This is a genomic window from Pseudoalteromonas sp. CO109Y (assembly GCF_004208935.1).
In the GTDB taxonomy this organism is placed as follows: Bacteria; Pseudomonadota; Gammaproteobacteria; order Enterobacterales; family Alteromonadaceae; genus Pseudoalteromonas; species Pseudoalteromonas shioyasakiensis.
This window is the reverse complement of sequence record NZ_SGPD01000027.1, coordinates 346,028-403,698: the sequence shown is the minus strand read 5'-3', so window position 1 is coordinate 403,698 and position 57,671 is coordinate 346,028. Positions and strand designations below refer to the sequence as shown.

At 41.6% G+C, this 57,671-nt stretch carries 51 protein-coding genes, 1 tRNA gene and 1 other RNA gene (1 of these 53 cut by a window edge); 31 read left to right on the top strand and 22 right to left on the bottom strand.

Annotation, left to right across the window (positions count from 1 at the left end):
- Positions 1-17 precede the first annotated feature (17 nt).
- The 9 genes from rsfS to lipA all read left to right on the top strand — a co-directional run bounded on the left by rsfS (position 18) and on the right by lipA (position 7,904).
- A complete protein-coding gene (gene rsfS, locus EXT43_RS11650; protein WP_054551669.1) occupies positions 18-335 on the top strand; it encodes a ribosome silencing factor in 318 nt (105 codons plus the stop codon).
- A gap of 27 nt (positions 336-362) precedes the next feature.
- Complete coding sequence (rlmH, locus tag EXT43_RS11645) at positions 363-833, top strand: 23S rRNA (pseudouridine(1915)-N(3))-methyltransferase RlmH (protein ID WP_036967350.1); 471 nt, start codon at positions 363-365, stop codon at positions 831-833.
- A gap of 8 nt (positions 834-841) precedes the next feature.
- Entirely contained in the window at positions 842-2,722 is a 1,881-nt protein-coding gene (gene mrdA / locus EXT43_RS11640; RefSeq protein WP_054561830.1) for a penicillin-binding protein 2, read from the top strand.
- The gene (gene rodA / locus EXT43_RS11635; RefSeq protein WP_062564348.1) at positions 2,719-3,825 is read left to right on the top strand and encodes a rod shape-determining protein RodA; all 1,107 of its coding nucleotides are present in this window, start codon (positions 2,719-2,721) and stop codon (positions 3,823-3,825) included. Before mrdA ends, rodA begins: the two co-directional genes overlap by 4 nt.
- Positions 3,825-4,592, top strand: coding sequence for a septal ring lytic transglycosylase RlpA family protein (locus EXT43_RS11630; protein ID WP_063527804.1), 768 nt, complete (start codon positions 3,825-3,827; stop codon positions 4,590-4,592). The genes rodA and EXT43_RS11630 overlap by 1 nt, the downstream gene beginning before the upstream one ends.
- 54 nt (positions 4,593-4,646) lie before the next feature.
- On the top strand, positions 4,647-5,807 hold the full coding sequence (locus tag EXT43_RS11625) for a serine hydrolase (protein ID WP_054551673.1): 1,161 nt from the start codon (positions 4,647-4,649) through the stop codon (positions 5,805-5,807).
- Between the two features lie 183 nt (positions 5,808-5,990).
- Positions 5,991-6,269: a DUF493 family protein YbeD gene (gene ybeD, locus EXT43_RS11620; RefSeq protein WP_054551674.1), complete on the top strand. Its 279-nt coding sequence runs from the start codon at positions 5,991-5,993 to the stop codon at positions 6,267-6,269.
- Positions 6,270-6,288: 19 nt separating this feature from the next.
- Positions 6,289-6,942 carry a lipoyl(octanoyl) transferase LipB gene (gene lipB, locus EXT43_RS11615; RefSeq protein WP_082389180.1) on the top strand — a complete coding sequence of 218 codons (654 nt, stop codon included), beginning with the start codon at positions 6,289-6,291 and terminating at the stop codon, positions 6,940-6,942.
- Positions 6,939-7,904, top strand: coding sequence for a lipoyl synthase (gene lipA / locus EXT43_RS11610; RefSeq protein WP_054551675.1), 966 nt, complete (start codon positions 6,939-6,941; stop codon positions 7,902-7,904). The genes lipB and lipA overlap by 4 nt, the downstream gene beginning before the upstream one ends.
- Before the next feature lie 57 nt (positions 7,905-7,961).
- Here the strand turns inward: lipA and EXT43_RS11605 are convergent, their stop codons facing one another.
- Positions 7,962-8,555 (bottom strand): TetR/AcrR family transcriptional regulator, encoded by a 594-nt coding sequence (locus tag EXT43_RS11605; RefSeq protein ID WP_062564346.1) that lies wholly within the window; start codon positions 8,553-8,555, stop codon positions 7,962-7,964.
- Between the two features lie 175 nt (positions 8,556-8,730).
- Here EXT43_RS11605 and EXT43_RS11600 point away from each other — a divergent pair, with 175 nt between their 5' ends.
- A complete protein-coding gene (locus EXT43_RS11600; protein WP_240701495.1) occupies positions 8,731-9,750 on the top strand; it encodes an MBL fold metallo-hydrolase in 1,020 nt (339 codons plus the stop codon).
- 127 nt (positions 9,751-9,877) lie between these two features.
- The gene (locus EXT43_RS11595; RefSeq protein ID WP_130167027.1) at positions 9,878-11,503 is read left to right on the top strand and encodes a M28 family metallopeptidase; all 1,626 of its coding nucleotides are present in this window, start codon (positions 9,878-9,880) and stop codon (positions 11,501-11,503) included.
- A gap of 61 nt (positions 11,504-11,564) precedes the next feature.
- Here the strand turns inward: EXT43_RS11595 and EXT43_RS11590 are convergent, their stop codons facing one another.
- From EXT43_RS11590 to fabB, 4 genes are all read right to left on the bottom strand, one after another.
- Complete coding sequence (locus tag EXT43_RS11590; RefSeq protein WP_130167026.1) at positions 11,565-16,010, bottom strand: FimV/HubP family polar landmark protein; 4,446 nt, start codon at positions 16,008-16,010, stop codon at positions 11,565-11,567.
- A 320-nt stretch (positions 16,011-16,330) separates the two neighbouring features.
- Complete coding sequence (locus tag EXT43_RS11585; protein WP_054551679.1) at positions 16,331-17,347, bottom strand: aspartate-semialdehyde dehydrogenase; 1,017 nt, start codon at positions 17,345-17,347, stop codon at positions 16,331-16,333.
- A 32-nt stretch (positions 17,348-17,379) separates the two neighbouring features.
- Positions 17,380-18,501, bottom strand: coding sequence for a 4-phosphoerythronate dehydrogenase (locus tag EXT43_RS11580; protein ID WP_130167025.1), 1,122 nt, complete (start codon positions 18,499-18,501; stop codon positions 17,380-17,382).
- A 132-nt stretch (positions 18,502-18,633) separates the two neighbouring features.
- On the bottom strand, positions 18,634-19,848 hold the full coding sequence (gene fabB, locus EXT43_RS11575) for a beta-ketoacyl-ACP synthase I (RefSeq protein ID WP_054561838.1): 1,215 nt from the start codon (positions 19,846-19,848) through the stop codon (positions 18,634-18,636).
- A gap of 179 nt (positions 19,849-20,027) precedes the next feature.
- On the opposite strand from fabB, the gene mnmC reads away from it, so the two are divergent.
- Positions 20,028-22,076: a bifunctional tRNA (5-methylaminomethyl-2-thiouridine)(34)-methyltransferase MnmD/FAD-dependent 5-carboxymethylaminomethyl-2-thiouridine(34) oxidoreductase MnmC gene (gene mnmC, locus EXT43_RS11570; RefSeq protein WP_062564341.1), complete on the top strand. Its 2,049-nt coding sequence runs from the start codon at positions 20,028-20,030 to the stop codon at positions 22,074-22,076.
- 23 nt (positions 22,077-22,099) lie between these two features.
- Here the strand turns inward: mnmC and EXT43_RS11565 are convergent, their stop codons facing one another.
- On the bottom strand, positions 22,100-23,557 hold the full coding sequence (locus tag EXT43_RS11565; protein WP_240701494.1) for an OmpA family protein: 1,458 nt from the start codon (positions 23,555-23,557) through the stop codon (positions 22,100-22,102).
- 142 nt (positions 23,558-23,699) lie between these two features.
- Between EXT43_RS11565 and EXT43_RS11560 the strand changes: the two genes are divergently transcribed.
- The 3 genes from EXT43_RS11560 (at position 23,700) to EXT43_RS11550 (ending at position 26,741) form a co-directional block, all read left to right on the top strand.
- Positions 23,700-24,335 (top strand): SDR family oxidoreductase, encoded by a 636-nt coding sequence (locus EXT43_RS11560; protein WP_130167023.1) that lies wholly within the window; start codon positions 23,700-23,702, stop codon positions 24,333-24,335.
- Between the two features lie 83 nt (positions 24,336-24,418).
- The gene (locus EXT43_RS11555) at positions 24,419-25,255 is read left to right on the top strand and encodes a transporter substrate-binding domain-containing protein (RefSeq protein ID WP_130167022.1); all 837 of its coding nucleotides are present in this window, start codon (positions 24,419-24,421) and stop codon (positions 25,253-25,255) included.
- 7 nt (positions 25,256-25,262) lie between these two features.
- The gene (locus tag EXT43_RS11550; RefSeq protein WP_130167021.1) at positions 25,263-26,741 is read left to right on the top strand and encodes a methyl-accepting chemotaxis protein; all 1,479 of its coding nucleotides are present in this window, start codon (positions 25,263-25,265) and stop codon (positions 26,739-26,741) included.
- On the opposite strand, the gene EXT43_RS11545 is transcribed toward EXT43_RS11550, so the two are convergent.
- Positions 26,731-27,504 carry a sulfite exporter TauE/SafE family protein gene (locus EXT43_RS11545; protein ID WP_062564336.1) on the bottom strand — a complete coding sequence of 258 codons (774 nt, stop codon included), beginning with the start codon at positions 27,502-27,504 and terminating at the stop codon, positions 26,731-26,733. The two genes, EXT43_RS11550 and EXT43_RS11545, sit on opposite strands and share 11 nt — an antisense overlap.
- A 205-nt stretch (positions 27,505-27,709) precedes the next feature.
- Between EXT43_RS11545 and EXT43_RS11540 the strand changes: the two genes are divergently transcribed.
- The gene (locus tag EXT43_RS11540; RefSeq protein ID WP_062564335.1) at positions 27,710-28,426 is read left to right on the top strand and encodes an enoyl-CoA hydratase/isomerase family protein; all 717 of its coding nucleotides are present in this window, start codon (positions 27,710-27,712) and stop codon (positions 28,424-28,426) included.
- A gap of 244 nt (positions 28,427-28,670) precedes the next feature.
- A complete protein-coding gene (locus EXT43_RS11535) occupies positions 28,671-29,687 on the top strand; it encodes a hypothetical protein (protein ID WP_062564334.1) in 1,017 nt (338 codons plus the stop codon).
- Between the two features lie 74 nt (positions 29,688-29,761).
- On the opposite strand, the gene ssrA is transcribed toward EXT43_RS11535, so the two are convergent.
- Positions 29,762-30,120, bottom strand: a transfer-messenger RNA (tmRNA) gene (ssrA, locus tag EXT43_RS11530).
- A gap of 278 nt (positions 30,121-30,398) precedes the next feature.
- Here ssrA and EXT43_RS11525 point away from each other — a divergent pair.
- Positions 30,399-32,024, top strand: coding sequence for a FapA family protein (locus EXT43_RS11525; protein WP_062564333.1), 1,626 nt, complete (start codon positions 30,399-30,401; stop codon positions 32,022-32,024).
- Here EXT43_RS11525 and rnt read toward each other — a convergent pair.
- Positions 32,008-32,688 (bottom strand): ribonuclease T, encoded by a 681-nt coding sequence (gene rnt, locus EXT43_RS11520; protein WP_062564332.1) that lies wholly within the window; start codon positions 32,686-32,688, stop codon positions 32,008-32,010. The two genes, EXT43_RS11525 and rnt, sit on opposite strands and share 17 nt — an antisense overlap.
- Before the next feature lie 216 nt (positions 32,689-32,904).
- On the opposite strand from rnt, the gene EXT43_RS11515 reads away from it, so the two are divergent.
- A complete protein-coding gene (locus EXT43_RS11515; protein WP_054561850.1) occupies positions 32,905-33,783 on the top strand; it encodes an OmpA family protein in 879 nt (292 codons plus the stop codon).
- A 21-nt stretch (positions 33,784-33,804) separates the two neighbouring features.
- Here the strand turns inward: EXT43_RS11515 and EXT43_RS11510 are convergent, their stop codons facing one another.
- A complete protein-coding gene (locus tag EXT43_RS11510) occupies positions 33,805-34,710 on the bottom strand; it encodes a DMT family transporter (protein WP_062564331.1) in 906 nt (301 codons plus the stop codon).
- A 406-nt stretch (positions 34,711-35,116) separates the two neighbouring features.
- Here EXT43_RS11510 and EXT43_RS11505 point away from each other — a divergent pair, with 406 nt between their 5' ends.
- Positions 35,117-36,319, top strand: a complete 1,203-nt coding sequence (locus EXT43_RS11505) for an aromatic amino acid transport family protein (RefSeq protein WP_082710851.1) — start codon at positions 35,117-35,119, stop codon at positions 36,317-36,319.
- 60 nt (positions 36,320-36,379) lie between these two features.
- On the opposite strand, the gene ggt is transcribed toward EXT43_RS11505, so the two are convergent.
- Together ggt and EXT43_RS11495 are read right to left on the bottom strand one after the other, a co-directional pair.
- Positions 36,380-38,038 carry a gamma-glutamyltransferase gene (ggt, locus tag EXT43_RS11500; RefSeq protein ID WP_130167020.1) on the bottom strand — a complete coding sequence of 553 codons (1,659 nt, stop codon included), beginning with the start codon at positions 38,036-38,038 and terminating at the stop codon, positions 36,380-36,382.
- A gap of 76 nt (positions 38,039-38,114) precedes the next feature.
- Positions 38,115-38,660, bottom strand: a complete 546-nt coding sequence (locus EXT43_RS11495) for a GNAT family N-acetyltransferase (RefSeq protein ID WP_130167019.1) — start codon at positions 38,658-38,660, stop codon at positions 38,115-38,117.
- Positions 38,661-38,709: 49 nt separating this feature from the next.
- Between EXT43_RS11495 and EXT43_RS11490 the strand changes: the two genes are divergently transcribed.
- Positions 38,710-39,078 (top strand): hypothetical protein, encoded by a 369-nt coding sequence (locus EXT43_RS11490; protein ID WP_130167018.1) that lies wholly within the window; start codon positions 38,710-38,712, stop codon positions 39,076-39,078.
- 41 nt (positions 39,079-39,119) lie between these two features.
- Here EXT43_RS11490 and EXT43_RS11485 read toward each other — a convergent pair whose 3' ends face one another.
- Positions 39,120-41,342 (bottom strand): TonB-dependent receptor, encoded by a 2,223-nt coding sequence (locus EXT43_RS11485; protein WP_055196989.1) that lies wholly within the window; start codon positions 41,340-41,342, stop codon positions 39,120-39,122.
- Positions 41,343-41,868: 526 nt separating this feature from the next.
- On the opposite strand from EXT43_RS11485, the gene EXT43_RS11480 reads away from it, so the two are divergent.
- The 3 genes from EXT43_RS11480 to EXT43_RS20690 all read left to right on the top strand — a co-directional run bounded on the left by EXT43_RS11480 (position 41,869) and on the right by EXT43_RS20690 (position 43,669).
- Positions 41,869-42,462 carry a LuxR C-terminal-related transcriptional regulator gene (locus EXT43_RS11480; protein ID WP_205990958.1) on the top strand — a complete coding sequence of 198 codons (594 nt, stop codon included), beginning with the start codon at positions 41,869-41,871 and terminating at the stop codon, positions 42,460-42,462.
- A 212-nt stretch (positions 42,463-42,674) separates the two neighbouring features.
- A complete protein-coding gene (locus tag EXT43_RS11475; protein ID WP_240701493.1) occupies positions 42,675-43,517 on the top strand; it encodes a VOC family protein in 843 nt (280 codons plus the stop codon).
- Entirely contained in the window at positions 43,517-43,669 is a 153-nt protein-coding gene (locus tag EXT43_RS20690) for a hypothetical protein (RefSeq protein WP_165385100.1), read from the top strand. The genes EXT43_RS11475 and EXT43_RS20690 overlap by 1 nt, the downstream gene beginning before the upstream one ends.
- A gap of 42 nt (positions 43,670-43,711) precedes the next feature.
- Here EXT43_RS20690 and EXT43_RS11470 read toward each other — a convergent pair whose 3' ends face one another.
- The 8 genes from EXT43_RS11470 to rlmE form a co-directional block, all read right to left on the bottom strand.
- Complete coding sequence (locus EXT43_RS11470) at positions 43,712-44,656, bottom strand: hypothetical protein (RefSeq protein ID WP_062564324.1); 945 nt, start codon at positions 44,654-44,656, stop codon at positions 43,712-43,714.
- Between the two features lie 197 nt (positions 44,657-44,853).
- Positions 44,854-44,938, bottom strand: a tRNA-Leu gene (locus EXT43_RS11465).
- Positions 44,939-45,014: 76 nt separating this feature from the next.
- Positions 45,015-45,362 (bottom strand): preprotein translocase subunit SecG, encoded by a 348-nt coding sequence (gene secG, locus EXT43_RS11460; protein ID WP_054551698.1) that lies wholly within the window; start codon positions 45,360-45,362, stop codon positions 45,015-45,017.
- 1 nt (position 45,363) lies between these two features.
- Positions 45,364-46,113, bottom strand: a complete 750-nt coding sequence (tpiA, locus tag EXT43_RS11455) for a triose-phosphate isomerase (RefSeq protein WP_062564323.1) — start codon at positions 46,111-46,113, stop codon at positions 45,364-45,366.
- A gap of 69 nt (positions 46,114-46,182) precedes the next feature.
- Positions 46,183-47,538 (bottom strand): phosphoglucosamine mutase, encoded by a 1,356-nt coding sequence (gene glmM / locus EXT43_RS11450; protein WP_130167017.1) that lies wholly within the window; start codon positions 47,536-47,538, stop codon positions 46,183-46,185.
- The gene (gene folP, locus EXT43_RS11445; RefSeq protein ID WP_130167016.1) at positions 47,531-48,379 is read right to left on the bottom strand and encodes a dihydropteroate synthase; all 849 of its coding nucleotides are present in this window, start codon (positions 48,377-48,379) and stop codon (positions 47,531-47,533) included. The genes glmM and folP overlap by 8 nt, the downstream gene beginning before the upstream one ends.
- Before the next feature lie 128 nt (positions 48,380-48,507).
- A complete protein-coding gene (gene ftsH / locus EXT43_RS11440) occupies positions 48,508-50,448 on the bottom strand; it encodes an ATP-dependent zinc metalloprotease FtsH (protein ID WP_130167015.1) in 1,941 nt (646 codons plus the stop codon).
- Between the two features lie 66 nt (positions 50,449-50,514).
- Positions 50,515-51,144, bottom strand: coding sequence for a 23S rRNA (uridine(2552)-2'-O)-methyltransferase RlmE (gene rlmE / locus EXT43_RS11435; protein WP_054551703.1), 630 nt, complete (start codon positions 51,142-51,144; stop codon positions 50,515-50,517).
- Between the two features lie 89 nt (positions 51,145-51,233).
- On the opposite strand from rlmE, the gene yhbY reads away from it, so the two are divergent.
- Positions 51,234-51,530 carry a ribosome assembly RNA-binding protein YhbY gene (yhbY, locus tag EXT43_RS11430; RefSeq protein ID WP_062564320.1) on the top strand — a complete coding sequence of 99 codons (297 nt, stop codon included), beginning with the start codon at positions 51,234-51,236 and terminating at the stop codon, positions 51,528-51,530.
- A 105-nt stretch (positions 51,531-51,635) separates the two neighbouring features.
- Here the strand turns inward: yhbY and EXT43_RS11425 are convergent, their stop codons facing one another.
- Complete coding sequence (locus EXT43_RS11425; RefSeq protein ID WP_062564319.1) at positions 51,636-52,784, bottom strand: serine hydrolase domain-containing protein; 1,149 nt, start codon at positions 52,782-52,784, stop codon at positions 51,636-51,638.
- A gap of 115 nt (positions 52,785-52,899) precedes the next feature.
- On the opposite strand from EXT43_RS11425, the gene EXT43_RS11420 reads away from it, so the two are divergent.
- From EXT43_RS11420 to EXT43_RS11395, 6 genes are all read left to right on the top strand, one after another.
- Positions 52,900-53,706, top strand: coding sequence for a hypothetical protein (locus tag EXT43_RS11420; protein ID WP_130167014.1), 807 nt, complete (start codon positions 52,900-52,902; stop codon positions 53,704-53,706).
- A gap of 166 nt (positions 53,707-53,872) precedes the next feature.
- The gene (locus EXT43_RS11415) at positions 53,873-54,712 is read left to right on the top strand and encodes a MipA/OmpV family protein (protein ID WP_130167013.1); all 840 of its coding nucleotides are present in this window, start codon (positions 53,873-53,875) and stop codon (positions 54,710-54,712) included.
- Positions 54,702-55,103 carry a DUF3019 domain-containing protein gene (locus EXT43_RS11410; protein WP_062564316.1) on the top strand — a complete coding sequence of 134 codons (402 nt, stop codon included), beginning with the start codon at positions 54,702-54,704 and terminating at the stop codon, positions 55,101-55,103. The genes EXT43_RS11415 and EXT43_RS11410 overlap by 11 nt, the downstream gene beginning before the upstream one ends.
- A gap of 13 nt (positions 55,104-55,116) precedes the next feature.
- Entirely contained in the window at positions 55,117-55,824 is a 708-nt protein-coding gene (locus EXT43_RS11405) for a response regulator transcription factor (RefSeq protein ID WP_063527426.1), read from the top strand.
- Positions 55,825-55,836: 12 nt separating this feature from the next.
- Positions 55,837-57,126, top strand: a complete 1,290-nt coding sequence (locus EXT43_RS11400) for an ATP-binding protein (protein WP_130167012.1) — start codon at positions 55,837-55,839, stop codon at positions 57,124-57,126.
- A gap of 173 nt (positions 57,127-57,299) precedes the next feature.
- Positions 57,300-57,671, top strand: partial view of a sodium-dependent transporter gene (locus tag EXT43_RS11395; RefSeq protein ID WP_063529127.1) — the start only. The gene runs 981 nt beyond the window's last position; only the first 372 of its 1,353 coding nucleotides appear in the window; its start codon is at positions 57,300-57,302; the stop codon falls past the right edge of the window.

Sequence of the window (57,671 nt, the reverse complement as noted above, 5' to 3'; positions counted from 1 at the left end):
ATTTTTGAGAAAACACTTTGGATTCTAAACAACTACTCGCATTTGCCCTTGATAAAGTCGACGATATGAAAGCCCGTGATGTGGTACAGCTTGATGTTCGTGGTAAGTCTGACATTACTGATTACATGTTAGTGTGCTCAGGTAACTCTAAACGCCATGTACAATCTATTGCTGATCATGTTGCTAAAGAAGCACGCCATGCAGGTGAAGAGCCTCTCGGTTACGAAGGCCAAAACGAAGGTGAATGGGTGCTTGTGGACCTAGGTGATGTGGTTGTGCATGTTATGCAAGACCAAACTCGCGACTTCTATGATCTAGAGAAACTTTGGGGCTAACCCTTAGCAAGGACATAGGTAACCATTTTGAAAATACAATTGATTGCTGTTGGCACCAAAATGCCAGCATGGGTTGAAACCGGATTCACAGAATATCAACGTCGCTTCCCACGTGATATGCCCCTTGAGCTAATTGAAATCCCCGCAGGTAAACGTGGTAAAAATGCGGATATCAAACGTATTTTACAACTTGAAGGCGAAAAGACCCTTGCTGCTATCCCTAAAGGTAACCGCATTGTTACACTAGAGGTAACCGGTAAGCCAATGGATACCCATCAGCTGGCAAAAAGTATGGAAAAGTGGCAGCTTGATGGTCGCGATGTTAGCTTATTGATCGGCGGACCAGAAGGCTTAGCACCTGAGTGTATTGCAGCGTCTGAGCAAAAGTGGTCATTATCAAACCTGACACTACCGCACCCACTAGTGCGCATTATTGTTGCAGAAAGCCTATACCGAGGCTGGAGCTTGAATAACAACCATCCTTATCATCGCGAGTAGTAAAGCCAATGCGAAAACACAGACCCACGATTCGAGACCACTCGGCTGAGGCAAACTTATTTGCTCGCCGAGCATTTGTGGGTTTTGTGTTTGTTACACTGTTAATTGGTGTGTTGTTATCTAACCTATACAACATCCAAGTTATCGAACATCAAGACTATCAAACACGTTCGAACGATAATCGCATCAAAGTTATTCCAATTGCCCCTAACCGTGGGCTTATTTACGACAGAAATGGCGTATTACTGGCTGAAAACAAGCCAGTTTATAATTTAGAAGTGATCCCCGAGGAAGTTGATAACCTTGAAGAGGCACTGAGCGAAGTTGAAAAAGTTATCGAAATAACTGAGCAACAAAAAGCTGACTTTCTAGATGACATTAAGCACAATCGCCGCTTTAAAAGCCAAGTATTAAAAGCCCGTTTAGACGAAACCGAAGTTGCAAAGTTCTCTGTTAATCAGCATAAGTTTCCTGGCTTTAGTATCGAAGCGCGTTTAGCTCGCTATTACCCTTATGGCGATACCCTTACCCATGCCTTAGGTTATGTTGCCAAACTCAACAAAAAAGAACTCACCAAACTTGAAGCTGAAGACCAAGCTACTAACTACCGTGCAACGCACGACATTGGTAAGCTGGGTATCGAAAAATATTACGAAGAACTCCTTCATGGTGTAGTTGGTTCACAACGCGTTGAAGTGAATAACCGTGGCCGAGTTATCCGTACTTTAAGCCTCACGCCACCTGAGCCTGGTCACGACTTAGTACTTACTTTAGATATTGGCCTGCAACAAATTGCTCAACATGCCTTAAAAGATATGCGTGGTGCCATTGTAGTGCTTGATGCTAAAGATGGCGGCGTTTTAGCGCTCTACTCTAACCCTAGTTATGACCCGAATTTATTTGTCCATGGTATCAGCAGCACAGATTACAAAAAGTTGTTAAACCCAGACCGACCACTTATTAACCGTACCACGCAAGGGCGTTATGCACCTGCCTCTACAGTTAAACCTCATATGTCGATCCTTGCCCTTGAAGAAGGACTGGTAACCGAGCAAACACAAATTTGGGATCCGGGTTTTTTCCAAATTCCTAATGTGGAGCACAAATGGCGTGACTGGAAACGTTGGGGCCATGGTCATGTTGATGTTTATCGTGCTATTGAAGAATCATGCGATACCTATTTTTACGATGTTGCTTACCGTTTAGGGATCACCAAAATCAGTGACTTTATGACGCAATTTGGCTTTGGCGAGCTCTCTGGAATCGATATTCATGAAGAAACATCTGCCATTATGCCATCGCGAGAATGGAAAGAAGCCCGCTTTAGAGAGTCATGGTGGCGCGGCGACACCATTTCAGTGGGTATCGGCCAAGGTTATTGGACCGCAACACCAATGCAAATAGCTAATGCTACCAACATCTTAGTGAACCGCGGGCTCGATCATCCTCCGCATCTTGTACAAGTCGCTAAAAAAGAAAACGAAGTAACGCAAATTAATAATGATGAAAAGCCACCTGTAGTATTAAAAAATCCTCATCATTGGCAAATTGCGCTAGATGCGATGCACAACACCGTACATAAAGTCACAGGTACGGCGCATAAAGCTTTTAAAGGAGCGAATTACGACCCAGCTGGTAAAACAGGTACTGCTCAGGTTGTGAGTATTGCTCAAGGTGAGCGTTACGACGCTAAATCACTTAAAGAGCGCCAACGTGATAACGCTATCTATGTTGGTTTTGCACCCTATAACGACCCACAAATTGTGGTCTCTGTGGTGGTTGAAAACACCGGTGGTGGTAGTACGGTTGGTGCGCCTATTGCGCGTCAATTAATGGATTACTACTTTTCAGCGAACCCGATTCAAATAGCCCAAAGTGACGCGCCATGATCCCATTAAATAAAAAACGCTCAATTTGGCAGCGCCTACACCTCGATTTACCTCTACTTATCGCCCTTATGACGATGATGGTAGCCAGCCTAGCAATTGTTTACAGCGCCAGCGGCCAAGACTCTGCAATGATGATACGCCACGCAACACGTATGTTTGGCGCTATCCTAGGTATGTTTATACTCGCCCAGTTTTCGCCTAACACATTAAAAAGTATGGTTATTCCGCTCTACTGCGTGGGGCTTTTAATGCTGGTTGGGGTGTTGTTATTTGGGGTTAGTTCAAAAGGTGCACAGCGTTGGCTTGACTTAGGAGTGACCCGTTTCCAGCCGTCAGAGTTAATGAAAATAGCCGTGCCAATGATGGTTGCATGGTATATCGGGCGTAACCATCTACCGCCAAGAATCATCCATTTAATTATTGGCTTTGCGATTGTAATGGTGCCAACCATTTTAATTAAAGAGCAACCCGACTTAGGTACCTCTATTCTGATTGCCAGCTCAGGGATATTTGTATTATTTTTATCTGGGCTAAGTTGGCGTCTTATTGGCTTTTTATCTGCTACTGTTGGTTTGGCAGCATGGCCGTTTTGGCATTACGTGATGCTTGATTATCAAAAACAACGGGTACTGACCTTTTTAGATCCTGAAAGCGACCCGCTTGGCTCGGGTTACCACATTATTCAATCGAAAATTGCGATAGGTTCTGGCGGCGTTGAAGGTAAAGGCTGGCTGCAAGGCACACAATCACAACTAGAGTTTTTACCTGAGCGTCATACCGATTTTATCTTTTCTGTACTGAGCGAAGAGTTTGGCCTGTTCGGGGTTTGTTTATTACTTTGTATGTACTTGTTTATTATTGGCCGTGGCTTATATATTGCGGTCAACGCGCAAGATGCGTTTGGTAAACTGCTTGCCGGCGCATTAACACTCACCTTCTTTGTTTATGTATTTGTAAATATTGGCATGGTTTCGGGCTTACTGCCTGTAGTAGGTGTTCCGTTACCACTAATAAGCTATGGTGGCACCTCAATGGTGACCTTGATGGCCGGATTTGGCATTATCATGTCTATCGCCACCGATAAAAGGATGCTTTTAAAATAATGACACAGCGAGTCAATTACTTACTTATAGCGTTATTTTCTGTGCTGCTTGCGGCATGTAGCTCTTCATCTCAGCAAGGCCGTTATGCTATGGAGCATGATGCAGCCCCGCTTCGAAAACCAACCGAACTTGAAATGCAAGATGCCATAGTCACCCCGGTTGTTAAAAGCGCAAGCGCTAGTCGCCCTTACGAAGTCCGTGGTAAACGCTACACGCCGATGTTAGATGAAACTGGCTACTCTGAAGAAGGCATTGCTTCGTGGTATGGTCGAAAGTTTCACAATTATCACACCTCAAACGGCGAAGTGTACGATATGTTTGCGATGACAGCAGCTCATAAAACACTGCCGCTACCGAGCTTTGCCAGAGTAACAAATTTAGATAACGGAAAATCAGTAATTGTTCGTGTAAACGACCGAGGCCCGTTTCATGATGACCGGATTATCGATTTATCTTATTCTGCGGCCTATAAATTAGGCTATTACCGACAAGGTACAGCCCGTGTTAAGGTTGAGGCTGTTACCCTTGCCAATTCTGCCCCTCGTTTAAGCTACATTCAGGTTGCAGCGGGAAGTACTCTTGCTAATGTTGAAGCCCTCGCGTTTCAACTTCGTCAGCAATATCATGTGCCAACAAACATTGTTGAAAAAGATGGAATCTATCGATTACGTCTTGGTCCAATAAAAGATGCCGCAGAAGCACAAGCAGTTTTAGAAAAGCTAAAACAAAACCAATTTCAGAACGCGTTCTTGCTTTACAGTGAGTAAGACCTTTAGAATAGGTTAACGCAACATGTTTAACTTTAACCATTAATGAGTACGATGAAATCTATAAAATATAAAATCTTAAGTGGCGTTTGTGGCCTTGTTTGCACTGCTAGCGTATTTTCTGCAACAGCCCAAATTATCCCTGCCCCACCTCAAGTTAATGCGAAAGGTTATTTCTTGGTTGATTTCACCACAGGTAAAGTAATTGCCGAAGGCGAAGCTGATACAAAATTAGCACCGGCTAGTTTAACCAAAATGATGACCAGTTATGTAATTGGTACTGAAATCAAAGCAGGTAATATTGCACCAACTGATATGGTTACAGTCAGTGAAAAAGCCTGGGCAAAGAATTTTCCTGAATCATCAAAAATGTTTATCGAAGTCGGTAAGCAGATCAGTGTTGATGACTTAAACCACGGTATCATTATTCAATCGGGTAACGATGCCTGTGTAGCAATGGCTGAACACATTGCTGGTAGTGAAAGCGCATTTGCTGATTTAATGAATGCCCACGCTGAAAAGCTTGGCATGACTAACAGCCACTTCGTAAATAGCCATGGTTTAGATACTAACGAACACTTCACGACACCACGTGATATGGCAACTTTAGGTGCTGCACTTATTCGCGATGTACCAGATGAGTACGAAGTATACGCGAAAAAATCATTCACTTTTAACGGCATCAAGCAATACAACCGTAACTCATTGTTATGGGATGAAAGCATGAACGTTGACGGTATTAAAACTGGCCATACATCAGAAGCGGGTTATAGCTTAGTAACTTCTGCAACTAAAGATGACATGCGTTTAATCGCGGTAGTAATGGGCACAGAAAGCGAACGTGCTCGTAAAGTTGAAAGCAAAAAACTATTAAACTACGGTTTCCGCTTTTTCGAAACAATCACGCCATATAAAGCAGGCGACAGCTTTGCTGAGCAACGTATTTGGATGGGTAACAAAGAAAACGTATCGTTAGGTATCTTAGAAGATACACCTATTACTATTCCACGTGGTCAGCGTAAAAACTTAAAAGCGAACTTCGAGCTTGATAAAACATTAGAAGCGCCGCTTGCTAAAGGTACTAAAGTAGGCACGCTATTCTTACAGCTTGAAGGTGAAGAAATTGCACAATATCCACTAGTTACACTAGAGGAAGTGGAAGAAGGCAGCTTCTTTAGCAAGATCTACGATTACCTACGTTTACAAATTCAGTAATCTGGTCATAAAGTTTATAAACGCCTTGCACCGCAAGGCGTTTTTTTTTGTCTGAAAAATGATAGAATGCGCCCCATATCAGTCGCGCTGGGTCGAGTGCGTCGTAATCTAAGTTTGCTTAACGCCAAGAAATGGCAGAGAACACCTCTATTAAGCACACTCACTGTTTGAGGAGTCACCGTCGTGGTTCAACCTGTAAAAAATACTAAGTTTGACGAGTATTTAGATTTCCCATGCCCATTCACATTTAAAATCATGGGCTTAGCTAACGTAAATCTAACAGATCAGATCCTAGAAAAGCTGCAACCAATTGCACCTGGCGATTATGCGCCAAAGGTAAAACCAAGCAGCAAAGGTAATTACGAATCTGTAACGCTTGTAGCAACCGTTACAAGTAAAGAGCACATTGAAGAAATTTATAACGTGATCAGCAACATCGATGACGTACGTCACATGCTATAGGCCGATTACGGAGTAAGTCGTGAGCGAAAGAGAATTAATCGTTCGTCAACTAGGTCGTCAGCGTTACATGCCAATTTGGCAAAAAATGCAATCTTTTACCGACACCCGTGATGAGCACACAGCAGATGAAATTTGGCTTGTAGAGCACGAGCCAGTATTTACGCAAGGCCAAGCAGGCAAAGCTGAGCACTTATTAAATACCGGTGATATCGAAGTGATCCAAGTGGATCGTGGTGGTCAAGTTACCTATCACGGACCAGGCCAACAAATGATGTATGTGCTATTCAACTTACGTCGTTTAAACATTGGTGTAAGGGAGCTGGTAACCTGGCTTGAAGAGTGCATTATTGATACGTTAAAAGACTACGACATTGATGCCTACGCGAAAGCGGACGCACCCGGTGTTTACGTTAACGACAGCAAAGTTGCCTCATTAGGCCTTCGCGTTCGCCGCGGTTGCTCTTTCCACGGTTTAGCACTAAATGTAAGTATGGATCTAAGTCCATTCTTACGTATTAATCCATGCGGCTATGCTGGCATGAACATGGTGCAAACAACCGATCTTAACGGTCCGCAAAACCTCGAGCAAGCAGGTGCAGGGCTTGTAAAACACATGATTAAAAAGCTTAATGCTACTGTGGTTAAGCACACTGAAGGGTTTGAAAACGAATGAATAAACCAGTCAAAATGGAACCAGGCGTAAAACTGCGTGATGCAGAAAAAATGGCACTGATCCCAGTTAAAGTTTTACCGACTGAAAAAAACGAAATGTTGCGTAAGCCAGAGTGGCTAAAAATTCGCTTACCAAAATCAACTGAACGTATTGATGGTATTAAACAAGCGATGCGTAAACATGGTTTACACTCAGTGTGTGAAGAGGCTTCGTGCCCTAACCTATCTGAATGTTTCAACCATGGTACTGCTACTTTCATGATCTTAGGTGCTATTTGTACTCGCCGTTGTCCGTTCTGTGATGTTGCCCATGGCCGTCCATTAAAGCCAGATGCAGCTGAGCCAGAAAAGCTAGCGCTGACTATTAAAGACATGAAGCTAAGCTATGTTGTAATCACCTCAGTAGACCGTGATGATTTACGTGATGGTGGTGCACAACACTTTGCTGACTGTATTCGTGAAATTCGTAAGCACAACCCAGAAATCACGATTGAAATTCTAGTACCTGATTTCCGTGGTCGTATGGACAGAGCCCTTGATATCTTAATCGAGACGCCGCCAGATGTATTTAACCACAACCTAGAAACAGCACCGCGTTTATACAAATTAGCGCGTCCAGGTGCTGACTATAAGTGGTCACTTGAGTTGTTACGTCGCTTTAAAGAAGCACATCCAGATGTGAAAACTAAATCTGGTTTGATGGTAGGTTTAGGTGAAGAAATTAGCGAAATCGAAGAAGTGTTACGTGACTTACGCGAGCATAACGTTGATATGCTAACAGTAGGTCAATACCTACAACCTTCTAAGCACCACTTACCGGTTAAACGCTATGTGCCGCCAGCAGAGTTTGATGCTTTAAAAGATTATGCAGACGAAATTGGCTTTACACATGCGGCCTGTGGTCCATTTGTTCGCTCAAGCTACCATGCTGACCAACAAGCAGCTGGTAAAGAAGTGAAGTAATACTTTTACAATTATTTAAAAGCCCGCATTAAGCGGGCTTTTTAATGTTCCAAAATATCAGCGCCCATAACGCGCTAAGAACATTTTTACAGTTTCGCTTATTACTTTGTTATCGGAGTCGCCTTCTTGGCGCTCAAAGCCATACAGCAACGGATAAAAGATCAGCGACTTTAACTGATACACAAACTGTTTCGCTGCAAACTCAACATCATCAATCGTTAAAACCTGTGCTTGCACACCCGCTTCTAAAAACGCCACCAGATCTTGCATACAGCCCATGTTATTACTGGCTAATGATTTTGCTAAATCAGGCTGCTGTAACATCTGCATAAAAGCGACTTTCGCTACTTTTAAAAACTCTTCAGAGGTCAAAAGCGCCACTTCTTGTTCAGCAATGCGTGTTAACTGCTGTGCAATTGGCACAGCGGCATCAAATACAACCGCTTGCTCTTGGCGGACTTTTTCAAACATAAACACTAGAATGGCTTGAAACAACACATCTTTATTTTCAAAGTGATTATATACGGTACGCTTTGAGGCACCCGCTAAGCTTGCAACCTGATCCATACTGGTATGCTCAACACCTTGCTGAAAAAACAATGTCTCAGCTGCATTCAAAATATCTAATCGTTTTCTCTGTGATAATTTCATGGGCCCCTCCGATAAGGGTTACTAGTGTAACGCAAAAATAAAAAATGCACTAGATAGTTTACTTTTATAGCAAACTATGAAAAACTACACCGTGTAGTTTACTTATGGTGACGATATGAAATTTATAAAATGGCTCGCAATCGCCACTCTATGCATCGTGATAGGAGTGTTTATTATGAATAATCAATTAGCCGCCGAAGGCGTGAGTGATAAAAGCCACTCTGCGCAATTATCTGATGGCAAGTTCCACAATACTGCTGAGGTAGAAAGACCCAGCTTTAAGAAAACGCTAGGTATCTTCAAACGCTTTATTACAGAAAAGAAAATTGATGCAGAGCCAAAAGGTGAACTGCCTATGCATTCTGTTTCTCATGCACAGCTTGAGCGTTTATCTAATGACACAGTGCATTTTGTGAAATTAGGTCACTCCTCTATTTTAGCGAAAGTGTATGGCGAATACTGGCTATTTGATCCGGTATTTTCAGAACGCGCTTCGCCTTTTTCATTCATGGGGCCAAAGCGCTTTCAGCCAACACCTATCAGCATTGCAGAGTTACCAAACATTGCCAAGGTGTTTATTTCACACAACCATTATGACCACTTAGATAAAGCGGCAATTAAACAGCTTGTTGATAAAACAGATTCTTTTTATGTGCCATTAGGAGTCGAAAACGACCTGAAAAAATGGGGCGTTGATAAACAAAAAGTCCATAGCTTTGATTGGTGGCAAGAGCAAAATATGGCAAATAGCCAAATTGTATTTACACCAACCCAGCACTTTTCTGGCCGAGGTTTAACAGACGGCAATAAAACTCTTTGGGGCTCTTGGGCTATTAAAGTAAATGATAAGCGCTTTTATTTTAGCGGTGACTCTGGCTATTTTGCTGGCTTTAAAGAAATTGGTAATCGCTACGGGCCGTTTGATATCACCTTTATTGAAACCGGTGCTTACGACAAAGATTGGGCTGACATTCACATGACACCAGAACAATCAGTACAAGCTCACCTCGATTTACAAGGTGAAGTGATGGTGCCAGTGCATAATGGAACATTCGATCTGGCCTTTCATGCTTGGTATGACCCACTTAAACGTGTCGCTAAAAAAGCAGGACAAGAGCAAGTATCACTGAGTACTCCGCTAGTTGGAGAGGTATTTAAAATTCAAGATACCGCCATTGATAAAGCGTGGTGGTAAAATTGGCAGGATGAAAGGTGCATTATTATCCTTTCATCCTGAATAATTAGTTATTTATAGACTCTTTCTGGACAGCCCCCCTTCGCGTCCCATATAGTGAAACCCTGTGCAATCAACCAGAAAAACTATGACAACTCACCTTAAGTATGCAAGCTTGGCACTTGCAATTGGTTTATTCGGCTGCTCTGAGCAACCAACAACAAGCACTGATGAACCAAGTGCTGAAAGCAATGAAGCCGTAAACATTGCCAATGTACGCTCACATATTAAAACCCTCGCCTCTGATGAATTCTTAGGCCGTGGGCCTTTAACTGAAGGCGAAACACTAACCATTAATTATTTAGCCGACGAGTATAAAAAACTCGGCTTAAGCGGTAGTTTTAATGGCGAGTTTTTACAGCCAGTTACCATGGCAAAACTCACTCCAGATCAAAACATGACCTTACAAGTGGGTGATTTAAGCTTTAATGCTGGCAGTGATTTTACCGCCCGTACCCAACAAATTAACCCTGAAATCAACATTGATGGCTCTGATGTTGTGTTTGTTGGCTATGGTATTAATGCACCTGAATATAATTGGGATGACTTTGCAGATATTGATGTAAAAGACAAAACAATTATCGTGCTTGTTAATGATCCTGGTTTTGCCACGCAAGACGACACGCTTTTCACCGGTAATGCTATGACCTACTATGGTCGTTGGACTTACAAATATGAAGAAGGTGCTCGCCAAGGTGCAAAAGCAGTATTTATCGTTCACGAAACTGCTCCTGCCGCATACCCTTGGGGCGTTGTAGAAAGCTCGAACACGGGTAGCAAATATACCTTAATCGACCAAGATAAGAATGCTTCTGACATCCCTGTAATGGGTTGGATTGATGAGCAAGCGGCAAATGAAATTTTTGCTCAAGCAGGCCTTGATTATCAAACTGAAAAAGCCAACGCACTAAAAGCTGACTTTAAACCTGTCGACTTAAAAGCGAAAGCAGCGCTGACACTGAAAAGTGATATCTCTCAAGCGCAATCGCATAATGTTGTTGCAACGCTTAAAGGTAGCGAAACTCCTGATGAGTACATTGTAATTGGTGCGCACTGGGACCACTTTGGCACCAAGCAAACTGATGACGGTGTGAAAATCTACAATGGTGCTGTTGATAACGCATCAGGTAGCGCAGCAACGATTGAAATAGCCCGTATTCTTACTGAAATGCATAAGAAAAAACCATTTAAACGCTCTATTATCTTTGCCAACTTTACGGCTGAAGAAACAGGGCTTATTGGCTCAGAGCAATTCGCAACTGGCGAGATTGTACCAACCAAGCAAATGGTCGCGTTGCTTAATATTGATGGTATGAACGTCCTAGACGGCGTTGACTACATATTACAATACGGTAAAGGCATGTCTGAAATGGAAGACTACCTTGCAGATGCAGCGAAAGCACAAGGTCGTCATGTAAAAATGGACCCTCGTCCTCAAAATGGTTTGTTCTTCCGCTCTGATCACTTCTCTTTAGCTAAACAAGGCGTTCCTAGCTTACTATTTATGAGTTTAGGTGATACAGATCCTGATTACATCGCGCACAAATATCATAAAGAAGCTGACGACTATTCAGCAGATTGGTCTATGGGCGGTGTTGAGCAAGATATTGAACTGATTGTTGATATTGCTGCCAAACTTGCTGATAACGGCGATTGGCCTAAGTGGAAAGCCGAGTCTGACTTCAAAGCTCGTCGCTTACAAGACAAGCAATAACCTTCGCTTAGATATAAAAAACCGAGCTAGTAGCTCGGTTTTTTATTGTCAGTTTTACTTATTACTCGTTAATTTTAGCCTTAAGTGATTGTGCTTCTTCTTGCACTTCCTCTGGGCCATTGGCAATAACATCTTCAATGGCTTGCAGCGCTGAGTCAAAGTCGTCTATTTCGATATATGCTCGAGCTAAGTCCAGTTTTGCTGAGTAACCACCACTTTCGGCATCAACATCAGTTGGGTTATCACCCGCTAGTAAGTCATTAAAATCACTCAGTCCTACATCCATATCAACCTCATCATAAGGTTCGTGATCGAGTGCTTCATCGTCACTTTGTTCAAGTAATGAATCGATATCTACAAACTCATCCGTTGAAGTAGTTTGTTGCTCCTCGGCATCTAATGCCTGTACTTCAGGTTCAACTGGCTGTTCGCTTTCACCCTGTAAGTCTTCATTTAATAGTGCATTAAAATCAACGTCGAATTCACTGGCATCAGCAATATCAGCTTCATCTGGCTCTGCTAGTTCATTTAACAGCGCATCAAAGTCTGTTTGAGTAAGGTCAGCCATAAAATCATCATCGATTTCATCGTCTGACAGCTCACTTAAATCAGACTCGTCAGCTAAATTAGACTCGATATCAGCTAATGTTTGCTCAGCTTCTACGGCATCATCAAGTTCAATATCGTCCAATTCGAATTCAGGGAACTCCTCTAATTCGTCTTGGCTATCAGCCACCTCATCGTCAATTGGCGCTTCGCTCGTTAACTCTGTTGTGCCTTCACTCTGTGATTGATCCGATAAGTCATCCTCAGGGTCAAGAATATCATCTTCTGTAAATTCATTATCAAGCAAGATCTCATCATCAAAATCATCGTCTAGCTGATCAAGCTCATTACCCGTTGCTAATGAATTAGCAAGGTCTTGCTCTGCCTGACTTAACTGTAATGGTGCATCTTCATCTAACTCACCAGAAATGTCTTCATCAGATTCATCCAATTCAAAACCGGCTTCATCTAGCTCAAGTTCAGGATACTCTTCCAGCTCTTGGCTAGGAGTCACGGTATCTTGCTGTAATGGCTCTTCGTCAGCAGTTAAATCAAATTCATCAGTTAGGTCTTCATCTGCTAGCGGATCATCGCCTAAATCAATTTCAACTTCTTCTATGTCTTGCTCTGGTTCATCTATTGACCAGTCTGGTGCTTCGACATAGTCATCATCTTCACCAATTTCATTTAATAACTCATCGACACTTTTCAGTGATGGATCATCAAACTCGTCAAGGCTATCATCTTCATCTAATAGCTCATCGCTATCTTCATTAAACTCTTGATTAAGCGCTTCATCGATATCAACTTCGTCACTATCATCCGTATCATCAACCAACTCTGATGCAATCGATTCAACATTCATGTCATCAACCGCTTGATCAGCATCGGCTAAATCTTCTAGCGACTCTTGTAGATTCTCATCATGATCTGCACTGTCACTCTGTTCATGACTTAAATCTGATATCTGCGCTTCAGTGTCTTGCTTCAGCTCATTTGTTTGCTGAATAAGCTCTTCGAGCTCATCATCAACGTCAGAGTCCTGCTCATCACTAGCGTCTTCATCAAGTAATGAGTCAATATCTGCTACATCGAGTTCATCGCCTTGCTCAGCATTGTCATCAATATCTGAGCTACTTTCATTTGTTAACTCAGGTTCTTCTGACTCTGCATCAGCCTCATCAAGTAGTGAGTCGATTTCATCAGTATCAAACTCATCGCTTAAATCATCCGTAATAGGCTCTTCGGTAAGCTCTTCAACTGGTTCTTGTTCTGGCTCTACCTGCGCTTCATCCAATAATGAATCAATGTCATCGACATCTAAATCATCATCAAGCTCGTCTTCGTCGATTAAATCGTCTGCGCTTGGTTCTTCTGCAAGCTCTTCAGGTTGCTCCTCAACAAGCTCCGCTTCTGGCTCTGTCTGAGCTTCATCTAGTAATGAATCAATGTCATCAACATCAAGTTCATCACCGAGCTCGTCTTCGTCGATTAAATCGTCTGCGCTAGGTTCTTCTGCAAGCTCTTCAGGCTGCTCTTCAACAAGTTCCGCTTCAGGCTCTGCTTGTGTCTCATCTAGCAATGAATCAATGTCATCAACATCGAGGGCATCATCAAGCTCGTCTTCGTCGATTAAATCGTCTGCGCTAGGTTCTTCTGCAAGCTCTTCAGGCTGCTCCTCAACAAGCTCCGCTTCAGGCTCTGCTTGTGCCTCATCTAGCAATGAATCAATGTCATCAACATCGAGGGCATCATCAAGCTCGTCTTCGTCGATTAAATCGTCTGCGCTTGGTTCTTCTGCAAGCTCTTCAGGCTGCTCTTCAACAAGCTCCGCTTCAGGCTCTGCTTGTGCCTCATCTAATAATGAATCAATGTCATCAACATCGAGGGCATCATCAAGCTCGTCTTCGTCGATTAAATCGTCTGCACTAGGTTCTTCTGCAAGCTCTTCAGCCTGCTCTTCAACAAGCTCCGCTTCAGGCTCTGCTTGTGTCTCATCTAGCAATGAATCAATGTCATCGACATCTAAATCATCATCAAGCTCGTCTTCGTCGATTAAATCGTCTGCGCTTGGTTCTTCGGTCGGCGCTTCTTCTTGAACTTCATCTAATAATGAGTCAATGTCATCAACATCCAGCGCATCATCAAGAACATCGTTTTCTAATGCATCGTTAGCTTCAGCTACTGGCTCTTCTGTTTGTGCATCATCAATTAAGCTGTCATCATCTTCATCGATGAGCTCATCCGCGCTTGGTTCTTCGGCTGGCGCTTCTTCTTGAGCTTCATCTAACAGCGAGTCAATGTCATCAACATCCAGCGCATCATCAAGATCGTCGTTTTCTAATGCATCATTAGCTTCAGCTGCTGGCTCTTCTGTTTGCGCTTCATCAATTAAGCTGTCGATATCAAAATCATCTTCATCGATGAGTTCAGCTTCAACGTTAGTTGTTGAGGCATCATTATTTTCATCGAGTAAGTCATCAATATCGTCTAGGTTTACATCTTGATTAGAATCCGTGTTGTTTTGCTCATCAATTAAGCTATCAATGTCAAAATCATCTTCAGCGTCATCTTCTGCAAGCTCTTCACTAAGCGCTGCCATTTCATCATTGGCGTTATCTAACGAGTCATCTTCATCAGTATCAAATAGATCATCAATGTCATCAGCACTTAAAATATCACCCGATGAATCTGCTGGAGACTGTTCGCTATCTAGGTTAATTTCATCACCTAAACTATCGTCATCGGTTTGATCGAAATCTTGCTGTAAAAATGCATCTAAATCATCATCGTCAGCACTACTTGAAGACTCATCATTAAACTCGATGTCATCACTTAATAAACCTTCTAGTTCATCTTGATTTAAAACACTGTCATCTTCATCAAAACTATCATCAATGCTGTCGTCAAAAATGATGTCATCATCAGGCAGCATGTCTTGGTCTAAGTCGTCATCTAACCGCACACTCAAGTCATCATTGTCTTCGACCGGATCAGGAACTAGCGGATCAGTTTCTATAATTGGTTCTAAATCATCATCAGCATTATAACTTGGGCTTTGTGGTAAAAATTCATCGTCATCGCTGGCATCTGTATCATCATTGGCGCTGTTACGTTTTTTCAAAAACATCACAACGGCTGCAATGATCAGTAATGCAGGAATAAACATTAAAGCACCGAGAACAAATGGGTTGCTCAGTAAATTCGAAAAACTAAACCCACTGTCCTCTTCAATCTTTTTTGCTTTTTGCTGCTCTATGATTTCATTTTGTTTAGTGATCAACTCTTTCAGTTGCTTTTGAATTTCACTGTCTTGGCCAAGTTGATCACGAACGGTTTCAAGCTCTTTAGAAATACCGCTCAGTTGCTTTTTGAGCTTGTTGTTCTCAGCTAAGATTTCTTCAACATTTTCAACCGACGATTTAAACTGCTTTTGAAGCTCTACTAGCTGCGTGCCCTGCTCTGTTTTAATGGTGTTGATTTCTTGCTTAAGTTCTTGTTTTGCTTCGTCTACATCAACTTTACGGGCTTGAGTTACTTTCTTTTGCGATTCATTAATTTCAGCTGTAGTCAGCGTACCATTTTTCTTTTTTTCCCACAGCTCATCATCTTGTTCAGAACGCGCTTTTGCTAATGTCGGGTTGACCGCACGCATTTCTGCAATGGTTGGAATTTTTAGGTATGCGCCATCACGCATATGATTTAGGTTTTGATCTAAAAATGACGATGGGTTTTTGTCATACAGAGCTTGCATGACCTGATAAATACTTACAGAGTTGTCAGGGCGAATTTTAGCGGCAATACGCCATAATGTATCGGTCGGTTTAATTGGACCAATAGAGCGCCCCTGCGCACCGTAATCGACACCTTTAGGGCCTTTAAGTGTGGTGCCTTCATCAGAGTATGTCGGTGTTACCACCAATGCAGACGCTAATATGAAGAGTGTTGCTAAACCGCGCATGCTGATCCTTTATGTTTTAAATGTTAACGCAGCAACCTTGGTTGCTTAAACATCAAGTAATTCTTGCAGAATTGATTCTTAATTATGTTTTCGTGCAAGCTCTATTCCAGCTGCAAACTATAACTTAGTTGCCTTGCAATATCTATTGCAACACCTTGATAGTAAATAGCTTAAATAATAGCGGCTGAGAGGCTTTTTTATTGTTATCGTTAAGTTTATACGCTTTTACAGCGTATGCGGCAATAATTTGGCAGTGAATTCACAAAAAAAGCGGCAAATTGCCGCTTTTCTTAAATTTAGCTCAGCCTAAATCATCAGATTTATAAATAATTTGCGATTAGCTCTTCAGCAATCTGCACACTATTTGTTGCCGCACCTTTGCGCGTATTATCGCTAACAACCCACATGTTTAAACCATGTGGGTGCGAAATATCAGCACGTAAACGACCCACGTATACAGTATCGTTACCACTTGCATCTGATACTGCTGTTGGGTAATCGGCTAAGTCTTCAATAAACTCTACACCAGGTGCATCGTTTAATAGCTGCTTCACATGTTCGATATCTACTGGCATACGCGTTTCAATATTAATCGCTTCACTGTGACCAAAGAACACGGGAACACGAACACAAGTAGGGTTAACCACAACACTGTTATCACCTAAGATTTTTTGTGTTTCGTTGACCATTTTCATTTCTTCGCGGGTATAACCGTTATCTTCAAAGCTATCGATTTGTGGGATCACATTAAAAGCAATTTGTTTAGGGAAAACGGCATTATCCATCGGACGTGCATTCATTAAGTTTGCTGTTTGCTTAGCTAGTTCATCAACGGCTTCTTTACCCGCACCCGATACAGCTTGATAAGTTGATACGTTAATGCGGTCAATGCCATAAGCATCATAAATTGGCTTTAATGCCACCAGCATTTGAATCGTTGAGCAGTTAGGGTTTGCAATGATGTTGCGGTTTCTGAAATCCGCTAAGCTTGATGCATTCACTTCAGGAATAATTAGTGGCACATCGTAGTCATTACGAAAGTGTGAGGTATTATCAATTACCACACAGCCTGCGTCCGCTGCAATCGGTGCGTATTTTTCAGAAACACTGCCGCCTGCTGAAAATAAACCAATGTGAGCTTGGCTAAAATCAAACTCTTCAACATCAATTACTTCAATACTCTCACCGCGAAATTGAATTTCTTCACCAGCACTACGGCTGCTTGCAAGTAAAAATAATTGGTCTACCGGAAACTTACGATCTTCTAAAGTTTCGATAATCTGACGACCCACTAAACCTGTGGCACCTAATACGGCTACATTAAATTTTTGCGACATGTGTTTTCCTCTTTTGAATAAAGCAAATGGCTTTATTCGTTAATTCTAAATCCCAGTGCAGCTAATGCGCCTTCACATGCACTGTTGGCAGCCACCGACAAGGTACTAAACTCGCGTCGTGGAAGGTAATTCTTACGTAAACTATCAAAGCCTTCGCTTGCTAATTTACTTCGTAAAATGCCATCGTCGCGACGCACATCATAAATTAAGTGCACCAAGCGACCTATATCGTCTTGGTTAAAGGTTTCACCAAGCGTGACAGAATGGCTAATTGGCTCTGGTAAAAAATCGTCCAGAGACTTAAGCGCTGCGATGCCTTCAAGCTCACATACTTGCTGATACAGCATTTGTGTACCGCGGGCTTTGCCTTCAAGTGTATGCCCTGCAATATGCACACTGGCATAACGTACATAATCAAGCAGAGGTGTCAGTATATTGGGTTCGTTTTCCCAAACATCAAGCACACAATCTAATTTTGCGCCTTGCTCAAACGATGCTAGCAATGCTTGGTTATCAATCACATCACCACGGCTTGCATTGATAATCGTCATACCCGGCTTAAGTGCTTTTAAGCGTGTTTCGTCTAGCATGTGCAAGGTTTTATGCGGACCTTGTTTAACTAATGGCACGTGAAAAGTCACAATATCGGCTTGGGCTAGTAATGTGTCTAACTCAATATGCTCTGCAAGCTCACCGGCTTCATGTTTTGGTGGATCACATAACAATACATTCATACCAAGCAGGCTAAGCTTATCACGTAAACAGCTACCTATACTGCCAACACCCACTATGCCGATGGTTTTACCTTGTAATGAACTGGCATTTTCTTGGCTCAAGGCATACAAGCAGCTAATAACATATTCAGCAACCGCCACGGCATTACAACCTGGTGCGCTGCTAAATGCGATATTTCGCTCAGCAAGTAACTCGGTATCAATGTGATCAACACCTATGGTTGCTGTGCCCACAAATTTTAATTTATCTGCTTGAGTGAGTAAGGCTTTATCTACATTGGTAACAGAGCGGGTTAACAAGATATCGACCCCGACTAGCTGCTCGGGTTGGAGATTACGGCCATCAAATCGCTCAACATCACCAAAATCGGCAAAGTACTGCTCAACCAATGGCATATTTTGATCTGCAAGAATTTTCATTTGTGTGTCCGAGAGGCAGAAAGTGGCGCTATTGTAGCGAATTTATCAGTATTCGGATAGGTAACAACTAAGACTTTATAACAAATGAAAAAGCCGAGCTATTGCTCGGCTTTAAGCAAATACTGGAGAGGTTTAACCTTTATATTTGCTCATTACTAATGTGGCGTTAGTGCCACCGAAACCGAAGCTGTTAGACATAACTGTATTTAGTTCAACGTCTTTACGCTCAGTTACAATATTTAGACCTTCAGCTTGCTCATCTAGTTCATCAATGTTGATAGATGGAGCAACAAAGTTATGCTCAAGCATTAATAGCGAGAAAATTGCTTCATGAACGCCTGCTGCACCTAAAGCGTGACCTGTCATCGCTTTGGTTGCACTGATCATTGGTGAGTTACCACCAAATACTTCTTGAATAGCGCCAAGCTCTTTCACATCACCAACAGGTGTTGAAGTACCGTGAGTATTTAAGTAATCAATACCGCCTTCAAGATCTTGCATTGCTTGCTTCATACAACGTACAGCGCCTTCACCTGATGGAGCTACCATGTCGTAGCCGTCAGACGTTGCACCGTAACCAGTGATTTCTGCATAAATGTGCGCACCACGAGCAAGTGCATGCTCAAGCTCTTCAACAACAACGATACCGCCACCACCAGAGATAACGAAACCGTCACGGTTTGCATCGTATGTACGTGATGCTTTCTCTGGTGTTTCATTGTACTTAGTAGACAATGCACCCATTGCATCGAATTCCATTGCTAGCGTCCAGTGAAGCTCTTCACCACCACCTGCAAAAATTACGTCTTGCTTGCCTAGTTGAATTTGCTCAACCGCGTGACCGATACAGTGTGCAGATGTCGCACATGCAGAGCTCAGTGAGTAGTTAACACCTTTAATTTTAAATGGTGTTGCAAGACACGCCGAAGTCGTACTCGCCATAGTACGTGGTACCATGTAAGGACCAACACGTTTTACGCCTTTTTCACGTAAAATGTCAGCCGCTTCAACTTGCCATTTAGATGAACCACCACCAGAACCCACTAATAAACCAGTGCGCTCGTTTGAAACTTGATCTTCACTAAGGCCAGCATCTGCAATCGCTTGTGACATTGAGATATAAGCGTATGCCGCTGCATCGCCCATAAAGCGCATTGCTTTACGATCAACAAACTCTTTAACATCAATATCGATTTTGCCAGATACGTTACTACGTAGGTTGTAGTCAGCAAACTCTTGGTTGAACGCGATACCACTACGGCCTTGTTTTAATGATTCTAATACTTCTTCTTTGTTGTTACCGATGCTTGAAACAACACCGATGCCCGTAATAACGGCTCTTCTCATGGGTAATTACCTTAGCTCTATACTAAATTGTGTTCTATTTTACGCTGAAATTACTTTCGAAGTGGTCAGCTTTCTAGCGTACACATGTACTCTGAATGTCTAGCTTATAAATAACGCCAGACTATTTCAAAGAAAACACGTAAAATAATGAAAAAAGTTTGTAGTTAATTAGTTAAACCATGATCAAAAACGCACATATTCATTTTAATCACCTTGGTACCCCTGTCGCCGATCAGTTTGACGATGTTTATTTCTCTAATGACGATGGCTTAGCCGAATCACATTATGTGTTTTATCAACAAAACCATATCCCGCAACGATTACAAAATCATGACCGTGACCACTTTGCAATTGCTGAAACAGGCTTTGGTACCGGGCTTAACTTTTTAAATACATGGCAGCACTTTGCTGCTCACCTTGATAGGCAGCATGCAGAGCAAGAAGTTCAAAATCAACCCGACCATAGTGGTAAAAAAAGTGTTACCCGCTTGCACTTTATCTCTTTTGAAAAATTTCCTATTAAGCGTGATGACCTTGCTCAAGCACTCAAAGCCTGGCCTAGTTTAAGCAAGTATAGTGAGCAACTAATTACTCAATACCCAATTAATTTGGCCGGCTGTCATCGCCTTGAATTTGCAGGCGGCAAATTAATACTCGACCTTTACTTTGGTGACGTGCAAGACAGCATTGACGCCATGAGCTACCCAAGCGAAGGGGTTGTTGATGCGTGGTATTTAGACGGCTTTGCACCAAGTAAAAACCCAGATATGTGGCAACAGAGTTTGTTCAACAAGATGCGTGCTATCTCAAGAGCAAATGCCACACTCGCCACTTTCACTGCCGCAGGCTTTGTAAGAAGAGGGCTAATCGAAGCAGGCTTTAGCATGAGTAAAGCAAAAGGCTATGGTAAAAAGCGCGAAATGCTGATTGGCGAGCTCACTGAGCCTAATGAGCAACAATCAGGGCCTGCCTATTTTGCTCATCAGCAAAGTGAACTGAGTAATGTGGCTGTTATTGGCGGTGGTATTGCCAGTAGCAGTGTACTGTATTCACTGGCAAAAAGAGGCCTAAAAGCCACGCTGTTTTGCCAAGATGAAGCGCTTGCCATGGGCGCTTCTCACAATGTACAAGGGGCTGTTTATCCGCATTTACAAGCAAAAAACTCACCACACAGTGAAATGTTCGCCCATAGTTTTTTATATGCGATGCGTCTATACCAACAATTACTTGATGATGGTTTTGACTACCCTCACCAGTGGTGTGGTGTATTACAGCACGCGGTTAAACAAGGCCTAGCTGATAAACATCAAAACCTTGCCGATAAAGAACTTTGGCCAACAGAATTAATGCGTAATGTAAGCGCCGAAGAAGGTGATGAAATTGCCGGTGTAGAAACGGGCTACTCAGGTGTATTCTTTGCAAAAGGCGGCTGGGTAAATCCACCAGCCCTGGTTACAGCTCTATTTAATGCGGCAAGTTCGTTAACTGCCACTACCAATAATAAAATGGACAGTCACTTTAATTGCCACATTGAAAAGCTCGAAAAAACCGCAGATGGCTGGTTATTACACACAAAAGAGCAAACATTCGGGCCATTTAGCGATGTGATTAATTGTGCTGGTGAACACAGTGACCAGTTTAGCCAAACTCAAGCGCTACCTATTGTTGGTGTACGCGGCCAAGTCTCGCATGTGCAAGCAAGCGAGCAGTCAAAACGCCTAAAGACCGTGCTTTGCCATAAGGGCTATTTTACTCCTGAATATCAGGGCCATCATTGCATGGGCGCGACTTTTGAAAAAAACTCAAAAAGCCGTGAAGTTAAAGAGCAAGACAACCTTACCAATCGTGAACAACTATTAAGCTTTTACACAGACAGCGAGTTTGCAACGACCTTAGGTGAAATAACAGCCGCAAAAGCAGCTGTAAGGTGCACCTTCATCGACCATTTACCTATGGCAGGTGAATGGGCTGAACAAAGTGATTATTTAAGTGCGTTTGCTAATTTAAGATTAGGTAAGCGTTATCAGTACCAAACGTTAACGAAACCTCAGCAAGGCTTGCATGTGCTCACTGGCTTTGGCGCAAGAGGCCTGTGCAGTGCCCCCTTGAGTGCTGAGCATTTAATTGCTTGCTTAAACAATGAGCCAAGACCATTTAGCGAACGCGTGAGTCAGGCTATTCACCCTGCTCGCTTTATTGTTCGCGACCTAATTCGTAATAAAATTTAAAGGGGCTAAAAAGCCCCTTTTGATTAATTACTTAATCGCTCAACTAGCTCTACGCGTCGGTTTAGCTGACGACCCAAATCATTTTTATTATTGGCAGATGGCGCATAAGGGCCTACACCATAACCAATTAAACGCGACTCTTTAATGCCATATTGACTCACGAGCGCTTTAACAACTGCTTTAGCTCGCTTAGATGACAGCCCTAAATTATACTCTGGGCTTCCTTTATCATCTGTATGACCAACAACGTACAAGTTTAAGCTGTTATTTTTATTTAAAACATCCGCAATCACTTTTAATGACTCGGCTGACTCTGGCTTAATGTCTGATTTATCATGATCAAAGTAAATGCCATAAATGGCTGCTTTACCTTTTTGCTCTAGCTGCTTTAACACTTGGTCCGGATTGGTTTTAACTAAATCTCCTTGTAAAGGCTCTGTTCGAATTATAACAAGCTGCACTCGCGTAGTGCCTTGGTAATTCCCAACAAAAAATGCGACATAGGTTGTTTGATTTTCTATGGTGCTTTTCATTAACTGATAGCGCGGCTGGCGATAATAGTTATAAACTTGTTTTGCCGACAAGTGATCACCAAGTGCTTGTATTGCCTTACGGTCGTCACCACATGCTTGACGTTCGCAACTAAATACCGTTTCAAAGCCTTCTTTTGTTAAGGCAGACACATAGTTATGAAAAACCTTAAGGGTTGATACTTTTCTAATTTCATAAGTAATACGAGTGATATCGCCTGTCACATCTTCAGCAGGTAGCGCTTTGTTTTTACGGTTAAATATTCCTGTTGGTAGTGAAAATTCTTCGTAATCAATTTGCTCAAAGGCTTCAATAAAACTACCAGGATAACGGCTTAGTAATGGGTGATCGCTTGAGCCTCTAATATCGTCTTTAGGTGCTTTGGTAACAGGGTTTGTTTGCTGTTTTGCAAAAGCAGCTGTATTGGCTTTTATCAGACCTGTTTCAAGCTCTTTAATCGCAATTGAGCTACTCATAACACGCGTTTTACTGTTGTACTGGCCAACAAATAACGACACTGCAAATTCAGGCTTTTCACCTTTAGTGGCAAGCAGATAATATGGCTTACGATGATAATTATAGAGCTGAAAGTAACCGACTTCCTCTGCAAAATCACTGCTGTCACCGCAAGCGTCTAGCTGACAAGAATAAACAATATTAAAACCATCGGTGAGTAAAGCGTGTTTATAGTTTTCAAATACTTTGAGAGTAGCAACATTGTTTATTTCGTATAATGTGTGGTTTACATCACCAATAAAGTCTGTGTAACTAAATCGCTCTGACGACTTTTTACTGCCATCAAACTGACTCATTAATTGAGTCTGTTCGCCACTGAGTTTAACCGACTTTTCAACCTCACTATTTGGATAAGGTGATAGCCATTGATTAGCAGATGCCGCGTTGCAAAATACCAAAGTTACTAACACCAAAAGTTTAATAAATATTTTCACTTTAAGTCCTTTTAATTGAATTTGTACCTAATTTGACACTATGCCAAATAATACTTTTTTATTCAAAGTTTGCTTGTACCCCTTTAAAAATAAATCCACACCCCAAGGTCTTTACTTACACAGCAATTAGAAGGAGTTTGATATGAAGACCTTAATCATTGGCGCAACGGGCCAAATAGGCAAAATGACCACCGAAAAAATGCTGGCAAGTGGTAATGATGTAGTGGCTCTGGTTAGAGACAAAAGCAAACTGACTGCGCTTGAAAGTAATAATTTAACGATTGTAGAGCAAGACCTCGAAAACGATTTTAGTCGTGCCTTCGAGGGTGTTGAACAAGTGATTTTTAGCGCGGGCTCCGGCGGCGCAACGGGTGCTGATAAAACCTTACTGATAGATTTATGGGCCGCAGTTAAAGCGATTAATTATGCGGTAGATGCCAAGGTTAAGCACTTTATTATGGTCAGCTCTATTGGTGCTGATGCCCCAGACAACATTGAAAGCAGTATAAAACCGTATTTAGTTGCAAAGCACATGGCTGACCAACATTTAATCAATAGCGAATTAAATTACAGCATTGTCAGACCTGGCACGCTATTAAATGATGCAGCAACGGGGCTATTAACCACCACGCGCCCTGCAACGCGCCAAGATGCGGTGATCAACCGTGAAGATGTAGCAGATACCCTGCTATACCTTGCTGAACATACACCGAAAAAACCACAAGTGTTTGAATTGTTTAATGGTGATAAGTCAATCGACAGCCTTCTGAGCAATTGAATACGTATGCATAAGAAATAAGATTGAGAAAGCGCGTAAAGCACTTTAGTTTATTGTTTACATAATAATAACAAAGGTGCTTTATGCGTCATTTTGCTTTACTTTTTTGCTTTGCTTTTACGTCGGCTTGTTTTGCCGCACCGGTAAAAGTTCAAAGCTACAGTGGCGATACCTCTCTTCCCCACAAATTACTGATCAGCGCCATCGAACGTGCTGGCTTAGAGTATATTCACCCTTATGAAACCAATAAAGATATCTCTAATGCACGTATCTTAAACGATGTAAAAAACAACCAGCTGGATGTGATGTGGAGCATGACATCAACTCAGTTAGAACAGGATTATAAAGCTGTTTATATTCCCTTGTTTCGTGGCTTACTTGGCATGCGAGTCGCGATTGTAAAAGCACAAAATCGCGAACTGTTTAGCTCAGTAACTAGCTTACAAGATTTAAAACGCTTCACCGCTGGGCAAGGTAAAACTTGGCCAGACACGAAAATATTAAAAGCAAATCAACTGCCCGTTGTTACCACATTAAAATACCCTAACTTATTTCCAATGCTTGAAGGCGAGCGCTTTGACTACTTCCCACGTGGGGTGAATGAACCTTGGGATGAAATTGCCAATCACTCAGAGCTTAACCTCACTGTTGAGCCATACTTAGTTATTAAGTACACCGCACCACTTTACTTTTTCGTCAACAAAAACAATCACACACTACATAAACAGCTAAATGATGCCCTAAACGAGATGATTGCCGATGGCACATTTAACGCCATGTTTTTGGCAGACAGCCAAGTACAAACGGTTTTATCAAAAGCCAACTTAAGCTCGCGTCGCGTTATTGAGCTAGATAACCCAACGTTATCGTCGAACACACCTAATAAAAATAGCCCTTTGTGGTTTAACCCATTTCAATGAGCGCACAATGAAATCATTAAAATATAAAATGACCTTGGCACTGTCTTTGTGCCTTTTACTGAGCGTGATCTTCGTGATCAGTGCAAACTATCTGCTGGCAAAGTCGAGTCAAACACAACAATGGCAAGACGACATCACGGCCCTTAATGAGCAAATGCAGGTTATTTTAGCCGAGCCAGTATTCTCTTATGATGAGCCGTTAATCAATCAGATTATTAAAGCCTTTTCGCAAAACAAACATGTACATAGCATTTCAGTGACAGATCATCGCAATAAGCCACTTGCTTCTATCACTAAACAAAGCAATAGCGCATCGGTTAGCAAAACTATTGATTTGCACTATTTAGATAATTTAATTGGCCACATAAAAATTGGTTACTCACAACAAGCACTGCATAGCACCATTGCTGAGTCGACACGCACCATGTTTATTACCTTGCTGGTCTCTTTTATCGCCTTGGGTGCGGTGATTATTTATATCGTGCGGCTATTAGTGATAAAACCAATCGATAGCGTAAATAGCCTTGTTGATGAAATTGTCAAAGGCGAAGGCGACCTTACAAAACGTATTAGCTATCAATCTAATGATGAAATAGGCTATTTGGTCGATGGTTTCAATCGATTTATAGCGCAAGTGCAAGAAATAATTACAGAGCTAGGCAGCACAGCCAGTGAGCTTGAAATGATAGCCAGCACAGTAAACGAAGCATCTGTGCGCTCTAAAAACGAAGCCGAGCTTGAATATAATCGCACTGATTCAGCAACCAATGCACTTAGTCAGTTAAGTGAAGCAACCAAAGAGATTGCGCAAGGGGCTAATCAAACTGCACAGCAAACAACCGACGTACATCGCTTATGCCAACAAGGCGAACAAAATATGAATGCCAATGGCAACATGGTTGACGAATTAGCTGCACAACTCGACCATACATCAAACGTAGTTAAACAATTAAACGCCAGCAGTAACGAAATCAGCCAAGTGCTCGATGTTATAAAAAGTATTGCCGAGCAAACCAATTTACTGGCTCTAAATGCTGCTATTGAAGCGGCTCGTGCGGGGGAATCTGGTCGTGGCTTTGCTGTGGTGGCCGATGAAGTAAGAGCGCTTGCTAGTAAAACCTATGATTCAACGTCTGAGATTGAGTCGATTATTGTATCGCTACACAAAAATACCTCTGATTGTGTAACCGCAACGGAGCAAAGCAAGTCACTGAGCGATAAAGTGAGCCAAGCGAATCAAAAAAGCCAAGCGGTGTTCAAAGATATTGCTAAACAAATCAATACCATTAATCAAATGAACGAGAGCGTGGCGGCAAGTTCTGAAGAGCAAACCAGCGTGACCGCTGATATCTTAAATACCATGCAGCTCATTAACCAAGGCGCTAAGAGCCTATCGCAAGAAGCTCAGCACCTCGATAACACCATAGGCCAACTCAATGAATTAGAACGCGGCATCGTTGCCAAACTGGGTTTGTTTAAATACTAAAAGCCATAATTCCCTGCCACGCAAGTTGCAGGGAAAGCACCGTTAACACTAAACGAAAAATCTTTTTAAATTTATCTGACGAAATGCGGTGCAATAACTTAAGGCCAAGCCAAGTACCTAAAGCACCGCTCATTATCATGAGCATAACCAGCGGCAACCACTGCCAAAATGCAAAGCCCACAGCCCCATATAAAATCGCTTTTAAGGTATGTTGTACTGTCATGCAGCTTGAAAAAGTAGCGGTAAATTTAAGCTTATTATAATTATTCACATATAAGCAGCTGCCAACCAAAGGCCCACTTGCCCCTACAAACATCGAGATAAACGTGGTCCAAAGTCCAGCGAGAACACGCCATAACTTTGAGGTTTCTCTGAGCTTTGGCGTCACACCCCAAAGTAAATAAAGCACAAATGCAGCAACCACTATTTTCATTAATTCAAGGGGTATTGATGTGACAATCGTTGAGGCAACCAGCGCACCTAAGACTCCCCCTAAAGAGAAGTACACAAACATAGCACCATCAATATGTTTAAACGTGAACAAAAAGCGGTTTGCATTAGAGCCTAACTGCACTAACCCATGAACAGGAATAACCACACTCATAGGAAGCATGGATGCCATGATCACCAGCAGCATTAAGCCGCCGCCCGCACCAAAAGCTGCTGAAATCATTGAAGTAAAGCCCGCAACCACAATGAGCATGATTGTGCTGATCGGGCTTAATAAATCTCCACCTAAAAACTGCCAACTGATCAAATCCATTGTTACGCTTTAAATAGTGTGTTTGAGCTAACGCTATCATGACTCACCACTATTAGCGATATATTGGAAAATAGTTTCGACTAAAAGACCATATCAACCAAAAGAGAAGTGCCCCTAAATTCACAACTGGTCAGACTTGTGGTTTATTTTGTTAAACCGATGGTATATAACTATGCCCACAACACAATAAAATTAAAGGCACAGCATGACACTGATGAATGTAAGTACACAAAGATCTGTTGCTATCTTAACTATGACAACAGCTGAAAATCGCCATAACCCTGCTTTTGCAGAGGCTTTTTTAACTTGCCTTGACGAAATCGAACGTAATCCTGAACACAAAGCACTGGTGATCACTTCAAGCAGCGAAAAATCATGGAGCTTGGGCATAGATACCGATTGGCTTATGCCCGCATTAAAAACACAAAAATTTGCTGAAGTAAGTGGCTTTATGCACTCAATGGATGCGGTATTTAAACGCCTATTACTGTTCCCAATGCCAGTCATTGCAGCAATTAATGGCCACGCGTTTGGTAATGGTGCAATTTTATCGTGCGCCTGTGATTTTAGGTTTATGCAAAGCGACCGTGGTTTCTTCTGCTTCCCAGAAGTTGACTTATCAATCCCGTTTTTACCGGGCATGCTCGCCTTCATTAAAAAAGCTATTCCAGACTATCGTTTTAACGAGATGATGCTAACAGGCCGCCGCGTTACCGCAGGCGAACTTGCCACGGATCATGTTATTGAACAAGCCTGCCCAAACAAAGAAGCTTTATTTAATAGCGCCCTCGAATTTGCCAGCCAGTTCGATAAAAAACGCGCGATTTTCGCCGAGCACAAAAAGCGCCTACACAAACACATCATCGACACCATTGATATAGAAAACAAACCGATTATTGATGCCGTTCAGTTGATTGTTTAGAAAAAACCTCTAAGTACCTGTGCTTAGAGGTTATTTTATATATAATTTTACATTGCTTATATAATAACACCTTTAAAAATCATTAAGCATAATAAAAGCTAGTAAAAACTTAAATTTGCACATTCTAAAAAAAGACCTAATATATTATTTTAAATTCGAAGTTTAAATTTAAAATAATATAAATAAAATTCATTATATTTAAAATAAAAGCATGCACTTTTTTATTAGGCAAAGGAGAATGCTCATGAAGTTTATTACATTTATTTTATCTATCTCAGTTCTAGCTGGATGTACATCACATACTAAAATTCCTGATACATTAGCTGAGAAACAAACATCATATAGTTACATACCATTTGATCCCTTACCTGTACAGACTCTAGAGGGGGCTAGTTGCTCCCCAGCAGATAACGAACTTAGATTTAAAAATAAAGAAATTGTTTTGCGCAATTTAAAAGATTCATTTCCTGATCAAACAGTTCGTTTAGCAGTTGCTGAATTTACATCTGATGGGACACTTAACTTTGGCCCATCAACAATTGGTTATGAAGGTCGTTCTTATCAAGTTATTATTGACTATGCAAATACAGACACCACAAAGGGTAGCTTTTTAGTTAAAAGAGAAATATCCGGCCAAATACCAGATGTAAAATGGTGGGGAGCTGAATATACTTACCCAAATTACAAAAAAGGCCAACCCCTAAAGTTATTTGAACACGTTCCAAATAATGTAGTATCTAATTATAATGTTATAGTTAATCCAAATGATGGTTTATTCTCAAAGGTAGATGAAAACAAAGAGCTAAAATCACTTTTTGATTTATCTAACTACGATATTCAGAACTATGAACTCGTGAATTTGCCAGTATATGTAGGAGTTGGGTTAAGACTCACTGCGACTATTAATGTCTTAAATGGAAATGTGAATTTGTCTGGTTTACCTGCAATCGCAGCTGAAGCAAAAGCTGGAAACTTAACAGGTACTTTAGTTGTTCAAACACTGGGGGCTACAGGTGAACTTGTTTCTGCTAATCTACCTTTACCAAGCGAGTTAAATCAAACAACCATTCAAAATTCGATTTTATCACTCGGTTCGATCAAAGCTTTGCTCCATGACGAGAATATTAGAATAACACCCAGAGTAATCGGCATTTATAACCCAATAGGCGGAGGTCAAAGTTTTGTTAATAAAGTTATTTCAGCCTTAGCATCTGAAAGGTTAACATGGTATCAGCCCTGTGATGCCATAGATAAGAAATAGTAAATAATGCCATCTATTACTTCTATATTTTAGACAATAAAAAAGGCCGCTCTGAGAGCAGCCTTTTTCATATTTGGTGGAGCTGGGGGGATTTGAACCCCCGTCCGAAAAGCCTCGACCTTTGGTACTACATGCTTAGTATCGTCTTTTAGTTAACCTTATACAGCTCGGACGAACACGATCTGCAAAGGCGAGGCCGCTTAGTTTTAGCCCTTCAACCCCGGCCAGGGTTTCCGTAGCGAGTCCGTGTAGGGTGACACTTCAGAACCGGGTCCACAGACATACACCGGAGAAGTGCTAGCGGGCTATTATGCCGCTAGAGCGTAGTTATCGTCGTTTGCGATTACTTTAAATTGCGGCTTTTTTACGAGGCCAACCGCACCTCGACATGCACCTCGGGCGTCTTGAATTCCGTCGAATCCTAATCAGCCCCTGAATTTGGTATCTCATTCAGAGTGTTCGTGCAGTATAACTGAGTAGCCTATTCATACTCAAGGCATTAATCGGGAAATTTTTGCTAAGTACCTTTGAATGCTGAATTTTCAGGCAGGAAAAATCAGTTTTTATACATATTTTCACATTTTAATCATACAAATTCTTAACATAGTACAAAAGTTGTGCTGAAATAGGAAACGTTGTTACCCTTCTTCAAAAATAACCTGTAACAACACATAACTATAATAACAGGCAGTTTTTTACAGGGCTTTTCAGATGTCGATGTTTTCATTCGATGAACAAAGCGGCTATGTCTCTTTGTGTGAGCATCCTCGTGATGCGGGTTTTCCTACTACGAGTTCTCAATTAATTGAATTACTTGAGCAGTCTCCTTATGCCAGCTACGAATATATTGATGCCAATATAGGCAAGTTGTTTATACCTAGCAGCCAATATCAAAACCAATCTTTAGTGGTTGCTAAAGCCGTTGATGCTCACCTTGAAGTAAAAGTCGATGCTAAAAACATGGTGGTTGAAGCAAGCTTAACAACAGCCCGTGGCGGTAAAATTGTTAGCATGGATATGGCGCAAGAGGTGCTTGCAGAGGCGGGAGTGATTAAAGGCATTAGTTTACGTGCCCTTGATACCTTTTTAGGCCAACAATTTAAGCAACCACCCGGCGCCCATTACACCGCAATTGTTGCCCATGGCCGAATGCCTAAAGAAGGCACCGATGCTAAATTCGTGCGCTTATGCTCTACAGCACAAGACCGCGTTCTTAGCCCGCAAGCGACCTCTGGCGGTAAAGTCGACATGCGTAATTTAGGTGCCATTATTACCGTTAAGCCGGGTACACCATTAATGCAGCGAGTTCCTGCAACACCCGGTGAAGATGGCTTTACTGTGTTTGGTGATGTAATGCCTGCAAAACCTGGTAAAGACTTACCTCTTGAGCCATTCGAAGGAACGCGTATTGACCCTAATAATAGCGATATGTTGATTGCCGATGCGAAGGGCGTGCCTGTTGCCCTACCCCGCGGTATGCGCGTTGACGACGTATTGTGTTTTCATCATGTAGATGTGAGTACGGGCCATGTCGAATTTGATGGCAGTGTTATTATTAGTGGTGATGTAAAAGATGGTATGCGCGTCAAAGCCACGGGTGATATCACTGTTTTAGGGTTTGTTGAATCAGCCACAATTGAAAGTAAAAGTGAAGTCACCGTGATGCTTGGGGCTGTTGGCAGAAAACGTGAAAACGTCGAAAACTTTACCTGTAACATAACGGCTTCGCGCACTATCTCAGTGGGTTATGCTCAGTACTGCCATATAAAAACAGAGCAAGATTTATTCATTGAACGCCAAGCTTTACATTGTGATTTAAGCGCTCGCCGCCTTATTCGAGTCGGCAAAGCCAATAACCCGCGAGGCAAAATTATTGGTGGCAATATTTTAGATGCGATGCGAATAGAAACCGGCGAGCTTGGTGCGCCATCAGGCACTAAAACACGGGTTTTCATTGCTCAGTACTGGCATGATTTACGCCAAAAGCAGCAGCAAATTAATGACTTTGAAAAGTTATTAGCGACAAAAGCAGCTGCCTTACAGCAAGCACGCAAAAAGGCCAATAAAATACCCGACCCAGCTCAACGGGCGCATTATATTAAAAAGATCACTGCCAGCGAGCAGCAGATTAAAATTAAAACAGCCAACACAAAGAAAAAGAAACACTTAGTGAAAATTAAGATTGCGCGCTTATTAGCAACAAGTCGCTTAAAAGTGAATGAATTAATGCATCCAGGGGTGGAGCTTAAGATAGCACAAGAGAGTAAACAGTTTTCACGTATTTACCCTCCTAACATGGTGCGTTTTTTTGAAGGTAAGATCACTCAGTCGTTTTAACGGCTGAGTCTTGCTCTTCTTCACTTACTTCAGTTTCAGGCAATGGCCAACCGCCGAGTTGTTGCCAGCGATTAACGATTAAACAGAACAATTCTGCAGTACGCTCGGTATCATAAAGTGCTGAGTGAGCTTGCTTATTATCAAACTCAATACCTGCCGCCCTACACGCTTTAGCTAATACTGTTTGCCCTAGTGCAAGGCCTGCCAGTGATGTAGTATCAAAGCTAACAAATGGATGAAATGGCGTGCGCTTAATTTTACAACGCTCAATGGCAGCATTTAAAAAGCCGTGATCAAACGCTGCATTGTGTGCTACAACCACTGAACGCTGGCAACCCGCTGCTTTTTGTGCCTTGCGCACGACTTTACAGATTTCTTTAATCGCTTCTTCCTCAGGCACCGCACCACGCAGCGCAGAAAAAGGATCAATACCATTAAACTCAATGGCCGCTTGTTCAATATTCGCGCCTTCAAATGGCTCAACATGAAAATGCACAGTATGATCAATACTTAACACGCCGTCGTCATCCATTTTCAGTACAGATGCAGCAATTTCTAATAACGCATCGGTTTCTTTATTAAAACCTGCGGTTTCAACATCAATCACAACAGGAAAAAAGCCACGAAAGCGTTTTGCGAAAAGAGTTTGTTCAGTATTTTCCATAGTCTTCTTGGTTTGCCAGTGTAAGCTGGCTATTATGTCAAAAACCACGGCTACTCTGCTAGAGTAAATAGTGTGAAATCGAAGATTCTTACTGAGTTTTTAGGCACATTACTTGCTTTATATTAATCAGCTAGCCCTGTGTTTAGTGTGCTGAAGCAATTAAACACAAAAATTGCCAATAATTTGGCATTGATGATTTGTTGGAGAATTACCGTGATGAAGCTTTCATTACTTCCTTTAAGCCTAGGCCTATTAACCTCAGTTGCAAGTATAAATGCGCATGCAGCCATGCGTGAGTATACCGCTAATGCTGATATGTCGAACTGGCAAATGGTTAAAACTTCTCGCTTAGAATGCCAATTAAATCATGAAGTTCCTTACTATGGTGAAGCAATTTTCAGCACCACTGCCAGTAAAAATAAAGACGTAAACTTCAACCTTGATATGGTCGTACGCCCAGACAACTACAGTATTGCTGGCCTAAAAGCCGTACCACCTAGCTGGCGTGCAGGTATGCCTGCTCGCGACTTAGCAAATATGAAGCTATTACGTAAGTTTGACGGCGAGCTTGGCAACAAAACCGCTTGGGAAATGCTCACCGAACTTGAAAAAGGTTACCAACCGACATTTTATTACCAAGACTGGCAAAACAGTGCCGATAAAATTGCCGTTGGTTTATCGAGTGTCAACTTTAAGCAAGCTTATTGGGCGTTTTTACAGTGCCGAGATGCAATGCTGCCTTACAGCTTTGAAGATATTTCGTTCACAGTGATGAACTATGAGCCTAATACCAGCAAGCTGACTAAATCATCACAAAAACGCTTAGATAAAATTGGCGAATACTTAAAGTACGACACCAATATCGAATCTATTTCAATATCTTCTTACACCGACAGCTACGGTGGTCGCTGGAATAACCTCGAGTTATCAAAAAAACGCGCTAAAGCGATTAAGGATTACATTGTTAGCTTAGGGGTTGATGAAAGCAAAGTAGATACCGATGGTTACGGTGAAAAGCGCCATGTTGCCAGCAACGACAACATTTTAGACCGCAACAAAAACCGTCGTTTAGTCATTCAAATTGCAAAAATGTAGCCGCCGAAGCGGCTACTAGCCTTAACTCATTTCTACCGATTTCACGCGCTTAAAGCGCTTTAGCCACTTATCGCCAAACTGAAAAAATGCGAGGCTAATCATAATGATGGTCGCGCCAACAATCAGTGCTTGGTCAATGGGCTCATCATTAAGTAAACCACCAATCGCGATTGCAAAACTTGGTGTGATCAGGGTTGTTAATGCGACCGTGCTGGCGTTCAACTTCTGCAATACATGAAAATACGCCAGCGCACCAATTAATGAACCAAACACGCCTAAGTAAACAATTGAGTACATTGATTTTGCACTCCACATCTGGCTATTAAGTTGCCCATCTACCAGCAACCAAGTAATAAAAAACAGCGGGGTTACAAAAACCAACGCGCCAAATGTGGTAGCCATTGGATGAATAGCAATTCTTACCCGTTTGATCATCACACCGCTCAAACTAAAAAAGCACACTGCCATAAATACATATAACAGGCCACTAAGCTGCTCTACTCCCCCTTGAATATGGCGTTGGCTTACTAAAAATAAACCAATTAAGGCACAGCCAAGTGCGCCAAGCTTAATGGCGCTAAACTTAGGTTCGTTCAAGATTTTTTGCGCAAGTAAGCCCGATAAAATTGGTGCAAGGCCAAACATTAATGATATTAACCCAGAAGGCACTGTTTTAGCTGCCATGTAACTTAATAACATGCCGCCAAAAATACCTATGCTTGAATAGCCATAAAGGAATAAAGCACGGCGATGCCAAGGCACTCGGATATTGGCAACAGCAACGACAAACGAAGCCAACACCAGCCCCACCAGCATGCGTAAAAACACAGCCAGGGTTGGTGCTACCGTTTCACTACTCCAAACAATACCCAGTGGTGTTGTTGACCAAATCACCACCATTAAAAAATATGAGGCTTTAACAGGCACAAGCTTATTCCTTTAAAAAGGCGAAAAAAGCGGAAGAAAATTTAAAAGGGAAATAACCAACCGCTTAGAACGCGGTTAGTAAAACTTACTTAATTAACCGCAGCACATAACAGACCATACGACTGATGAGGTCAGGCGCATACAATTGTTTGTTGGTCGTTGGTTTAGCTGCATCATGGTATTTAATAAAGTAAGTTGAAGAAGCTTAAGAATCCGCCTAAATGGTGATTTTGTCAACACGAATACTCATGCTATTTGGCAAAAAGTTATTTGCTGATTTCAACAGCCTGTTTGCACATGTAAATCATAGGTTACATTTAATTTCTTTGATTTATAACAAAACTATTTAAGTTTTGTTAAACAAGTTATATCTTGCTTGCCTCTCACGAAGTTTAAGGGGCAAAAAGTGCTTAAAAATAAAACAATAGGTAGCATGTTAATTGTTGCTGGCACCACCATAGGTGCAGGGATGCTGGCATTGCCTATCGCCTCCGCAGGGCTTGGTTTCACAACAGCGTTATCACTAATCTTTTTAACTTGGGTTTTAATGACCTACACAGCATTGCTGATGCTAGAGCTGCATCAATATGCCGACAGAGATGCAACCCTCAATACGTTAGCTAAGTCATGGTTGGGTAAACGTGGGCAATGGGTCGCTAACTTTTCAGTGATGTTTTTGTTTTACGCATTATGCGCTGCCTATATCGCAGGTGGTGGTGCGCAATTACAAGAAAAGCTCAACAATGGTTTATCGCTTTCTTTAGCACCGCAAGTTGGCTCAGTTATTCTGGCTGTTGTGATCGGTACTGTGGTGACACTCGGTACCAGCAAAGTCGATAAGCTTAACCGCGTACTGTTCACTATTAAAGTATGCGTACTAGCCAGCTTATTTTATATGCTGACACCTTATGTTCATGGCCAACACTTACTTGAAATGCCTATTGAACAAGGTCTGATCTTATCTGCAATCCCGGTGGTGTTTACCTCGTTTGGTTTTCATGGCTCTATTCCATCGATTGTGAAATACGTGGGTTTAGATATCAAAACACTTCGTAAAGTAATGGTGGCAGGTGCCGCATTGCCTTTAGTAATTTACATTTTTTGGCAATTACTTAGCCAAGGCATGATGAGTCAAAGCGACTTACTACAAAGTCAAGGGTTACCTGGATTCGTAAGCAGTGTCGCTAGCATTGCTCACAGCCCACATGTTGCCACTGCTGTGAACATTTTTGCTGATTTAGCGTTGGCCACGTCTTTCTTAGGGGTGAGTTTAGGTTTATTCGACTTTTTTGCTGATGCATTTAAAAAAGGTGATGGCAGTAAAGATCGTATCAAAACAGCCTTGATCACCTTTATTCCACCGCTAGGCTTTGCGCTATTCTATCCACAAGGGTTTATTATGGCACTTGGCTACGCCGCCATTGCGCTGGTTATTTTAGCGGTGTTTTTACCGGTTGCTATGGTCTATAAGCAACGAAGCAGCAAACCTGATGCGGGTTACCAAGTTAAAGGCGGTAATATTGGCTTAGCACTGGCCGCCCTGTTTGGTGTGCTTATTATTAGTGCTCAAGGTTTACAAATGGCGGGGCTTATTCCAGCGATTGGTTAAACAGCCCACCAAATCAAAGAAAGCACCCGAGGGTGCTTTTTTGTCTGGTTTAAAGCTTAATTAAAACACCATTGCTTTACCACGGCCAGATGCTTCAGAGGCTGCATCTAATTTACCGTCTTTATTGATGATCACATGCATATCACCAAAATGGCGTTCATCAAGTGTATAACCCATCTTCTCAAGCGCTTTAACAACCTTTGGTTCAAGACCTGTGTGGTATCTAATCACATTTTTAGGCCATAACTGGTGATGAAAACGTGGGCTGTCTACCACTTGCTCTGCAGTCATATCAAATTCAACCGCATTTAAAATTGACTCATACACAGAGCTAATTATCGTGGTGCCACCCGGAGAACCAGTTACCATTTTAACTTTGTTATCCTGAAGTAGAATGGTCGGTGTCATTGAGCTCAACATGCGTTTATGAGGTTGAATTTCGTTAGCTTTACCACCAATTGCACCAAATACATTCATCACACCTGGCTTGGCACTAAAGTCATCCATTTCGTCATTCAAAATAAATCCTGCGCCCGATACAACCACACCGCTACCAAAGCTTAAGTTGATGGTCGTGGTATTCGCAACGGCATTGCCCCACTTATCTAGAATAGAAAAATGCGTTGTTTGCTCACTTTCGTGTAAACCTGGTTTGATGTTCTCAGTTGTTGAAATGGCATCTGGACGAATTGTACTTGCACGATTTCTAAGATAATCATCTGCAAGTAGAGCTGTTTTTGGCACCTCATAAAAATCTGGGTCACCTAAATATTCAGCTCTGTCGGCAAATACGCGTTTACCTACTTCAGCCAAAATATGAACATAGGTTGTTGAATTGTGCTCAAGCGTTCCTTTTGGTTTTGCCAAGTCGTACATTTTTAGCCACTGCAAAATAGCAATACCACCTGAACTTGGCGGTGGCGATGTGAGCACTTCGTAACCGCGCCAGTTACCCTTAATTGGTGTACGCGATTTAGCTTGATAAGCTTTTAAGTCTTGCTCAGTAATAATGCCGCCGTGCTGCTTCATAAATGACGCTATGATCTTTGCTGTCTCACCTTCGTAGAAACCAGCTTTACCTTGATCACGAATACGTTTTAGTGTGGCGGCAAGTTCCGGCTGTTTAAATACCTTATTTGCTTTGGCATCGGCAAAGTAATCAGCAAAGTTAATGTTTACCGACTTTTTGGCCATTCGCGCAATATAACGCTCGATACTCGCAGCTAGCTTAGGATGCACAATAAAGCCCTGCTCTGCTAATTTAACCGCAGGCTCTAGCAGAGTTTTCCACTCTAAGCTGCCGTGCTTTTGATGGGCAAGCCACATTCCAGCAACACTGCCCGGAACACCACTTGCGTGAATACCGTACACAGACATGTTATCAATAACATCACCTTTATCATCAAGGTACATATCGCGATGAGCTGCAGCAGGGGCTGTTTCACGGTAATCAATAAAATCACCTTTGCCATCTTTTTGGATCAGCATAAAGCCACCACCACCGATATTTCCGGCTTCTGGTAAAGTCACTGCTAATACAAACTGTGCCGCAATTGCCGCATCAACGGCGTTACCGCCTTGCTCTAAAATAGCCCGAGCCGTATCACTGCTGTAGCTATCAGGCATTGCGACAGCTGCTTGTTTTGCAAAACTTGACGGATGAAAGAATATCGCGGTAACGATCAACAGATGTGCCGCGTATTTGACTAAATTTGCCATGGTACTTCCTTTTTCTTGATGTTATTTTGACCATTTAGACATGTGAAACCCTTAAGGTCAATTAGTTACGATTAACTTAGCTAAGCTGCTCTTTAGGACATGAATAAAGTACTGCAGGTAATTCACCTTGCTCATCTTTATGGATATAGTTTTTTACAAACTTAAGGCCTAGTTTTTCCATCACCTTTATTGAGCCTAGGTTATCTTCTAGTGCTGTGGCACTGAGCGACTTTACTTCTTCTGGTTCACTTACGGCTTTAGCAATGGCAAGTGCTGCCTCAGACGCATAGCCTTTGCCCCAGCTCATTTTTTTAAAGCGCCAGCCAATTTCTAAATCACTAAAATCAGGCTGTTCAAAAAAGCCCATAGGCCTGACTAATACCCAGCCGATAAAGGTATTGCCCTCGATGATGTTTACTTGCCAAAGCCCCCACCCTTTTTGCTCATTTTTATAGGCATTCAAGCGTGGAATAAACACCTCTTTAATGGTCTGCATAGTGGATACTTTGCCACGAGTGAGATGTTTCATTACCTCAGGGTCGTTATCGAGCTCATAAAGTAGCTCGGCATCATTTTCATCCATTAACCGAAAACTTAATCGTGCTGTTCTAGCTATATTCATTTTTTATTGCTTATACTGCTAAATAGTTAATTAACCATTAGAGAAAAATATGAACAAATTAGCAAGCTTAGTTTTATTAGGCTGTATTGCCTTAACGGGTTGTGATGACGCAGAACAAGCCAAGAAAGATGCCAGCGAAGCAAAAGATGAAGTAAAGCAAGCCCTAAATGATGCTTGGAGCGACGTAAAAGACGCCACCAGCGAGTTTAACGACGACTCACTGCAAGAGTTACTCGAAGAGAGTAAGAAAATGGGATTAAGCATGTATGACGACGGTAAAGAAATTGCCTTAGATGCATGGATTGAGAGTAAAGAAGCGGCTGGTGAGCTTTCTGAAAAAACCAAACAAAAAGCAAAAGAACTGGCTGAAGAATTAAGAGAAGCGCGCGAAAAACGCGAGCAAGAGAAAAATAATTAAAAAGAAAGGGCAAGTATTTACTTGCCCTTTTTTGTTAGTAATTAAAGCTCAAATTCTTTTTTGAATTTTAAGCCAAATTCACTGCGGTCGTTGCTGCGCATTACGCCAACAAAACCAGATTGTTGTAAACGACCCACATCGTATACTTCGTTTAACACGTTCTCACCGTAAAGAGTCACTTCAAAGTCACCGTTCGGGTTTAAATAAGAAATGTTGAAACCCACTAATTCACGAGAATCAATGTGTTCACTTTGGTTGTAAACTGATTGACCTTGCATATCGCTACGGTATGAATAGTTAGCGTTTACTGCCACTGTGCCACCGTTACTTAAATCAATGAAATAAGAAGGTGCGACCATAACAGTCCAACGAGGTGTAAGTGCTGGTGAATCACCTTTACCAATACCTAATACACCGTCATCAACTTCTGTGATTTCTGAATCTAGGTAACCAATTGCGCTACGTAGCGTAAAGTCATCAGTAAATGCGATTGTTGTCTCAAGCTCGATACCTTGTGCTTTAGACTCACCCGCATTTTCTACGATAGTAACGAAACCGCCACCTGCAGTTGGATCTGAGAATGGTAATGCCAGGTCTGTGTAATCAGTAACAAACACAGCAAGCATCATAGATACATCTTCATGTACCTGACCTTTTAGGCCTAGCTCGTAGTTAATTGCTTTTGTTTCATCGAAAGAAACAAATTGATCAGGACCACCAAATGGACGCGGTGGGAAACCACCTGTTTGATAACCTTTTTGGATTTGGCCATACACGTTCATGTTATTGCTAAGCTGGTAAGACGCATTTAAATCCCATGTTACTGCATCAAAATCAGCACTTACGTATTTGCGTGTTGCAAACGTTGGGAATAAGGCATCGGCTTCTTTTTTATCTTTCGAATAACGTAGACCACCGCCCACCGTTAAATCGTCGCTTAGGTCATAGCTTGCATTGATATAAGCTGCGTATGAGTTAGTCTCTTGGTTGATATCAAAGTAACCATAATCACCAAAAGACGCTGTAGTACCATCATTCAGAAGACCATCTGGTGTGTTGAATGGGCTAAATACAAACGGGCCAGAGCTTGTGAAGCCATCTTCATTAAAGAAGTATAAACCAGACACAAAGTCCATGTTATCGAAGCTACCGTTTAACTGGATTTCGAATGAATATTGATCTGCACCGCCTTCTTCAGGGAACTCTGATAAGTTAAGGGCAACAGCGTCATCATCAAGACCCCCTTCGTATTCTGAGCTACGGTAGCTAGTGATGAACTTTGCTGTATACGTATTATTGATATCCCAGTCAGCTGTTAATGAAGTACCCCAGCCTGAATAAGCCGTCGACTCAATACCCGCTACCGTCGTTGCTAAGTCATCAGGATCGCTTGGTAACATGTCTTCTGTAAGTAATGGGAAATCACCATTGAATGGGTCATTCGGATCAAGTGGCGCTGTTAATTCAATTGTATATGGCGATTGGCCTGATTCGTTATCAACACCATCAATTGAGAACACAAAAGATAAATCGCTGTTTGCTTGCCATTTAAGCGCCATACGACCGCTTAACTCTTGCTCTTCCCCAATTTCTTTTTCTGGATTAGCAAGGTTAATCGCTTCACCTACACCATCGCGTTGCTTATAAGACACGCTTGCAGACATACTTACTGTGTCGGTAAGGCTGTTATTAAAGTAAACGTCACCGGCTAAACGACCACGGCTACCTACTTTTGCATTTGTAGTCACAATGCCTTCATCACCAGGCTGCTTAGTAATAATATTTACTGCACCACCTAATGTGTTACGACCGTACAAAGTACCTTGTGGACCACGTAATACCTCTACACGCTCAACATTTGGTAATGATAAGTTAGAGCCCATTTGGCGACCAAGGTAAACACCATCTAAGTAAACACCTACACCCGGATCTGTTGTGATCACGTGGTCTTGTAAACCAATACCACGAATAAATACAGACGCATGGGCCGCATTACCTACACCATAACGAGTGATGTTTAGGTTAGGTACGTATTTACCGATGTCTTCAAGGTTGCTCATGTTCGCTTTATCAATCAGGTTTTCACCGATTGATGTCACTGCTGTTGGCGACTCAAAAATGCTTTCTGTACGCTTACGCGCTGTTACTTCGATTTTTTCAAAAGCATCTTGTTTAGCAGTGGTTTTTTCTTGCTCAGCAAAGGCTGAAGTAGATAATGCAGCAACAATGGCTACAGTTAACTGTGAGAGGTGACGTAATTTCAATTAAAACTCCAAAGGATACCGTGTGTGTGTATTTTTACCCGTAAATTTCAGGCATAAAAAAAGACGCTTAGCTATAAGCATCTTTCCTCTGGAGGGGTATTATATGTCAGTTTTGTGAAAATATGTATAATTATTTTAATTTTTATCAAAAACTGTATAAATAAACCGCATTACCTCCATGTTTTCGAATTATAAGCCACTAGATTCTTTACATAAAAGTAAATAAAAATAAATGTTTAGTTTTGTATTATCGCAGTAAACTTTCTTGGTAACACAATTAAAATGAACAAAAAATGAACGTAATTTTTATTGCTTTTCAATCAAGTAGAAATAAATTTCAGAAATTTCTCACCTTCAAAAGAGTACCTAGCTCAGGTAATGTTTAATAAAGTGCAGCCAAGTTAGCAAAAGCTAACTAAACAAAAATGTGCGCAAGATTTTCCTCTGTTGGAATTTCATTTTTTAAACGTAATAATCAGCAACACAACTTACTTGTTATCATTTACCGATAGTTTTTGGCGTGAATATGGATTTTCTTTTTAATAAAAACGTGGCTGATTCTGTGTCATCAGCTTCAATTCTTCCCTACTGTATTGCGAATGATGATAAAACTCTGCTGCTTAATTACGACTCTTTAGACACTTTAACCAACCGTGAATTAATAAGCGAATTTATGAAGGTTCATGGCTATCATCATCTGGTGATTTTTAATATGCCTGATAGAGCAGATGTCCTGCAATTAAAAGACTGGCCAAAACTAAAAGGGTTATTTTTTAAAAACACTAAGACAGATATTTTTGAACAAGGACTGCAAGAAATTAAAAAGGGATCCCTCTGGTTTCCCAGAACGGTGAGCGATAAATGGATGAGAGTGATGCTCGAAACTGAGCAAAAAAATCAAATTCAATCAAGTAACTTAACGTATAAAGAGTCTAAAGTACTGCACTTGCTTTCTTCTGGCGCAACATGCCCCCAAATTGCCGATGCTTTATTTATTAGCGAAGCGACAGTGCGCGTTCACTTGCACAAGATTTACCAAAAAATTAATGTTAAAAACAAACAAAAAGCCTTGCAGTGGTGCGAAAGAAATATAGATAAACTCAATAAGCTTGCGGGCTAACTTGCAAGCGAATTGTACCAAGGTGCGACATCATAACTCTTTTTTCATCCTTGCGCCGATAACATGCGCTATACAGCATTGCTCAAAGCTTTAAGTATCTTTTGCAAAATAAATTTTTAACTCTTTGCCTTTTGAGATAATAGTTTTTGATTGAATAATAAACAAATAATGGGCTATGCTTTTATTTGACCCCATTTTGCAAGGAGCAAACTTTGAAATTACTCACCCCCTTACGTGCTGCAATTTTAATGGCAGTCACAGCGGTCTCGTTGACTGGTTGCCAGCTTACCTCTAGTGAACTACCTGCAATCAGTGATTCAGGAACAAAAAACTCAGGTCACGTTGTGTGGCATGATTTGATTACACCCAATTTGGCACAATCTCAAGCATTTTATAGCAGTGTGTTTGGTTGGCAATTCGAAGCCATTAACGATAGCTATACGTTAGCATCATTAGACGGAAAATTAATTGCAGGCATGGCTGAACTTGATAATAAGCAAAATGCCAGCCATTGGCTGAGCCTTATCAGCAGTAAAGACATCGCTGCCGTCAGCGAAAAAACGATCAAAGCAGGAGGTAAAGTCTTAGTAAGCAGTACCGAAATTAAAGGCCGTGGCACTATTGCTGTATTAGAAGACCCCCAAGGGGCTGTTTTTTCACTGATCAATACAGTTAATGGTGACCCTGAAACTCATCAGACTGATAACGGCTGGATTTGGCAAGAAGTATGGAGTGATAACCCAGAGCAGAGCAAAGCCTTTTACCAATCACTTGGTAATTATTCGGCACAAAATAAACCGCTTAATAATGGCAATTACAGTTACTTAGCCTTAAATGGCACACCTGCGATTGGCTTTGTAAAAAAACCAGATGCCGAGATAGGCAACACATGGGTGAATTACATTAAAGTAGCCGATGTTGACGCGACCCTATTAAAAGTAACCGCCGCAGGCGGCATAGTTCTAATGGCACCAAATGACAAAGTACGAAGTGGCAGCGTCGCAATTATTCGTGATCCAGCAGGCGCTGGTATTGTAATTCAGGAGCAAATGTAATGAATAAGAAAATGATTCGCTTAGCTGCTCTTGCGGCTGCAGTTTTAGTTTTAAATGCCTGCACCCCCTATGCAAGTCTAGATATTAATGCGCCGTTTAAAGTAGGCCCTGTGTACGTTAACCCAAGTATTGGCATTGGCGGTACACTTTAATCAATTTCAGGGCGCTGCGTTTTAAACAAAGCGCCCTATTCATTAGTGTTTTACTTTTAGGCGTTGTACCTGGGTAAGCACATCTTCAGCCTTGGCGCCTAGGTAAACGTAAATTGCCAGTGCAATCAACAGACCTACCACAGCAAACATCATCAATACAGCAGGTATAACATACTCAGTTTGCCCGAGTGCTGCTTTAAACATGGTAAGTAAGGCTTCTATCGATACAGCAATCAAAATTGTTGAGATAAAACGTGTGATCGTACGTCTTGTTGAGCTGTGGCGAAAAATATCCTTATGCATGAGGATTTCTTCTTCTAGAATTGTTTTGCCTAAATCAAAAATGGCCAACGCTAAAGTAACAAAGATAATAATAGTAAATGGTTTAAGTGGGTCTGACTGAGTGTCTTCGCTTAAAACTAAGTCCACCATTCCGGCAAATACTTTATATAACAGATAGAACACCAAGCAGAACAAACAAGCGACAATCAAGCCATAACCTACCTTAAAGTAAGGTGTCATTCTGGCTCGCTTGGTGTCTCCCATAATAAATTCAATCAGCTCTGTTAAGCACACATCGATAACCAAAAACTGCTGTACATCGTTGCCTGAAGGAATTGTTTTGATCACTGAGATACAAAGATGCTTAGTCGCAGTCGAAATATATGGCGAAGTAAAATGCGGCACGGGTGTTGACGAAGCTAGTAAAAAATAAGGCCGAGCACTTAAGTCCTGCCCAGCCCCAATATGACCCAGTTTCTTGTTGTATTGACGCTTAAAGCAGACATTGTCACCTTGCTGAATGCCTTGTTCATTCAAGCAATATTGCAATTCTAGAAATGGATATTGATTGACGAGCTGTTGATACGCTTGCTTGTTAGTCAACGATGCCTGAACACTGGCAAGTATAGAAAGAAGAAGTTCATGAATAAGCTGTTGCTGCTCTTCATAGCGTTCTATAGCACTTAAATAACTCATTCTGGCCATCTTGCTTCCTCAAAGTAGTGATATCAACTCTAGTCAAGCAAGGAAGACTCCAATTTTTATTTCAATTAATAATCAATTAGTTAATTTCGTGAACGGGAATGACATTAGAATAAAAGCACTATAAAGGTGCGCATTTTGTTTTATGAAGCACTAAAACGAAAAAAGCTGTAACTCTGTGAGTTACAGCTTTTTAATTTTGGTGCGGATGGGGGGACTTGAACCCCCACGGCCGAAGCCACCACCCCCTCAAGATGGCGTGTCTACCAATTCCACCACATCCGCATACAATTCTGTATGTTGTTAAGCTTAACGTTTACTTGAGGAGTGAAAACTGCTTAACGATAATTAGCAAAGCTAATTAGTTAGGTACGTCAGACGTTTTATCTTCTGTCGCAGGCACATCAGATTGTGCTGGCGTTACAGTTTCAACAGCTGGCGCAGCTTCTAAGTTTTCCCACTCATCAGTCTTTTTGATTTGACCTGCAGTAAGGTTACCTAGAACAATACTTAGTACGAAGAAGATCGTTGCTAAGATTGTTGTTGTTTTAGTCATGAAGTTACCAGCACCTGATGAGCCAAACACGGTACCAGAAGCGCCAGCACCAAATGATGAACCCATATCTGCGCCTTTACCTTGTTGGATTAAAACCATACCAACTAATGCTAAAGCAACAATTAAATAAACTACTAATAAAATTTCGTACATCTTATACGGTCCCTTTTGCACTTTCACAGATAGCAGTAAATGAATCTGCTTTAAGACTGGCGCCACCAATAAGGCCGCCGTCTATATCTGGTTGTGCAAATAATAATTCGCTATTTTTTTCATTCACGCTACCACCATATAAGATGGTTAATTGCTGTGCTACATCGCTATCTGAAGAAGCAACCTTCTCGCGGATAAACTTGTGCACGGCTTGCGCTTGCTCAGGAGAGGCAGTCTTACCTGTGCCAATGGCCCAAACGGGCTCGTATGCTACCACAGAATTCTTCAGTGCTGCTACACCTAATTTGCTAATTACAGCATCAATTTGAGCTGCAACCACTAATTCAGTTTCGTTTGCTTCACGTTGCTGCTCACTTTCACCTACACAAAGGATAGGAGTTAAGCCAACTTGCTGCGCTCGCGCAAACTTATCTGCAACAACTTCATCTGACTCACCGTAGATACTACGACGTTCAGAGTGACCAACTAACGTATAAGCTGCGCCTAGGTCTTTGACTAGCTGAGCATCAACTTCACCAGTAAAAGCACCAGCTTGGTTTTCAGAGACTGTTTGCGAACCAAACGTGACGTTTTGTTGCTGCAAAGAACTCAACAATGGGAATGGTGGAAACACCACTATATCCAGTTCATCCGATTGAACATTTTTGATAGCAGTTGATAACTGTTCAACAAGCTCTAGAGAGCCGTTCATTTTCCAATTACCTGCGACCATCGGCTTACGTGTTGCCATTATTCCACTCCACATTAGAAAGCGGGCAAGATACTAACTCGACTTGCCCAAAGTTACAAGAGGTTATTGTTATGCCTGGGTTTGTTTGCTCACAGTTTCGACAACTGCGGCTATTTTACGTGCGCTATCAAGGACAACTTTTTCCTGTTCAGCTTCAACCATTACTCGCACAACAGGTTCAGTACCTGATTTACGAAGTAATACACGACCTGTATCACCTAATTTTTCTTCAACTTGTGCAACAGCATCAATCACCGTTTGATCTTGCGTTGGATCAGTACCTTGTGGATAGCGCACATTAATCATTTTCATTGGATATTTTGTAAAGCCAGCCCCTAAGTCTTGCAATGTTTTATTCTGCGCTACCATCGCTGCTAATACTTGCAAGCTTGAGATAATGCCATCACCCGTGCTAATTAAATCTAGATTTAATACGTGGCCTGAGCTCTCGCCGCCGATTTTCCAGCCTTTTTCTTGCAGTAGCTCCATTACATAGCGGTCACCCACTTTGCTGCGAGCAAACTCAATTCCACGAGCCTTTAAGGCGTTCTCAAGACCCATGTTTGACATTACCGTACCGACGACACCACCACCTAAAATATCGTCATTTGCAGCTTGGCAAGCAATGATATAGACAATGTCATCGCCATCAAAAACTCGGCCATTATGGTCAACCATCATTACTCGGTCACCATCACCATCGTAGGCAATACCAACATCGGCATTGTGTTCTAATACCTTGCGTTTAAGGGTTTCAACATGAGTTGCACCACACTCTAAGTTGATATTTACCCCGTTTGGCTCACAGGCATGACAGATAACATCCGCGCCAAGTTCACGCATTACTGAAGGTGCAATGTTATAAGTAGCACCATTAGCACAATCGAGAACAATTTTTAAACCTTCTAGCGATAAACCTTGTGGGAATTGGCTTTTACAAAACTCAATGTAGCGACCATCAGCTGTTTCTAAACGACGCGCTTTACCAAGCTTGTCAGAGGCAACGCAGGTCATTGGCTCATCCATCATAGCTTCGATTTCAAGCTCAACTTCATCAGGTAGCTTTAAGCCCCTGCTTGAAAAGAATTTAATACCGTTATCATGGTAAGGATTATGAGATGCACTAATTACAATACCCGCTTCAGCACGGAAAGTTTGCGTAAGATATGCAACCGCTGGTGTTGGCATTGGGCCTAACAAAACAACATCAATACCAGCAGCAATTAAACCTGCCTCAAGTGATGTTTCGAGCATATAGCCAGAAATACGGGTATCTTTACCAATAATGACTTTTTTTGTGCCAATTTTTGATAATACACGCCCTGCAGCCCAACCTAGCTTTAAAGCAAATTCAGGTGTGATTGGAAACTCACCCACCATGCCTCTTACACCATCTGTGCCAAAATACTTTCTTGTGTTACTCATTTGAAATTCCTCGATCACATGCTTGCCAAACCGCTAGCACGTCAGCTGTTTCTTGTACGTCATGAACACGAATAATTTTTGCGCCATTTTGTGCTGCTATCAGCGCGCCTGCAAGGCTTCCCGCTAAGCGTTCATGTGTGTCTCTATTTAATAAATTACCAATCATCGATTTACGAGAAAGGCCTGCTAGTACCGGTAAATTGAATTTATTAAATATATTAAACTCTTTAAGTATTTGATAATTATGAGCCAAAGTCTTACCAAAGCCAAAGCCCGGGTCTAAAATAATACGTTGTTGCTGAATGCCCGCTTGCTCACACACGGCTAAACGCTCTGCAAAGAACTCATTAATATCATTAAACAAGTCATTATAATGTGGGTTACTTTGCATAGTGCGAGGCTGACCTTGCATATGCATTAAGCAAATTGCCACCTCTGGGTATTGTGCCAGTACCTCAATTGCACCAGGTTCTTGTAACGCTCTGACATCATTGATTATGTCAGCTCCTGCGATTATCGCTTGGCGCATTACTTCGCTCTTGCTGGTATCAATCGAAATAATACAATCACTGGTTGCTCTAAGCGATTTCACTAAAGGAATAACGCGTTCAAGCTCATCTTCAAGAGATACATCAGGTGCCCCAGGGCGGGTAGACTCACCACCTATATCAATTATTTTTGCGCCTTGATTTAATAACGTATGAGCTTGTTTGACAGCGCTGTCTAGTTGGCAAAAGCTACCGCCATCAGAAAATGAGTCTGGAGTGACATTTAAAATCCCCATCACCACTGGGGAATCGAGGTGTAATGTGCGACCTCGAGGTAAGTTAAGAACGGTCATTGAACACCTATGCTATAAATTAGCGTCAATTGCGCATTTATTATTCTAGATAACAGTTTGAAAATTGCGCATTTTTTGAAATAAAAAAGCCCCGACTAGCGGGGCCTTTCTGTGTCTAATTGTACCGACTATTCGGCTTTGTCATCAACATTTGTTTTTGTTTCTGATGATTCTTCTGGCTCTTTTGTGTCGTTTTCGACAACTTTTGCAGCAGAAGGAGCTGGCTTTTTATCATCTGAACGGCGGTCATGAACATCACGTGGCTCACGTACAGGCTGACGTGCCATTAAGTCATCAATTTGACCCGCATCAATCGTCTCGTACTTCATTAGTGCATCTTTCATCGCATGTAAGATATCAATGTTATCTTTAAGGATTTGCTCTGCACGTTGATAGTTACGATCTGAGAATAAACGAACTTCTGTGTCGATCACTTTTGCAGTTTCATCAGACATGCTCATAGAACGGCTACCGCCGCCACCCATGTACATTTCGTTTTGATCTTCGGCATAAAGTAATGGACCTAACTTTTCACTTAGACCCCATTGGGTAACCATTTTACGAGCAATATCTGTTGCACGCTCAATATCGTTACTTGCACCGGTTGTCACTTTATCTTCACCGTAGATTAGCGCTTCTGCAATACGACCACCGTAAAGACTAGAGATCATTGACTCTAAAAGCTCTTTTGAGTGGCTCACACGGTCTTGCTCAGGCAAGTACATAGTAACACCTAACGCACGTCCACGAGGAATGATAGACACTTTATAAACTGGGTCATGTTCAGGTACCATGCGACCAACAATCGCGTGACCTGCTTCATGGTAAGCAGTCATTTCTTTTTCCTGCTCACTCATCACCATGGTCTTGCGCTCTGCACCCATCATGATTTTATCTTTTGCAGCGTCAAACTCTGCCATGCTTACAACGCGTTTGTTACCACGAGCTGCATATAAAGCGGCTTCGTTAACTAAGTTTGCAAGGTCAGCACCAGAGAAACCAGGCGTACCACGTGCAATTACCGCAGCTTCTACGTTGTCGCCTAGTGGCACTTTACGCATGTGAACTTTAAGAATTTGTTCACGACCACGAATATCAGGAAGCCCAACAACAACTTGGCGGTCAAAACGGCCAGGACGTAATAACGCAGGGTCTAATACATCAGGGCGGTTGGTTGCTGCGATAACGATAATACCTTCGTTACCTTCAAAGCCGTCCATTTCAACAAGCATTTGGTTAAGTGTTTGCTCACGCTCATCGTGACCACCACCCATACCAGCGCCACGCTTACGGCCTACTGCATCGATTTCATCAATAAAGATGATACAAGGTGCTGCTTTTTTCGCTTGCTCGAACATATCACGTACACGTGATGCACCAACACCTACAAACATTTCTACGAAATCAGAACCTGAAATTGTGAAAAACGGCACTTTAGCTTCACCAGCTACCGCTTTAGCTAGTAACGTTTTACCTGTACCAGGAGGACCAACCATCAACACACCTTTCGGGATGCTACCACCTAGCTTTTGGAATTTTGATGGGTCACGTAAGAAGTCTACAAGTTCAGTTACATCTTCTTTCGCTTCGTCACAACCAGCAACATCAGCAAACGTCGTTTTAACTTGGTCTTCACTCATCAGACGCGCTTTACTCTTACCGAAAGACATCGCGCCTTTACCGCCACCACCTTGCATTTGACGCATGAAGAAAATCCACACACCAATAAGCAGTAACATCGGGAACCAAGAGATTAAAATGCTGGCGAGGAATGACTGCTCTTCTGGCTTAACGCCTTTTACATTAACGTTGCTTTTTAAAAGATCATTCAAGATGTCTTTATCATACATTGGCATGATGGTTTGAAAGCGCTCACCATTTGTTTTAGTACCAGTAATCGTACCTGTGGTGCTTTCAATTGAGACTTCTTGGATAGCGCCACTACGAGCGTCGCTAACAAATTGAGTGTAACTTGTTTGGCGATCTGCCTGATCACCACCATTAAAGCTCTGAAACACTGACATTAGCACAACTGCAATGACCAGCCAGAGTATTAGATTTTTCGCCATATCGCTCAAGGAGTTAACCTCTTGTATCCAATTAATTTAAATTCAACTTAACGCAGCACAACTGTACTACAGTTTGTAGCCTGTCGCCACTATATAAACTTCCCGAGAACGGGCGCGTGATGCATCGGGCTTTCTAATTTTAACCGCTTTAAAGCTATTACGTACTTCCTGCAAGTATTGATCAAATCCTTCGCCTTGGAAGACTTTGACACAAAATGCGCCATTTTTCTTTAAAACTTGGTGACACATATCTAATGCCAACTCAACTAAGTACATACTACCAGCTTGGTCAACAGATGTATTGCCGCTCATATTGGGTGCCATATCAGAAAAAACTACATCAACATTTTTTCCATCAATACGGGTCAATAGTGCATCAAGTACCGCTTCTTCACGGAAGTCGCCTTGTAAGAAGTCAACACCTGCTAGTGAGTCCATAGGTAAGATATCACAAGCAATTACTTGACCTTTATCACCTACTTTTTCTGCTAAATATTGCGACCAACTACCTGGCGCAGCACCTAAATCAACCACTGTCATTGATGGTTTGATTAATTTATCTTTGTTTTGAATTTCGTCTAATTTGAATACCGCACGAGAACGCCAACCTTTCTTTTGCGCTTCGTGAACATAAGGATCGTCGAAATGTTCTTTCAGCCAACGCTTAGAACTGGCTGAATGTTTTTTATTTGCCATAAAATTAATACGTAACTAATTAGTAATATTCTCTAGATGGCGTTAGAATACCCTTAATTCAAGCCATATTCAGCAAAATTTGTAACATGATGAAATTATCGAACAAACAAAAGCAGTTTTTAAAAGGCCAAGCGCACAGTTTAAAACCTGTTGTATTACTTGGTGCAAACGGATTAACAGAAGGCGTTTTAGTTGAAATTGAAAGCGCTCTAGAAATTCATGAACTAATCAAAGTTAAAGTTCCTACAGATGAACGTGAAACTAAAGCATTGATTTTTGATGCAATTGTTCGCGAGACAGGCGCAACAAAACTACAAACAATTGGCCATACAATTGTATTGTATCGCCAAAGCGAAGAGAAAAAGATTCAATTACCACGCGGTTAATCCTGCCTTGTGAAATTTCGAATCAGAAAAAGCCAGCAAATATGCTGGCTTTTTTGTAGGCAAAAATAATTTTGCATTAATTTGTAACTAAACTTTTTTCTTAAGCTATTTTTGTTCTCGTGTGTATTTAAGTACCCGATTAATAAACTCGGTGGTTAGCTCATTAATTAACCCTGTTTCAGCATTTAGAACTAAGCTGAACCCTATATTTAAATGCGGGAATACTACAATATCGCTGCGATAACCTTGCACCCAACCACTGTGGTAATAAAGTACTTCATCATCATAGTTGTAAACACGCCAACCCAATCCATAGTAAGCATCTTTAACATGGCTTCGCCAAACTCGGCGACGAGTTTCTTTTTTAGTATGTGTATAAGGACGGGTTTGTTTGATCAATGCTTCGAGTGGTAATACATCTGGGTATTGTCCTAGCTGCGCATTTAACCAAATAGCCATGTCATTTGCGCTGGCGTTTACACCTGCAGCTGCAGGCACTTTATAGTAATTTTTCTTTAAACGAGATGTATACCAACGCTTTCTACCGCGTACATGAGGGTGAGCATAGTTGTTGTCTTTAACCATCCCCTCAAAACCAACACTGGCATCCACCATTTTTAAAGGCGCAAAGATATATTCTGAAATCCAATGTGAGTAGTCCATCTGTGTTGATTGATAAATCACTGAGTCAATCAAACTAAACATCACATTTTGATAGCCGTAGCACTCGCTTGGTTTGCAGATAGGCTCAACAGTCAATAGCCGCTCGACAATATCTGGGTAACTCATACGCGACTCAATTAGGTTATCGTATGCATTAGGTACTAGGCCACTAGAATGGCTAAGGATATGATAAATTTTTAAGTCATCTTTGTAAGCAGTATTAGAAAAAGCAGGAATAAACTTACTTATTGGGTCATCAATATTAAACTCCCCTTGCGCTGCAAGTTTAGCAGTTAATGAGCCCGCAAAGGTTTTAGAGACTGATGCCAATCGAAAGCGGGTATGTTTATCGACTTTACGACCTTTTTCTATTTTTGTTCGACCAATACCATTAATAAAGTCATCATGACCAATATTTACAATCGCCAATGAACCACCTGGTATCCCTTTACTTTTTAATTTTCGGGTAAGATGTTTATTATAATCAGCAACGAAAGTTTGCCATTGCTTATCACTCGAAGCAGCTTCTCCGCTAGCAAAAAGCAGTAAAAAAGAAAAAAGAAAGGGAATTAAAGATAAGCTGTACTTCATTATTTATTTTTTTAAGTCTGTTTAGGAAGTTTCTTATAACATAATATCATGAACTTTTGCCTCGACTAACGTACAATACGCTTAATCTTAAATATTTATGGGTAGATTAATCTTTATGCGCTTACTTGTAGTTTTGTTTTTTACTTTAATTTCAGCTGGTTGTGCCCTTAAACCTGAACCTGCGCCATTACTTTCGATGCCAAAGAAACCAAGCTTACAAAGCCAACGCTTTCAAGTAGAGTATCAAACAGAGCATGCAGCTCCTAAAGTGAAGTCAGTACAGTTGCCTGCACATGCAGTTAGTAAAAACCAAACTGTGGTGATAGTTGCCGACAAAACCAGTGTGACAGATACACTTTATACGCAACTGACTGAAGCACTTACAGCTAAGCAGTTAAAGGTTGTCACAGAAGGCGCACAAGCAGATTACACCCTCTCTATTCATCAGCTTGATCTTGAACTTATAGAAGACACAGAATATCAATTAGTCAAACCAAAAAAGCCTCTGCCTTTATTTGATGAAGTTGCAAAACAGTTTCCAGTTCAGCAATGTGCAACGATCTTAGGTCAAGTAAGCATGCGCTTAACTCACAAGAAAACCGGTGATGTTGTATGGTTTGCAAAGTCATCAATTGACAGCGCAAGCTTTCACCGTGAGCCTCTGATCTACAGCTTTGAACAACAGCAGCTAATAAAGAATGAACTTGAAGTAGCGACTTTTGTACATGAACAAAACTCTGAAGAGGCACGTATGGCACGAGTTAACCAAGAAGTAACGATTCCTGCTTATCAAACGATTACGCGAATGAACGAATTTAAAAAGGAACAAGGACCGTGTAACCGTACAGAAATTAGCGCGCTTACACCTATGATGCAGTACTACCTGAGCAGCATTTTAATCGATAAAATAAAAGTTCAGTAACTAACTTTTGCTGTTTGTCTGCCCATAGGCAAACAGCTTCCCTCCTTGAATTTGCAACACTTTCTTACACTTCCAATTTCTGTTACTACATTTTTTTACAGATTACAGGAACTCCTTAACAATATACTATAAGCTATTACCCTTTCTTACAGACAAGGAAGCAACGTTGCGAGCTTACAGTGCCCTATTATTGATATGTTTAACCTTGCTTAGTACCACAAGCCAAGCAAGTAACCGCTATTATGCAGACAATACTTTAGAACCTAGTCAAGGCTTTGCATGGGACTGGGGCATCGGGTTAGGTTACTACATTGAAGACTCTTACCTTGTAGGCATGGACTCTTACAATGATGGCATAGAGCCAGATGTACACCTCGCAGTTTCTTACGACAGCTTTTACCTCGATTATGACCAAAGCCAACTTAGTGGCGGTTTAACATTAGGTTACAGCGTTATCGATAAATTTGAATGGGGCTTAGATATTGTCGGCACCAACATTCAATCTGGCTTTGATGAAACAGGCTTAAATATTTATGGTAACGAAGTAATTAAAGAGCTTGAAGGGATCAGAACACGCGACTACGACTTTGATGTAGGTCTTCGCCTATCACGTCGCTTTGAAAACTCGCAAATTTCATTTGAATACCTGCATGATATTTCAGGTGCACATAATGGCTGGGTAATGAATTCGTTTTTTAGCCAGATCATTCCTTGGCGAAATTGGGAGTTTCGCTCTGGCGTTGGCTTAAGTGCCTACTCAGAAGACTTTACAAATTACTACTTTGGCATTTCAGAAGCTGAAGCGCTAGAAACTCGCCCTGTATATAACCCGGATACCTCTTACAGCCTTATTTTTGAATTTCATGCAGAATACCCAATTAACAGGCATTGGGTGTTTTTAACTGGTTGGTTATCGACTTGGTTTTCAAGCGATATTCACCAAAGCCCTATAATTTCTCAAGAGTATCAGCATAAAGCCAAGGTAGGCGTGCGTTATGTTTTCTAAGTATTACTTGTGCTTTACCTTATTACTGTCAGGGCCATTACTCGCTGAGCAGCAATCTGTAGGTAAGAAAGATATTGAAAATGCGTTAGTTGCACTGCCCGACACATGCGTAGCGCTGCGTGAAGGCAGAAATTGCTACGCAGAAGTTGATTTAACATGGCATCAAGAGCAAGTTGGTAACTACTGCTTACGTAATGCACAAAGCAAGCACATTATTCAGTGCTGGTTGATGCAACAAAAGGGCTTATTTAGATACCAATTTGATTCAGCAGAAACCATAGGTTTTGAACTTATAAGCAGTGATAACGGTAAGGTTGTTGCAAGCACTGAAATACAATTACAGTGGGTCTATCAAAATCGTCAAAAAAAACGTCGTTGGCGACTGTTCTAAGCAGGAGTAAATAATGGAACATTACGGAACTATCTTATTAGTAGAAGATGATATTTCTCTCGCCAATTGGGTTGCGGAATATTTAATTGAACAAGGCTACCAAACAACCATATGCCAACGTGGCGACCAAGTGGTTGAACAGGTGCGTAAAACAAACCCTGACTTAGTTTTGTTAGATATTATGCTTCCGGGTCAAGACGGTATTAGTGTGTGCCGTGATTTAAGACAGTTTTATCACGCCCCGATTATTATGCTCACCGCACGTGATGATGAGATGGATGAAGTGATTGGCCTTGAAGTTGGTGCCAGTGATTACATGATGAAACCCGTTCGCCCTCGCGCTTTATTAGCACGTATAAAAGCAGCACTTCGCTCTAAATCAGATACACAAGAATCAAGCACAAGCTCTGAGCTTATTAATGTGGGTAAGTTATCAATCAATACTGAGTCACGTACCGTTTACTTTAATAATGATGAGGTTCATATCTCAAGCGCTGAGTACCTACTACTGCATTATTTAGCAAGTAATGCAGGTCAAGTGGTTTCACGTGATGCAGTGTTTAAGGCAACGAAAGGGCGCGAATATGATGGCTTAGACAGAAGTGTGGATGTGCTGATTTCATCATTACGTAAAAAATTTAATGATGACCCTCAGCACCCTGAAAAAATTAAAACTATCTGGGGCAAAGGCTATTTACTTGTTGCCACCGCTTGGCAATAACGACTCGCGCCTGTGAAAAAGTTTTATATCTCACTCCTTGGCAGTGCCCTGCTTTCAATCATCGTGTTGGGTTGGCTAATTGATGCTTTTAGCCAACAAACCCAAGCACCTCAGGATGTGTTTTCTAGCGAAACACAAATGATTAAAGGCTTTGCAAAGCAACTCGCAAAGTATGATGCTAAAGATCGTGAGCAAGCTATTGCGGATATTAACCAAAACTTTGCTGTGCAACTAGAGTATCGCCCTACACAGTCGCTTGCGCTACCTCATTCATTGTTAACACAAATGACCCAACCTAGTGGCCTTATCCTCGAAGATCAGCAAGGCTACTATTTACTTTACAGTGAAGCAGCTTTGGGCACACACCACTTAAAAATGCGTTTAGATAAAGACTTAACACACGAGCAAGGCAACGATGTATTACTCACCTTGTTGTTCTACGCTGGGTTATGCGTATTTATGGGCTTTATCATTGCGCCACTGGCCAAGCGTTTAACCGTATTAAACGAAGCGGCACAACGCTTTGCTAAAGGTGATTTAAAAAGCCGTATTCACTTATCTCACTTTACCTATATCAAAGATGTTGAGCTGACATTCAACCGTATGGCGAGTCAAATTGAAAAACTTCTCGATGAAAATAAGTTAATGGCATCAAGTTTATCTCACGATATTCGCACACCTATCGCCTGCTTAAGGTTTGGCCTTGAAGCAGCGCAAGACTGCCCTAATGACGAAAAGCGCCTTGAGTATCTTGCTCGAATGGAAAACGACTTAGACCAAATGGAGTCTATGCTAAAAAGTTACTTGGCATTTGCAACCCTTGAGCAAAAAGCAAATCAGTTGACCTTTAATCATTCTGATCTAGAAACCTATATTCTTACTTTAATACATCAAATTGAGCCCAAGCTTGAACAACAAGGCTTGCGCATTAATCACCTCGTTGAAGGCGGTGATATTTGTGCGGATTTACACTGGTTAGCTCGGGCCATTGTTAATTTATTAAGTAATGCTTGCGACTTTGCTGAATCAGAAATTTTACTCAGTGCTACGAGTACCAGTGAATCCGTTACCATAAAAATTGAAGATGACGGTCCGGGTGTCAGCGAACAAAACTGGCAAAAAGTATTTAGTCCATTTTTCCAAGAACAAACACATCGTAACCGGGATGGAGAAAGCTACGGGCTTGGCCTTGCTATCGTTGCGAAAGTTGTTGATTGGCATCATGGCACGGTCGAAGTATCAAAAAGTAAGCAGCTAGGTGGCGCGTGTTTTACTCTTTCAATTCAAAATAAAAGCCAATAAACATGTTTCAATTGTGTTAATTGTTTCGTATTGTAATGCGCAATTGCACGAATTCTACGCTGACAGCTCTCACATAACGAAGAACAACCAAAATGCGGATGATTAACCCTTTTTATTTAGTGTTAATTCGAGTAGATTGTCAGCGCCGTCACAAATAGAGAAGTAACAATAATATGAGCGCATCACGTGGGGAGTTCAGCTCCCGCTTTGGATTTATTATGGCTGCAGCAGGCTCTGCTGTTGGCTTAGGAAATATTTGGGGTTTCCCAACACAAACTGCAAGTAATGGCGGTGCCGCGTTTTTAGTGGCTTATTTAGTGTTAGCATTTTGTCTTGCTTATCCTGCTTTAATGGCTGAGTTAGTAATTGGTCGTCATGGTCAAGCTAATGCCGTCACTTCACTTCGAAAAGTAACGAATCAAGCATGGCAAAAGAAGTTCGCCTTCATGGTGGGTTTTGGCGGTATTATTTGTGCGGGTCTAATTTTAAGCTTCTATGCGATTGTGGCTGGCTGGATGCTGAGTGCGACCCTTGAACCTGTTGCA

What these genes read in the sequence shown, in the direction of transcription:
- mrdA (WP_054561830.1), top strand. Translation starts at nt 842, where the DNA reads ATGCGAAAACACAGACCCACGATTCGAGACCACTCGGCTGAGGCAAAC.
- rodA (WP_062564348.1), top strand. Translation starts at nt 2,719, where the DNA reads ATGATCCCATTAAATAAAAAACGCTCAATTTGGCAGCGCCTACACCTC.
- EXT43_RS11630 (WP_063527804.1), top strand. Translation starts at nt 3,825, where the DNA reads ATGACACAGCGAGTCAATTACTTACTTATAGCGTTATTTTCTGTGCTG.
- EXT43_RS11625 (WP_054551673.1), top strand. Translation starts at nt 4,647, where the DNA reads ATGAAATCTATAAAATATAAAATCTTAAGTGGCGTTTGTGGCCTTGTT.
- lipA (WP_054551675.1), top strand. Translation starts at nt 6,939, where the DNA reads ATGAATAAACCAGTCAAAATGGAACCAGGCGTAAAACTGCGTGATGCA.
- EXT43_RS11605 (WP_062564346.1), bottom strand. Translation starts at nt 8,555, where the DNA reads ATGAAATTATCACAGAGAAAACGATTAGATATTTTGAATGCAGCTGAG.
- EXT43_RS11600 (WP_240701495.1), top strand. Translation starts at nt 8,731, where the DNA reads ATGAATAATCAATTAGCCGCCGAAGGCGTGAGTGATAAAAGCCACTCT.
- EXT43_RS11595 (WP_130167027.1), top strand. Translation starts at nt 9,878, where the DNA reads ATGACAACTCACCTTAAGTATGCAAGCTTGGCACTTGCAATTGGTTTA.
- EXT43_RS11590 (WP_130167026.1), bottom strand. Translation starts at nt 16,010, where the DNA reads ATGCGCGGTTTAGCAACACTCTTCATATTAGCGTCTGCATTGGTGGTA.
- EXT43_RS11585 (WP_054551679.1), bottom strand. Translation starts at nt 17,347, where the DNA reads ATGTCGCAAAAATTTAATGTAGCCGTATTAGGTGCCACAGGTTTAGTG.
- EXT43_RS11580 (WP_130167025.1), bottom strand. Translation starts at nt 18,501, where the DNA reads ATGAAAATTCTTGCAGATCAAAATATGCCATTGGTTGAGCAGTACTTT.
- fabB (WP_054561838.1), bottom strand. Translation starts at nt 19,848, where the DNA reads ATGAGAAGAGCCGTTATTACGGGCATCGGTGTTGTTTCAAGCATCGGT.
- mnmC (WP_062564341.1), top strand. Translation starts at nt 20,028, where the DNA reads ATGATCAAAAACGCACATATTCATTTTAATCACCTTGGTACCCCTGTC.
- EXT43_RS11560 (WP_130167023.1), top strand. Translation starts at nt 23,700, where the DNA reads ATGAAGACCTTAATCATTGGCGCAACGGGCCAAATAGGCAAAATGACC.
- EXT43_RS11555 (WP_130167022.1), top strand. Translation starts at nt 24,419, where the DNA reads ATGCGTCATTTTGCTTTACTTTTTTGCTTTGCTTTTACGTCGGCTTGT.
- EXT43_RS11550 (WP_130167021.1), top strand. Translation starts at nt 25,263, where the DNA reads ATGAAATCATTAAAATATAAAATGACCTTGGCACTGTCTTTGTGCCTT.
- EXT43_RS11545 (WP_062564336.1), bottom strand. Translation starts at nt 27,504, where the DNA reads ATGGATTTGATCAGTTGGCAGTTTTTAGGTGGAGATTTATTAAGCCCG.
- EXT43_RS11540 (WP_062564335.1), top strand. Translation starts at nt 27,710, where the DNA reads ATGACACTGATGAATGTAAGTACACAAAGATCTGTTGCTATCTTAACT.
- EXT43_RS11535 (WP_062564334.1), top strand. Translation starts at nt 28,671, where the DNA reads ATGAAGTTTATTACATTTATTTTATCTATCTCAGTTCTAGCTGGATGT.
- EXT43_RS11525 (WP_062564333.1), top strand. Translation starts at nt 30,399, where the DNA reads ATGTCGATGTTTTCATTCGATGAACAAAGCGGCTATGTCTCTTTGTGT.
- rnt (WP_062564332.1), bottom strand. Translation starts at nt 32,688, where the DNA reads ATGGAAAATACTGAACAAACTCTTTTCGCAAAACGCTTTCGTGGCTTT.
- EXT43_RS11515 (WP_054561850.1), top strand. Translation starts at nt 32,905, where the DNA reads ATGAAGCTTTCATTACTTCCTTTAAGCCTAGGCCTATTAACCTCAGTT.
- ggt (WP_130167020.1), bottom strand. Translation starts at nt 38,038, where the DNA reads ATGGCAAATTTAGTCAAATACGCGGCACATCTGTTGATCGTTACCGCG.
- EXT43_RS11495 (WP_130167019.1), bottom strand. Translation starts at nt 38,660, where the DNA reads ATGAATATAGCTAGAACAGCACGATTAAGTTTTCGGTTAATGGATGAA.
- EXT43_RS11490 (WP_130167018.1), top strand. Translation starts at nt 38,710, where the DNA reads ATGAACAAATTAGCAAGCTTAGTTTTATTAGGCTGTATTGCCTTAACG.
- EXT43_RS11480 (WP_205990958.1), top strand. Translation starts at nt 41,869, where the DNA reads ATGGATTTTCTTTTTAATAAAAACGTGGCTGATTCTGTGTCATCAGCT.
- EXT43_RS20690 (WP_165385100.1), top strand. Translation starts at nt 43,517, where the DNA reads ATGAATAAGAAAATGATTCGCTTAGCTGCTCTTGCGGCTGCAGTTTTA.
- EXT43_RS11470 (WP_062564324.1), bottom strand. Translation starts at nt 44,656, where the DNA reads ATGGCCAGAATGAGTTATTTAAGTGCTATAGAACGCTATGAAGAGCAG.
- secG (WP_054551698.1), bottom strand. Translation starts at nt 45,362, where the DNA reads ATGTACGAAATTTTATTAGTAGTTTATTTAATTGTTGCTTTAGCATTA.
- tpiA (WP_062564323.1), bottom strand. Translation starts at nt 46,113, where the DNA reads ATGGCAACACGTAAGCCGATGGTCGCAGGTAATTGGAAAATGAACGGC.
- glmM (WP_130167017.1), bottom strand. Translation starts at nt 47,538, where the DNA reads ATGAGTAACACAAGAAAGTATTTTGGCACAGATGGTGTAAGAGGCATG.
- folP (WP_130167016.1), bottom strand. Translation starts at nt 48,379, where the DNA reads ATGACCGTTCTTAACTTACCTCGAGGTCGCACATTACACCTCGATTCC.
- ftsH (WP_130167015.1), bottom strand. Translation starts at nt 50,448, where the DNA reads ATGGCGAAAAATCTAATACTCTGGCTGGTCATTGCAGTTGTGCTAATG.
- rlmE (WP_054551703.1), bottom strand. Translation starts at nt 51,144, where the DNA reads ATGGCAAATAAAAAACATTCAGCCAGTTCTAAGCGTTGGCTGAAAGAA.
- yhbY (WP_062564320.1), top strand. Translation starts at nt 51,234, where the DNA reads ATGAAATTATCGAACAAACAAAAGCAGTTTTTAAAAGGCCAAGCGCAC.
- EXT43_RS11425 (WP_062564319.1), bottom strand. Translation starts at nt 52,784, where the DNA reads ATGAAGTACAGCTTATCTTTAATTCCCTTTCTTTTTTCTTTTTTACTG.
- EXT43_RS11420 (WP_130167014.1), top strand. Translation starts at nt 52,900, where the DNA reads ATGCGCTTACTTGTAGTTTTGTTTTTTACTTTAATTTCAGCTGGTTGT.
- EXT43_RS11410 (WP_062564316.1), top strand. Translation starts at nt 54,702, where the DNA reads ATGTTTTCTAAGTATTACTTGTGCTTTACCTTATTACTGTCAGGGCCA.
- EXT43_RS11405 (WP_063527426.1), top strand. Translation starts at nt 55,117, where the DNA reads ATGGAACATTACGGAACTATCTTATTAGTAGAAGATGATATTTCTCTC.